The sequence below is a fragment of the Azospirillum mesophilum genome, assembly GCF_053470405.2.
On record NZ_JBPXMQ020000001.1, the window covers coordinates 1 to 54858 of the forward strand.

Annotated in this window: 55 protein-coding genes and 1 pseudogene (1 of these 56 only partly in view); 32 read left to right on the forward strand and 24 right to left on the reverse strand. The window is 68.9% G+C overall.

The window, feature by feature from the left end:
- Window positions 1–91 (forward strand): annotated as a pseudogene (locus tag ACSVC7_RS00005) (IS5/IS1182 family transposase); the annotation flags it as partial.
- 239 nt (window positions 92–330) lie between these two features.
- Here the strand turns inward: ACSVC7_RS00005 and ACSVC7_RS00010 are convergent.
- From ACSVC7_RS00010 to paaX, 3 genes are all read right to left on the reverse strand, one after another.
- Window positions 331–1395, reverse strand: coding sequence for a 2Fe-2S iron-sulfur cluster-binding protein (locus tag ACSVC7_RS00010; protein WP_448204342.1), 1065 nt, complete (start codon window positions 1393–1395; stop codon window positions 331–333).
- 113 nt (window positions 1396–1508) lie between these two features.
- Window positions 1509–2537, reverse strand: coding sequence for a hypothetical protein (locus ACSVC7_RS00015; protein WP_448204343.1), 1029 nt, complete (start codon window positions 2535–2537; stop codon window positions 1509–1511).
- Window positions 2538–2822: 285 nt separating this feature from the next.
- Window positions 2823–3803 (reverse strand): phenylacetic acid degradation operon negative regulatory protein PaaX, encoded by a 981-nt coding sequence (gene paaX, locus ACSVC7_RS00020; protein ID WP_448204344.1) that lies wholly within the window; start codon window positions 3801–3803, stop codon window positions 2823–2825.
- A 302-nt stretch (window positions 3804–4105) separates the two neighbouring features.
- Here paaX and ACSVC7_RS00025 point away from each other — a divergent pair, with 302 nt between their 5' ends.
- From ACSVC7_RS00025 to maiA, 9 genes are all read left to right on the forward strand, one after another.
- Window positions 4106–4924 carry a Phenylacetic acid catabolic protein gene (locus ACSVC7_RS00025; protein ID WP_448204345.1) on the forward strand — a complete coding sequence of 273 codons (819 nt, stop codon included), beginning with the start codon at window positions 4106–4108 and terminating at the stop codon, window positions 4922–4924.
- A gap of 55 nt (window positions 4925–4979) precedes the next feature.
- Window positions 4980–5396 carry a hypothetical protein gene (locus tag ACSVC7_RS00030; RefSeq protein ID WP_448204346.1) on the forward strand — a complete coding sequence of 139 codons (417 nt, stop codon included), beginning with the start codon at window positions 4980–4982 and terminating at the stop codon, window positions 5394–5396.
- A gap of 246 nt (window positions 5397–5642) precedes the next feature.
- The gene (locus tag ACSVC7_RS00035) at window positions 5643–6803 is read left to right on the forward strand and encodes an ABC transporter substrate-binding protein (protein ID WP_448204347.1); all 1161 of its coding nucleotides are present in this window, start codon (window positions 5643–5645) and stop codon (window positions 6801–6803) included.
- 161 nt (window positions 6804–6964) lie between these two features.
- On the forward strand, window positions 6965–7840 hold the full coding sequence (locus ACSVC7_RS00040) for a branched-chain amino acid ABC transporter permease (protein WP_448204348.1): 876 nt from the start codon (window positions 6965–6967) through the stop codon (window positions 7838–7840).
- A gap of 6 nt (window positions 7841–7846) precedes the next feature.
- Entirely contained in the window at window positions 7847–8824 is a 978-nt protein-coding gene (locus tag ACSVC7_RS00045) for a branched-chain amino acid ABC transporter permease (protein WP_448204349.1), read from the forward strand.
- Window positions 8821–9651, forward strand: coding sequence for an ABC transporter ATP-binding protein (locus ACSVC7_RS00050; protein ID WP_448204350.1), 831 nt, complete (start codon window positions 8821–8823; stop codon window positions 9649–9651). The genes ACSVC7_RS00045 and ACSVC7_RS00050 overlap by 4 nt, the downstream gene beginning before the upstream one ends.
- 13 nt (window positions 9652–9664) lie before the next feature.
- On the forward strand, window positions 9665–10366 hold the full coding sequence (locus ACSVC7_RS00055) for an ABC transporter ATP-binding protein (protein ID WP_448204351.1): 702 nt from the start codon (window positions 9665–9667) through the stop codon (window positions 10364–10366).
- 119 nt (window positions 10367–10485) lie between these two features.
- Window positions 10486–11436, forward strand: a complete 951-nt coding sequence (locus tag ACSVC7_RS00060; protein WP_448204352.1) for an MBL fold metallo-hydrolase — start codon at window positions 10486–10488, stop codon at window positions 11434–11436.
- A gap of 132 nt (window positions 11437–11568) precedes the next feature.
- Window positions 11569–12207 carry a maleylacetoacetate isomerase gene (gene maiA / locus ACSVC7_RS00065; protein WP_448204353.1) on the forward strand — a complete coding sequence of 213 codons (639 nt, stop codon included), beginning with the start codon at window positions 11569–11571 and terminating at the stop codon, window positions 12205–12207.
- 3 nt (window positions 12208–12210) lie between these two features.
- On the opposite strand, the gene ACSVC7_RS00070 is transcribed toward maiA, so the two are convergent.
- From ACSVC7_RS00070 to ACSVC7_RS00095, 6 genes are all read right to left on the reverse strand, one after another.
- On the reverse strand, window positions 12211–13101 hold the full coding sequence (locus ACSVC7_RS00070; protein ID WP_448204354.1) for an EamA family transporter: 891 nt from the start codon (window positions 13099–13101) through the stop codon (window positions 12211–12213).
- An 88-nt stretch (window positions 13102–13189) separates the two neighbouring features.
- A complete protein-coding gene (locus ACSVC7_RS00075; RefSeq protein ID WP_448204355.1) occupies window positions 13190–14575 on the reverse strand; it encodes a methyl-accepting chemotaxis protein in 1386 nt (461 codons plus the stop codon).
- Between the two features lie 814 nt (window positions 14576–15389).
- Window positions 15390–16106: a metallophosphoesterase family protein gene (locus ACSVC7_RS00080; RefSeq protein ID WP_448204356.1), complete on the reverse strand. Its 717-nt coding sequence runs from the start codon at window positions 16104–16106 to the stop codon at window positions 15390–15392.
- Window positions 16099–16881, reverse strand: coding sequence for a nucleotidyltransferase family protein (locus ACSVC7_RS00085; protein WP_448204357.1), 783 nt, complete (start codon window positions 16879–16881; stop codon window positions 16099–16101). The genes ACSVC7_RS00080 and ACSVC7_RS00085 overlap by 8 nt, the downstream gene beginning before the upstream one ends.
- 12 nt (window positions 16882–16893) lie before the next feature.
- Window positions 16894–17088 (reverse strand): YbdD/YjiX family protein, encoded by a 195-nt coding sequence (locus ACSVC7_RS00090; RefSeq protein WP_209876588.1) that lies wholly within the window; start codon window positions 17086–17088, stop codon window positions 16894–16896.
- Entirely contained in the window at window positions 17081–19162 is a 2082-nt protein-coding gene (locus ACSVC7_RS00095) for a carbon starvation CstA family protein (protein WP_448204358.1), read from the reverse strand. Before ACSVC7_RS00095 ends, ACSVC7_RS00090 begins: the two co-directional genes overlap by 8 nt.
- Window positions 19163–19357: 195 nt before the next feature.
- On the opposite strand from ACSVC7_RS00095, the gene ACSVC7_RS00100 reads away from it, so the two are divergent.
- From ACSVC7_RS00100 to ACSVC7_RS00110, 3 genes are all read left to right on the forward strand, one after another.
- Window positions 19358–19918, forward strand: a complete 561-nt coding sequence (locus ACSVC7_RS00100; RefSeq protein ID WP_448204359.1) for a hypothetical protein — start codon at window positions 19358–19360, stop codon at window positions 19916–19918.
- A 17-nt stretch (window positions 19919–19935) separates the two neighbouring features.
- Window positions 19936–20100 (forward strand): hypothetical protein, encoded by a 165-nt coding sequence (locus ACSVC7_RS00105; RefSeq protein WP_483507861.1) that lies wholly within the window; start codon window positions 19936–19938, stop codon window positions 20098–20100.
- A 143-nt stretch (window positions 20101–20243) separates the two neighbouring features.
- On the forward strand, window positions 20244–21032 hold the full coding sequence (locus ACSVC7_RS00110) for a cold-shock protein (protein WP_448204361.1): 789 nt from the start codon (window positions 20244–20246) through the stop codon (window positions 21030–21032).
- Between the two features lie 142 nt (window positions 21033–21174).
- Here the strand turns inward: ACSVC7_RS00110 and ACSVC7_RS00115 are convergent, their stop codons facing one another.
- From ACSVC7_RS00115 to ACSVC7_RS00130, 4 genes are all read right to left on the reverse strand, one after another.
- Window positions 21175–21501 (reverse strand): DUF2934 domain-containing protein, encoded by a 327-nt coding sequence (locus ACSVC7_RS00115; protein WP_448204362.1) that lies wholly within the window; start codon window positions 21499–21501, stop codon window positions 21175–21177.
- A 27-nt stretch (window positions 21502–21528) separates the two neighbouring features.
- Entirely contained in the window at window positions 21529–21963 is a 435-nt protein-coding gene (locus ACSVC7_RS00120; RefSeq protein WP_448204363.1) for a CBS domain-containing protein, read from the reverse strand.
- Window positions 21964–22066: 103 nt separating this feature from the next.
- A complete protein-coding gene (locus ACSVC7_RS00125) occupies window positions 22067–22732 on the reverse strand; it encodes an NnrU family protein (RefSeq protein ID WP_448204364.1) in 666 nt (221 codons plus the stop codon).
- Window positions 22733–22801: 69 nt separating this feature from the next.
- On the reverse strand, window positions 22802–23584 hold the full coding sequence (locus ACSVC7_RS00130; RefSeq protein WP_448204365.1) for a DUF1003 domain-containing protein: 783 nt from the start codon (window positions 23582–23584) through the stop codon (window positions 22802–22804).
- Window positions 23585–23858: 274 nt separating this feature from the next.
- Here ACSVC7_RS00130 and ACSVC7_RS00135 point away from each other — a divergent pair, with 274 nt between their 5' ends.
- From ACSVC7_RS00135 to ACSVC7_RS00150, 4 genes are all read left to right on the forward strand, one after another.
- On the forward strand, window positions 23859–24380 hold the full coding sequence (locus ACSVC7_RS00135) for a hypothetical protein (RefSeq protein WP_448204366.1): 522 nt from the start codon (window positions 23859–23861) through the stop codon (window positions 24378–24380).
- A gap of 135 nt (window positions 24381–24515) precedes the next feature.
- On the forward strand, window positions 24516–25136 hold the full coding sequence (locus ACSVC7_RS00140) for a DedA family protein (RefSeq protein WP_448204367.1): 621 nt from the start codon (window positions 24516–24518) through the stop codon (window positions 25134–25136).
- A gap of 80 nt (window positions 25137–25216) precedes the next feature.
- Window positions 25217–25708: a DUF4398 domain-containing protein gene (locus ACSVC7_RS00145; RefSeq protein ID WP_448204368.1), complete on the forward strand. Its 492-nt coding sequence runs from the start codon at window positions 25217–25219 to the stop codon at window positions 25706–25708.
- Window positions 25705–26478 (forward strand): OmpA family protein, encoded by a 774-nt coding sequence (locus ACSVC7_RS00150; RefSeq protein WP_448204369.1) that lies wholly within the window; start codon window positions 25705–25707, stop codon window positions 26476–26478. Before ACSVC7_RS00145 ends, ACSVC7_RS00150 begins: the two co-directional genes overlap by 4 nt.
- Window positions 26479–26694: 216 nt before the next feature.
- Here ACSVC7_RS00150 and ACSVC7_RS00155 read toward each other — a convergent pair whose 3' ends face one another.
- Complete coding sequence (locus tag ACSVC7_RS00155) at window positions 26695–28512, reverse strand: ABC transporter ATP-binding protein (RefSeq protein ID WP_448204370.1); 1818 nt, start codon at window positions 28510–28512, stop codon at window positions 26695–26697.
- 260 nt (window positions 28513–28772) lie between these two features.
- On the opposite strand from ACSVC7_RS00155, the gene ACSVC7_RS00160 reads away from it, so the two are divergent.
- A complete protein-coding gene (locus ACSVC7_RS00160; protein WP_448204371.1) occupies window positions 28773–30071 on the forward strand; it encodes a methyl-accepting chemotaxis protein in 1299 nt (432 codons plus the stop codon).
- A 37-nt stretch (window positions 30072–30108) separates the two neighbouring features.
- Here the strand turns inward: ACSVC7_RS00160 and ACSVC7_RS00165 are convergent, their stop codons facing one another.
- Window positions 30109–30954 carry a class I SAM-dependent methyltransferase gene (locus tag ACSVC7_RS00165; protein ID WP_448204372.1) on the reverse strand — a complete coding sequence of 282 codons (846 nt, stop codon included), beginning with the start codon at window positions 30952–30954 and terminating at the stop codon, window positions 30109–30111.
- Window positions 30955–31022: 68 nt separating this feature from the next.
- On the opposite strand from ACSVC7_RS00165, the gene tsaD reads away from it, so the two are divergent.
- Both tsaD and ACSVC7_RS00175 read left to right on the forward strand, forming a co-directional pair.
- Complete coding sequence (gene tsaD, locus ACSVC7_RS00170) at window positions 31023–32108, forward strand: tRNA (adenosine(37)-N6)-threonylcarbamoyltransferase complex transferase subunit TsaD (RefSeq protein ID WP_448204373.1); 1086 nt, start codon at window positions 31023–31025, stop codon at window positions 32106–32108.
- A 92-nt stretch (window positions 32109–32200) separates the two neighbouring features.
- The gene (locus tag ACSVC7_RS00175; protein WP_448204525.1) at window positions 32201–33208 is read left to right on the forward strand and encodes an NAD(P)H-dependent glycerol-3-phosphate dehydrogenase; all 1008 of its coding nucleotides are present in this window, start codon (window positions 32201–32203) and stop codon (window positions 33206–33208) included.
- Between the two features lie 269 nt (window positions 33209–33477).
- Here ACSVC7_RS00175 and ACSVC7_RS00180 read toward each other — a convergent pair whose 3' ends face one another.
- A complete protein-coding gene (locus ACSVC7_RS00180; protein ID WP_448204374.1) occupies window positions 33478–34449 on the reverse strand; it encodes a GlxA family transcriptional regulator in 972 nt (323 codons plus the stop codon).
- Between the two features lie 34 nt (window positions 34450–34483).
- Between ACSVC7_RS00180 and ACSVC7_RS00185 the strand changes: the two genes are divergently transcribed.
- The 3 genes from ACSVC7_RS00185 to ACSVC7_RS00195 all read left to right on the forward strand — a co-directional run bounded on the left by ACSVC7_RS00185 (window position 34484) and on the right by ACSVC7_RS00195 (window position 35858).
- Complete coding sequence (locus ACSVC7_RS00185) at window positions 34484–35044, forward strand: tautomerase family protein (RefSeq protein WP_448204375.1); 561 nt, start codon at window positions 34484–34486, stop codon at window positions 35042–35044.
- A gap of 98 nt (window positions 35045–35142) precedes the next feature.
- Window positions 35143–35427, forward strand: coding sequence for a YciI family protein (locus ACSVC7_RS00190; RefSeq protein WP_448204376.1), 285 nt, complete (start codon window positions 35143–35145; stop codon window positions 35425–35427).
- 17 nt (window positions 35428–35444) lie between these two features.
- The gene (locus tag ACSVC7_RS00195; RefSeq protein ID WP_448204377.1) at window positions 35445–35858 is read left to right on the forward strand and encodes an EVE domain-containing protein; all 414 of its coding nucleotides are present in this window, start codon (window positions 35445–35447) and stop codon (window positions 35856–35858) included.
- A gap of 12 nt (window positions 35859–35870) precedes the next feature.
- Here ACSVC7_RS00195 and ACSVC7_RS00200 read toward each other — a convergent pair whose 3' ends face one another.
- On the reverse strand, window positions 35871–36113 hold the full coding sequence (locus tag ACSVC7_RS00200) for a methyl-accepting chemotaxis protein (RefSeq protein WP_448204378.1): 243 nt from the start codon (window positions 36111–36113) through the stop codon (window positions 35871–35873).
- 366 nt (window positions 36114–36479) lie between these two features.
- Between ACSVC7_RS00200 and acs the strand changes: the two genes are divergently transcribed.
- The gene (gene acs, locus ACSVC7_RS00205; protein WP_448204379.1) at window positions 36480–38420 is read left to right on the forward strand and encodes an acetate--CoA ligase; all 1941 of its coding nucleotides are present in this window, start codon (window positions 36480–36482) and stop codon (window positions 38418–38420) included.
- Window positions 38421–38552: 132 nt separating this feature from the next.
- A complete protein-coding gene (locus ACSVC7_RS00210; RefSeq protein WP_448204380.1) occupies window positions 38553–39389 on the forward strand; it encodes an MBL fold metallo-hydrolase in 837 nt (278 codons plus the stop codon).
- Between the two features lie 9 nt (window positions 39390–39398).
- Here ACSVC7_RS00210 and ACSVC7_RS00215 read toward each other — a convergent pair whose 3' ends face one another.
- Together ACSVC7_RS00215 and ACSVC7_RS00220 are read right to left on the reverse strand one after the other, a co-directional pair.
- A complete protein-coding gene (locus ACSVC7_RS00215; RefSeq protein ID WP_448204381.1) occupies window positions 39399–39860 on the reverse strand; it encodes a thermonuclease family protein in 462 nt (153 codons plus the stop codon).
- A 192-nt stretch (window positions 39861–40052) separates the two neighbouring features.
- A complete protein-coding gene (locus tag ACSVC7_RS00220) occupies window positions 40053–40256 on the reverse strand; it encodes a DUF1674 domain-containing protein (protein ID WP_448204382.1) in 204 nt (67 codons plus the stop codon).
- A 153-nt stretch (window positions 40257–40409) separates the two neighbouring features.
- On the opposite strand from ACSVC7_RS00220, the gene htpX reads away from it, so the two are divergent.
- The 7 genes from htpX (at window position 40410) to purH (ending at window position 49518) form a co-directional block, all read left to right on the forward strand.
- Window positions 40410–41300 carry a zinc metalloprotease HtpX gene (gene htpX, locus ACSVC7_RS00225; protein WP_448204383.1) on the forward strand — a complete coding sequence of 297 codons (891 nt, stop codon included), beginning with the start codon at window positions 40410–40412 and terminating at the stop codon, window positions 41298–41300.
- 100 nt (window positions 41301–41400) lie between these two features.
- Window positions 41401–42333, forward strand: coding sequence for a DHH family phosphoesterase (locus ACSVC7_RS00230; RefSeq protein ID WP_448204384.1), 933 nt, complete (start codon window positions 41401–41403; stop codon window positions 42331–42333).
- 269 nt (window positions 42334–42602) lie between these two features.
- On the forward strand, window positions 42603–43469 hold the full coding sequence (locus ACSVC7_RS00235) for a hypothetical protein (protein WP_448204385.1): 867 nt from the start codon (window positions 42603–42605) through the stop codon (window positions 43467–43469).
- Window positions 43466–44194 carry a hypothetical protein gene (locus ACSVC7_RS00240; protein WP_448204386.1) on the forward strand — a complete coding sequence of 243 codons (729 nt, stop codon included), beginning with the start codon at window positions 43466–43468 and terminating at the stop codon, window positions 44192–44194. The genes ACSVC7_RS00235 and ACSVC7_RS00240 overlap by 4 nt, the downstream gene beginning before the upstream one ends.
- A 264-nt stretch (window positions 44195–44458) precedes the next feature.
- Window positions 44459–45757 carry a 16S rRNA (cytosine(967)-C(5))-methyltransferase RsmB gene (rsmB, locus tag ACSVC7_RS00245; RefSeq protein ID WP_448204387.1) on the forward strand — a complete coding sequence of 433 codons (1299 nt, stop codon included), beginning with the start codon at window positions 44459–44461 and terminating at the stop codon, window positions 45755–45757.
- Window positions 45758–45881: 124 nt separating this feature from the next.
- A complete protein-coding gene (locus ACSVC7_RS00250) occupies window positions 45882–47540 on the forward strand; it encodes a heparinase II/III family protein (protein ID WP_448204388.1) in 1659 nt (552 codons plus the stop codon).
- 373 nt (window positions 47541–47913) lie between these two features.
- Window positions 47914–49518: a bifunctional phosphoribosylaminoimidazolecarboxamide formyltransferase/IMP cyclohydrolase gene (purH, locus tag ACSVC7_RS00255; RefSeq protein WP_448204389.1), complete on the forward strand. Its 1605-nt coding sequence runs from the start codon at window positions 47914–47916 to the stop codon at window positions 49516–49518.
- 142 nt (window positions 49519–49660) lie between these two features.
- Here the strand turns inward: purH and ACSVC7_RS00260 are convergent, their stop codons facing one another.
- The 5 genes from ACSVC7_RS00260 to ACSVC7_RS00280 all read right to left on the reverse strand — a co-directional run.
- Window positions 49661–49909: a hypothetical protein gene (locus ACSVC7_RS00260; protein WP_448204390.1), complete on the reverse strand. Its 249-nt coding sequence runs from the start codon at window positions 49907–49909 to the stop codon at window positions 49661–49663.
- Between the two features lie 81 nt (window positions 49910–49990).
- Window positions 49991–51301, reverse strand: a complete 1311-nt coding sequence (locus ACSVC7_RS00265) for an MFS transporter (RefSeq protein ID WP_448204391.1) — start codon at window positions 51299–51301, stop codon at window positions 49991–49993.
- Between the two features lie 66 nt (window positions 51302–51367).
- The gene (locus ACSVC7_RS00270; RefSeq protein WP_448204392.1) at window positions 51368–52459 is read right to left on the reverse strand and encodes a hypothetical protein; all 1092 of its coding nucleotides are present in this window, start codon (window positions 52457–52459) and stop codon (window positions 51368–51370) included.
- A 153-nt stretch (window positions 52460–52612) separates the two neighbouring features.
- Window positions 52613–54247, reverse strand: a complete 1635-nt coding sequence (locus tag ACSVC7_RS00275) for a tetratricopeptide repeat protein (RefSeq protein ID WP_448204393.1) — start codon at window positions 54245–54247, stop codon at window positions 52613–52615.
- Window positions 54248–54328: 81 nt separating this feature from the next.
- Window positions 54329–54858: the 3' portion of a hypothetical protein gene (locus ACSVC7_RS00280; RefSeq protein WP_448204394.1), read on the reverse strand. 163 nt of this gene lie beyond the right edge of the window; the window shows 530 of its 693 coding nt (coding positions 164–693); its start codon lies beyond the right edge, outside the window — the gene reads right to left on this strand; its stop codon occupies window positions 54329–54331.

Genomic DNA, 54858 nt, shown 5'->3' on the forward strand with positions numbered 1-54858 from the left:
CTTCCGGGCCATTGCCACACGCTACGACAAGCTTGCCAGCACCTTTCTGGCCGCCGTTTACCTCGTCTCGGCTGTCATCTGGCTCAACTGACGACACGCTCTAACCCTCCCCCGCTCCGCGGGAGAGGGGATTGCGAGCGAAGCGGCGGCAGTTCCCTCCACCTCGAAGAGGGGGAGGGTTAGGGAGGGGGCAAAGGCAAAAAATACGCCCGAACCTTCCGGTCCGGGCGCAGTGGGGTCTATCGCGTCCTGATCCCCCTTTCAATCAACGCTGCGCGTTGATCTGACGGGGCGTGGCCGGCGAAGCCGGTCACGTGAGGGGACGCCCTCTCACCCGTTGGCCACCAGACGCTCGGCTGGCGGGGCCACCGGGATGGCTTGCGAGACGTAGCCTTCGCTGTGGATCAGCTCGTCCCGCGCGCCCAGCGCCTTGGCGGCGCGGACGCAGTCCTCGACAAAGGCGGGGCTGCCGGCGACGAACACGCTGTGCGCCGACAGGTCGTTGAACAGGGTGGGCAGGACCACCGGTATGCGCCCGCGCAATCCCTCTTTTTGGGGCCCATCCTGCTGCTCGCGGGTCAGGGTGGTCAGGAACTTGAAGTTCCGGTGCTTGGCCTGCCAATAGGCCATCAGGCCCCGGTCATAGACATCCTCGCCCTTGCAGGCGGAGAACAGCAGCGTCACCGGCTGGCGGTAGCCGCGCCGCAACGCCGCGTCGGCCAGCGCCAGGATCGGGGCGAGGCCGGAACCGGCCGCCATGCACAGCACCGGTGTCTCCACCGAAGGGTCGCCGATGAAGGTGCCGTAGGGGCCGGACAGCTTCACCATGTCCCCGACGGTCAGCGTGTCATGGATCCACACGCTGGTCGCCCCGCCCTCCGCACGGGTGATCTGAAGCGCGATCTCCCCGTCCGGGCGTGGCGCGTTGGCGATGGAATAGCAGCGCGGCGGGATGCCGTTGGCCTCGTCGCCCAGCATCACATACTGGCCCGGCCAGTAGCGCAGCGGCTGGCCCAGCGGGCGCAGCAGAAGCTCCACGATGCGCGGGGTGCGCTGGATGCGGTCGGTGACGATGAACAGCACGTTTTCGCGCGGGGGGAACAGCTTCGGCTGGGCGTCGGCGGTGCCGTATTCGATGACCAGCTCGTCGGAGATGGGCTTGGCCATGCACATCAGGCCGTAGCCGTCCTTCCGCTCGGCCTGGGACAGCGCCATGTCCAGCACCATGCCCTGGTCGAACTGGCCGCTCAGCACCTTGACCTTGCATTCCCCGCAGGCCCCGGCGCGGCAGTTGTTGGGCAGGGCGTAGCCGGCCTGCTCCAGCGCCGAAAGCACGGTCTCGCCCTCGCGGCATTCGACCTCGCGGCCGGAGGGATGGAGGCGGATGCGGCTCACGGGTCGAGTCCTCCCTAGACTCTGTGGCATCTTTTGCTTTGGAAAGTCCGGCCGGCGGGGGCGTGCCCCACCGGCCGTACGTCAGTTGCGTGCCTTGAGATCCGTAACAACGGTCAGAAGACGGGAATGATCTCGTCCATATCGACCTGACGGACCTCTTCGCCGGTGATGCCGACCTCCGGGATGGCCGGGAAGGGGATGTTGTAGCGGTCCAGCACACCCTTCAGGTTCAGCATGGCGTTGCGCCAGTTTTCCTTCTTCGCCTCGTAGGTCGGGATGTGGAAGCCGGCGGCGCGGGCGATCTCCTCCGCCTCGCGCTGGGTGGCGATGAAGTCGTCCGGCAGATCCCAGAACTGCGGCGGCGGTTCGAACAGCACGGCGGACAGGAACAGGTAGCCGGCGCGGATCTGCTTGGTGATGACGGAACGGTCCTCGACCTCCAGGTGCGGGTAGTCGCGCTCCATCACCGACATGCAGATGGCCATGTGGCGGCCTTCGTCGCGGCCGATGTTGCGGAAGGCTTCCTTGAAGACCGGCTCGCTGCACCCGGCAGCCATCTGGTGGAAGATGGTCGCCGCCGCGATCTCGCCCATCAGGAAGGAGCTGAACAGAACGGCCAGCGAATACTTCGGCACCGCCTTCTTGTAGCCGTCCCAGTAACGCCCGCCGTTGTAGTAGAGCCAGCGCGCGTTGCGTTGCAGCCGCTTGCCCAGCTCCGTCTTCGGAACGTAGGTCAGCGGGCTGCTGGCCTCCAGCAGCTTGGTGATGGTCAGGCCGCACATCTGCTCGTGGTTCTGCTCGTCACGGGTGACGGAGAAGAAGCAACGGCGGACGGGGTCTTCCTCGTGCACCTCGTAGGTCTTGATCAGCGCGTGGGCGAAGACCGGCGGGGCCGAGGCGTCGAAGACCGACAGGATCGTCCACCAGTAGGCGATCGCCTCGCGCTCTTCCCACGAGTACTTGGTCACGTCGAAGCTGTCCCACGGAAGCTTGGCCGGGTCCCAGACCTCGCGCTGCGCCGCGGTCCACACTTCTTCCAGCTTGCGGGTGTGGGACTCCCAGGACAGCGGATAGACGTTCGGCTGCGGCGTGTCCGGCGGGAACTCCATGGTGTTCGCAATGGGGGTGTAGTCCTTGGCCATCCGGCATTTCCTCCTGAGTTTCGCGGGCCGGGCTTTTCGTTGACTGCGCCCGGTTCGTGCGCGTGGGGCGCGGACAAGTCGACGCGCCGTACGGTCATTAACGTGACACAGTGAAATGCGTTCAGCAACAGATTTTTGTATCGCTTTTGGGGCGCGGTGCGGGGCGTGCTAAAGCCTTGTCAAAGCGTGTGTTTCAGGCGTGCGCAGCGGTGGCGTGGCGTTGCACGACGCGGAATTCATCCGGAATTGAAGCTTGGTGTATCGCTTTTTTGGAACTGTCTGCGCTTATCCCACGGCCCCGCGCTGGGGCATTTCGCGCACGTTGTCCGCCTCGCCGTCCACCAGACCGCCGAAGCGGGCGTAGAAGGACGGTTGCGCTTCCGGCAAAGGACCGTTGGCGGTGGTCAGGGCGGACATCAGGAAGTTTTCCGACGGCTGCCGGATCAGGCGGTAGATGTTGCGCGTCAGCATGCGCGACTCCTGCCCCGGCCAGTCGGGCGGCAGCAGGTCGGGCGGCAGCATCGGGTCGCGCAGCAGGATGCGGCGGAAGTCGTGGATCATCAGCGTGCGCAGCACGTAGCACAGGCGCGGGTCGGGCGACTCGGCGGTGTCCAGCGCCTGCCACACCGGGCGGAAGCGATCCAGAAAGCCGGCGTAGTCGCGCTCCAGCTGGTCCACGTCCCAGAAGCCGCGCACCAGCTCCCGCAAGGGGCTATAGCCGGCGGCGCGGTCGTGGGTGGCCTTCATGTGCACCACCTTGTCGGCCACGCCCAACTCGGCCAGCAGGCGGTGCATCGCCGCCTCGTCGCAATTGGGGTGCGCGAAGACGCCACCGCCCGCGGCGCCGAAGCCCTGCCACACCAGTTCCCGCCGCAGCTTCTCCCGCCCTTCGGCATCCAGCGCGCTGGGCGGCAGCATCAGCAGGTGCCAGCCGCGGTCCCACACCCGCATCAGCGGGGCGTAGATGCGCCGCTCCGCCGCCGCGAAGCGCTCGTGCCCGCTCTCCGTCACGCGGTAGAAGCTGCGGCGGCCGATCTGCGTGTTGGTCAGCCAGTCGTCCTTGCACAGCCGGAAGACGGAGGTGCGGACGATGCGCTCGCTCAGCCCGAAATGGCCCATCAGGTCGATCAGGCTGCCCAGCCAGGCGGAGCCGCCGTGCGGCAGCACCGCGTCGCCGTAGACCGTGATGATCAGCGACTTGGCGCGCGGCGCGATGGCCTCCAGGAGCGGGGCGACGAGGTCTTCGGGACGGCGGGGGCGGGGCATGCTGTGGGACTCTCCCGATCGGGCGGCGTCGGCGTGATACCAACTCTATAAAGGATATGCGTCCGGTTTGGCTAGACCGGCGGCAAAGGGATGAACCGCCGGGGGCTCCGGATAAACCGATGAACGCAAACAGAAATTTCCTGTCATTTCGCCCGTTTCCGACGTTCCTGGGCGCTGAATTTCCGTTTGACAAGCCTGAATATGATACACTACCGTCAAATCAATAACACAGATTGTGTCATAACGTCGACGCCCGCTGCGCCCAACCGGCGCCCGGGTGAACCGGCGAGGACGGAGGAAACATGCCCACTTCAAGGAAGACCTACGACAAGGGCGACCCGCTGCCGGACGATTACCGGAAGGCGCTGCTGCATCTGATGTCGTTCCAGGGGGATTCCGAATACGCCGGCGCCCAGCGCGTGGCGGAAAACATGCGCTTTGCCCCCCGGCCGGAGGAAGCCTACCGCCTTTCCAAGAAGGTGATGGAGGAGATGGGCCACGCCTACTACGTCTGGAACCTGATGCAGGATCTGGGCGTGGACGTGGACGCGCGGCTGCAGGAGCTGGTCGCCCATCCGGAAAACCCCAACCCCGCGAAGGTCAACGTCATCAACGGCTTCCGGCGCGAGAACTGGGAAACCTTCTTCGATGGCTGGACCGACGTGGCGCTGTTCTCCACCGTCGTCACGCCGGCGGCGGTCGCCTTCCTCGGCCAGTACCGCGACTGCTCCTACCTGCCGTGGGCGCGGGTCAACGCCCGCATCCACAAGGAGGAGTTCGGCCACCTCGCCTTCGGCGTCTGGGCGGCCAAGCGCGTGCTGGAGTTCGGCGGCGACGCCGCGCGGGAGGACATGGCCGCCCGCATCCCGAAATTCATGCGGATGGGCCTGGGATTCTTCGGCCGCCCGTCGCTGGGCGACACGCGCTCCGCCCATTTCGAGCTGTATTACGAATACGGCCTGAAGGTGAAGCGGCCGGAGGAATTGCAGGCCGAATACCTGCAATTGCTTGAGGAACGCCTTCGGGAAGTCGGGATTCCGATGCCCACCGGCGTCGAGCCGGACTATGATATGCGCGTCAGCTACGAGGCCGCCGAAGCCCCGGTCCAAGCCGTGGCCTAACGGTGCCCGCCCGGAAAATTCCGGGATTTTGTGTATCGGGTTTAGGGAGGAAACCATGGCCCATACGCACGCGACCCCCGACCGTCTGCTGTCCGCCGGACGGCGAGCGCTGGCCCGGTTCGGCTCCAGGGAACTGGACCATGTGCCGGCCGACGCCTTCATCGACTGGAACGCCCTGTGGGACGAACTGCGCGGCGACTTCGCCACACAGGCCCTGCCGCGGGTGCCGGAGTACGAGGCCCTCGACCCGGCGGTGCGGGAGGCGGCCCGGGTCTACATCCGCCAGCGCCTCGTCAGCGACGTGATGCTCGGGCGGTGCGAGGAACTGCATCGCGATCTCTTCGCGCACGGCATCTGCACCGACGCGGTGGAGGCCTACGCGGTCGCCCGCGACGCCTACGAGGACAGCGTGGAAGCCTTCGGCGCCGCTCGCGTCCGGCTGGCCGGGCTGCTGGCGCCCTCAACGCATTGAGGCCGTAGGTTGGGTTAAGGCGCAGCCGCAACCCAACACCCTTCCCATCGCGACCCCTGTTGGGTTGCGCTGGCGCTTAACCCAACCTACGCGGCGACGCTGGGGTCTATGACGGAAAGCACTCTGGCCAGATAGTTGCGTTTGAAACATTATAACGGAAAAAGGGGCGCGGAAGCCGCCCTCAGAACACCGCCGCGCAAACCTGAAAACCAAAAAGGGCCGGCGAACCAAACGGGAGAGAAACGCATGGGTAAGCGCTTGCTGCACAGGATTGCCACCGCCGCGGCGGTCACCTTTGGCTTGGCCGCCGGGGCCGGCGCGGCCACGGCCGCCGAGCCGATCAAGGTCGGTTCCATTGTCTCCGCGACCGGTCCGGCGTCCTTCCTGGGCGAGCCGGAAAAGCGCGTGCTGGAGCTGTACGTCGACCGCATCAACAAGGCGGGCGGCGTGGACGGGCGGCCGGTGCAGCTGTTCCTCTACGACGACGGCGGGGCGGCGGACAAGGCGGCCTCCTTCACCAAGCGCCTGATCGAAAGCGACAAGGTGGACGTGATTGTCGGCGGCACCACTACCGCCGCCACCATGGCTGCCGTGCCGCTGGTGGAACGCGCCGAGGTGCCCTTCATCTCGCTGGCCGGCGCCGTCGTGATCGTGGAGCCGGTGAAGAAGTGGGTGTTCAAGACCCCGCACACCGACCGCATGGCCGCCGAGAAGGTCATGGAGGACATGAAGAAGCGCAACCTGACCCGGCTGGCGCTGCTGTCGGAGGATTCCGGCTTCGGCAAGTCCGGCCGCGAGGAGACGCTGAAGGCCGCCAAGGAACGCGGGATCGAGATCGCCGCCGACGAGACCTACGGCGCCAAGGACACCGACGTCACCGCCCAGCTGACCAAGATCCGCAACAGCGCCAACGCCCAGGCGGTGCTGGTGTTCGGCCTGGGCCAGGGGCCGGCGGTGGTGACCAAGAACTACCGCCAGCTCGGCATCACCCTTCCGCTCTACCAGTCGCACGGGGTCGCCTCGAAGGAATACATCCGGCTTGCGGGCGGGGCGGCGGAGGGTGTGCGCCTGCCGGCGGCGGGCCTCGTGGTCGCCAACCAGCTTCCCGACAGCGACCCGCAGAAGAAGGTCGTGACCGAGTTCACCAAGGTCTACGAGGACAACCTCAAGTCGGAGGTCTCGACCTTTGCCGGCCACGCCTATGACGGGCTGATGATCGCGCTGGACGCCGTGAAGCGCGCGGGCGGCACCGACAAGGCCAAGCTGCGCGACGCCATCGAGCAGACCAAGGGCTACGTCGGCACCGGCGGCGTCGTGAACATGAGCCCGAAGGACCACATGGGCCTCGGCCTCGACGCCTTCCACATGGTGGAGATCAAGCAGGGCGACTGGTCCCTGGTGAAGTAAGCCCTCGCCGCACCTCCAACTCCCTCTCCCCTCTGGGGAGAGGGTCGGGGTGAGGGGGATGTCGGGGGACGAGAGAGTTCGGCAACGGCCGGACCCCCTCACCCTCCCCTCTCCCCAGAGGGGAGAGGGTTTCAGAAAATCCAGGTGGAGACGAACGGACGATGTTCGCCGAATTCCTGCAATATCTGCTGTCGGGGCTGACCATCGGGGCGATCTACGCGCTGGCGGGGCTTGGCTTTTCGATCATCTACAACGCCAGCCACGTCATCAACTTCGCCCAGGGTGAGTTCATCATGATCGGGGGCATGGCCGCCGCGACGCTGACGGCGTCGGGCGTGCCGCTGCCGCTGGCGATCCTGATCGGCTGCGGCGGGGCAATGATCATCGGCGTGCTGGTTGCCAAATTCACGGTGGAACGGGCGCGCAACGCCTCCGTCGTGACGCTGATCATCATCACCATCGGCGCTTCCATCTTTCTGCGCGGCGTGGCGGAGCTGGTCTGGGGCAAGGACTTCAAGCGGCTGGAGGCCTTCTCCGGCGAGACGCCGATCAATGTCCTGGGCGCCTCCATGCAGCCTCAGTCCCTGTGGGTGATCGGCTGCGCGGCTGTGATGATCGTCGCCATCGGCGTCTTCTTCAACAAGACGCTGACCGGCAAGGCGATGCTCGCCACCTCGCACAACCGGCTCGCCGCGCAGCTGGTCGGCATCAACGTGAAGCTGGTGGTGCTGGCCTCCTTCGCGCTGTCGGCGGCGCTGGGCGCCGTGGGCGGGGCGGTGGTGGCACCCATCACCTTCTCCTACACGGAGATGGGCATCATGCTGGGGCTGAAGGGCTTCACGGCGGCGGTGCTGGGCGGCCTCGGCAACGGGCCGGGCGCGGTGGCCGGCGGGCTGATCGTCGGCATCGCGGAGTCGCTGGGCGCCGGCTACATCTCCTCCGCCTACAAGGACGCCGTCGCCTTCGTCATCATCCTTCTGGTGCTGCTGTTCATGCCGAGCGGGCTGTTCGGCAAGCGCGGCACCGAGCGCGTGTGAGGCCCCATGGTCCAGATTTCCGTCCCGCGCACGGCCGCGTCCTCCGCGCTCAACCCGCGCCTGACCAGCCTTGCGGCGCTGGCCGTGGTCATCGCGGCGCTGCCGCTGGTGCTGACCAACAACTTCTACCTGGACATGGCGATTCTCGCCGGCTTCAACGCCGTGGTCTGCGTCGGGCTGAACCTGCTGGTCGGCTACGCCGGGCAGATCAGTCTGGGGCACGCCGGCTTCTTCGGCATCGGGGCCTACGCGTCCGGCATCCTGGTCACGACCTACAAATGGCCGCCCATCGCGGCGCTGCTGGCAGGGGCGCTGTTCGTCGGGCTGCTGGCCTTCCTGCTCGCCAAGCCGATCCTGCGGCTGAAGGGCCATTACCTGGCGATGGCGACGCTGGGCATCGGCATCATCGTGTCCATCGTGCTGCGCACGGAAACCGGCCTGACCGGCGGGCCGGACGGCATGATGGTGGACAGCTTCAAGATCTTCGGCTTCGAGCTGTACGGCGAGAAGAGCTGGTACTGGGTCGTCGGCGTGGTGCTGTTCGTCGCCGTGTGGCTGAGCCTGAACCTGATCGACAGCCCGGTCGGCCGCGCCCTGCGCGCCGTCCACGGGTCGGAGGTTGCGGCGGAGGTCGTGGGCGTGGACACCACCCGCTACAAGGTGATGGTCTTCGTCGTCTCCGCCGTCTTCGCCAGCGTGGCGGGCAGCCTGTTCGCCCACTACACGGGGCTGATCACGCCGGCCAAGGCCGACTTCTTCAAATCCATCGAGCTGGTCACCATGGTGGTGTTCGGCGGCATGGCCTCCACCTTCGGGGCGGTGGTGGGGGCGGTCGTGCTGACCGTGCTGCCGCAGGCGCTGACCGTGTTCCAGGACTACTCGCAGATCGTGCTGGGGGCGATCCTGATGTTCACAATGGTCTTCATGCCCAAGGGGCTGCTACCCACGCTGGAAGGCTTCATCAACCAGCGGAGGCGGGCATGACCATGCTCGCCAGCACTCCGCTGCCCGGCGAGGAGGAGCCCGTGCCGCCAGCCCTCAGCCCCGTCAACGCCCTGCTGCGCGTGGAGAGTCTGAGCCGGGAGTTCGGCGGCGTGCTCGCCATCGAGAACCTGAGCTTCGCGGTGGCAAAGGGCGACATCCACTCCATCATCGGGCCGAACGGGGCGGGCAAGACCACGCTGTTCAACCTGATCACCGGCGTCTACAAGCCGTCGGGCGGGCGAGTGCTGTTCGACGGCGCCACTGTGTCCGGCCTGCCGCCCTACCGGCTGGCGGCGCGCGGCATGTCGCGCACCTTCCAGAATTTGCAGATCTTCTTCAACATGACGGCGCTGGAGAATGTCATGGTGGGGCGGCACCTGCACCTGAACGGGCGGCTGCTGCCGGCGCTGTTCCGCGTCCCCTCGCTGGTCCGCAAGGACCGCGAGGCGAAGGAGCGGGCGGCGGAGCTGATGGCCTCGGTCGGGCTGGCGAAGTATGTGGACGCCCACGCCTCCTCCATGCCCTACGGGGCGCTGAAGCGGCTGGAGATCGCCCGCGCGCTGGCGGCGGAGCCGAAGCTGCTGCTGCTCGACGAACCCGCCGCCGGCCTGAACGCCACCGAAAGCCGCGAGATCGACGAGGTGATCAAGAAGGTCGCCGCCGGCGGCGTCACCGTCATCCTGGTCGAACACGACATGAAGATGGTCATGGGCATTTCCGACCGGATCACCGCGATCAATTACGGCCGCAAACTTGCCGAGGGCACGCCGGCGGAAGTCGCCGCGAACCCGGACGTGGTCGCCGCCTATCTCGGCACGATGGACTGAGGGAGGCCGCGCGATGCTTCTGGAGATCGAGGGCCTGAACAGCCACTACGGCCGCATCCACGCCCTGAAGTCCGCCAGCCTGACGGTGGGGGAGGGCGAGCTGGTGGCTCTGGTCGGCGCCAACGGGGCCGGCAAGACGACGCTGCTGCGCACGCTCTCCGGCGTGCACCCGGCGACCAGCGGCGCCATCCGGTTCGAGGGGCGCGACATCACCCGCACGCCTGCGCACAAACGCGTGGCGGACGGGCTGATCCAGGTGCCGGAGGGCCGGCAGCTCTTCGGCCCGCAGTCGGTGGAGGACAACCTGCGGCTCGGCGCCTACCGGCGCGGCGGCAGCCCGGAACGGGACCTGGAGGAACTCTACGAGATGTTCCCGGTCCTGAAGGTGAAGCGCGACCAGCCCGCCGGCACCCTGTCGGGCGGCCAGCAGCAGATGGTCGCCATTGGCCGCGCCCTGATGGCGAAGCCGCGCGTGCTGCTGCTGGACGAGCCCAGCATGGGCCTTGCCCCGCTGCTGGTCGGCGAGATCTTCAACGCCGTGCAGCGCCTGAAGGAGCAAGGGACGACGATCCTGCTGGTGGAGCAGAACGCCTACGCGGCGCTGGCCATCGCGGATCGCGGCTACGTCATCGAAACCGGCGAGATCACGCTGAGCGACAGCGGCGAGGCGCTGTTGTCCAACGAACGCGTCAAGCAGGCCTATCTGGGCCTGTAAGGCGATTGTTGGGTTTCGCTGCGCTCAACCCAACCTACGGGCGAATTCGTAGGTTGGGTTGAGGCGAAACCGAAACCCAACAGCCAACGCAAGAGAATACCGAGGAGAGGAATCGTCTCATGTCCAAAGCCTTCGCGTCCACCGGCGACCTGGAGCAGAAGAAGGTCACCTTTGCCGAACTGGCGCCCGGCGCCTACGCCTACACCGCCGAGGGCGACCCCAACACCGGCGTCATCGTCGGCGACGACGGCGTGATGGTGATCGACGCCCAGGCCACCCCGCGCATGGCCGAGGACGTTATCGCCAAGATCCGCACCGTCACCGACAAGCCCATCAAGTATGTCCTGCTGACCCACTACCACGCCGTGCGCGTGCTGGGTGCCTCTGGCTACAAGGCGGAGCAGATCATCGCCAGCCGCGACACCCACGACCTGATCGTCGAGCGCGGGCAGCAGGACTACGAATCCGAACTCGGCCGCTTTCCCCGCCTGTTCCAGGGGGCGGAGAGCATTCCCGGACTGACCTGGCCGACCATCGTGTTCGAGAACAAGCTGACCGTCTTCATGGGCAAGAAGCGCGTGGAGATTCTGCAACTCGGCCGTGGCCACACCAAGGGCGACACGGTGGCCTGGCTGCCGGAGGACCGCGTGCTCTTCTCCGGCGACCTCGTGGAGTATGGGGCCACCCCCTACACCGGCGACGCCTATCTGGAGGACTGGCCGCAGACGCTCTACCGGCTGGCGGCGCTGAACCCGGCGCGGCTGGTGCCGGGACGGGGCGACGCGCTGATGACGCCGGAGCTGTGCGGCAAGGCCATTGCCGAGACGCGCGCCTTCGTCACGCAGATGTACCAGACCGTGAAGCAGGCGCGGAACAAGGGCGCCAGCCTGCGCGACGCCTTCGCGGAAACGCGCCAGGCGCTTCAGCCGCAGTTCGGCGGCTGGGTGATCTTCGAGCACTGCCTGCCCTTCGACGTCTCCCGCGCCTATGACGAGGCCGGGGGCCTGCGCGATCCGCAGATCTGGACGGCGGAGCGGGATCGCGAGATGTGGGCGGCGTTGCAGGGGTAGGCGTTCGCCACCTCCCTAACCCTCCCCCTCTTCGAGGGAGAGGGGACTGCCGCCGCTTCGCGCAAGCCCCCTCCACCGCGAGAGCGGGGGAGGGTTGGGGAGGGGGCAAAGTTTCCCAAGAACGAGCCTTCGATGAAACTCCACACCTACTTCCGCTCCTCCGCTGCCTTCCGGGTGCGCATCGCGCTCAACCTGAAGGGCATTGCGGTCGACCAGAGCCCCGTTCACCTGCGCCGGGGGGAGCAGCTGGCCGCCCCCTTCGCGGACCTGAACCCGCACCACCTCGTCCCGGCGCTGGAGGTGGACGGGCGGGTGCTCACCCAGTCGCTCGCCATCATCGAGTATCTGGACGAGACGCACCCCAACCCACCGCTGCTGCCCGCCGACCCGCTGGACCGGGCGCGGGTGCGGGCGCTGGCGCTGGCGGTGGCCTGCGACATCCATCCGCTGAACAACCTGCGGGTCCTCAACCACCTGAAGACGGCCATGGGCCACGCGCAGGAGGAGGTGGACGGCTGGTACCGGCACTGGATCGCCGTCGGGCTGGACGGACTGGAGGCGCAGCTGGCGCGGGAGCCGCAGACCGGGCGCTTCTGCCACGGCGACGCGGTCACGCTGGCCGACGTCTGCCTCGTGCCGCAGATGGCGAACGCGCGGCGCTTCAACGGCGACGTGAGCGGTTATCCCACCCTGCGGCGGATCGAGGAGGCCTGCCTCGCCCTGCCGGCCTTCGCCGACGCTTTGCCGGAACGCCAGCCGGACGCCGAATAATCTTTACCGGTTTACGATCAGGGCGACGCCCAGCACCGCGACGGCGGCGCCGGCCCAGGCGCCGGGGCCGGGGATCTGGCGGGTCAGCGCCCACAGCATGGGCAGGATCAGCACCGGGCTGGTCGCCGACAGGGTGGCGACCACGCCCGCGTTGCCGTGCGCCAGCCCGATCAGCAGCAGCGTCATCCCCAGCCCCAGCCCGATGGCGCCGTTCATTGCCACCTGCGCCGCGACGCGTGGTGTCAGGCCCGGCCCGAAACGGAGGCTCTGGCCGGGCAGCAGCGCGCCGCCGAAGAGCAGCAGGCCGGAGGTCCCGACGCGCACCGCCGCGGCGGCGATGGGGTCGGCCCCGGCCGCCATGACCGGCCGCGCGATGACCGAGCCCGCCGCCTGGCAGCAGGCCGCCAGAAGGCAGACGGTCACGCCCACCAGCAGATGGCCGCGCACGGTTTCCCAGTCGTGCGTCTGCGCGCCGGAGCGGAAGAAGACGGCCAGCATGACGCCGATGGTCACCAGCCCGATGCCCAGCGCCGTCCACGGCCCCAGCGCCTCGTCCAGCACCAGCCAGCCGAGCAGAGCGGTCAGCGGCGCGTTGGTGGCGTAGACGACGACGTTCCGGCGCGGCCCCAGCCGGCCCAGCGCCCAGAAGAGGGCGGTGTCGCCCATGACGATGCCGACCGCCCCGGACAGCGCCAGTATGGCGGCGGCGCGCAGGTCCAGCGTGCCCCAGGTGCCGAGGAGGGTGGAGGCGGCGGCCAGCCCGGTGAAGACGATGGCCATGCGCAGCCGGTTGAAGGCGACGGGGCCGATGGCGCGGACGGGGCCGATGGCGATCAGCCCGCCGGCCGCCCAGCAGAGCGCGGCACCCAGCGCGGCGAGGTTGGCGATCAGCATGGGGAACAGGCGGGGAGGGTGGGGAGCGGCATGATGGGCCACACCCTACGATGGAGTGCCGCGCGGGCGCCAGCGATGGTTGCGGATATCAGCCGGCGCGGATGCGGCGCAGGAAGGATTCCACCCCATCGTTCAGCGCGTCGGCCTGCCGGTGCAGCGTGTTGGCGGCGTGCAGCACCTCGTCGGCGAGGCTGCCGGTTTCGCTGGAGGCGTTGGTGACCTCGTTGATGGTCCGGGTGACGCTCTGCGTGCCGGTGGACGCCTCGGCGACGTTGCGGGCGATCTCCTGGGTGGCGGCGGCCTGCTCCTCCACCGCCGCAGCGACGGTGGTGACGATCTCGTCGATCTGGATGATCGTGTTGCCTATGCCCCGGATGGCGTCGGCCGAGCCGCGCGCGGCGGCCTGCATCTCGGTGATCTGGACGGCGATGTCCTCGGTGGCCTTCGCCGTCTGGTTGGCGAGGTTCTTGACCTCGCTCGCCACGACGGCGAAGCCCTTGCCGGCCTCGCCCGCGCGCGCCGCCTCAATCGTCGCGTTCAGCGCCAGCAGGTTGGTCTGGCTGGCGATGTCGGTGATGAGCTCCACCACCTCCCCGATGCGCTGGGCGGCGTCGACCAGCCCGCTGACGGTGGCGTTGGTCTTCTGCGCCTCCTCCACCGCGGCGCCGGCGATGTGAGAGGAGGTGCCGACGTGCCGGCTGATCTCCGCGATGGAGCTGGTCAGCTCTTCGGCGGCGGAGGCCACGGTCTGGACGTTCATCGATGCCTGCGTGGCGGCGGACGCAACCTCCAGCGACTGGCGGTTGGTCAGGGTGGCGATCTGCGACATGCGCTCCGCACTGCCCTGCATCTGGGTGGACGCGTCGACCGTGTTGGCGACGATGCCCTTCACGCTGCTCTCGAAGCTGGCGGCCAGTTGTTCCATGGCCTTCTGCTTGCTCTCGCGCTCGGCGGCCGCGTAGGTCTCCAGCAGCAGTTCCAGGTCCATCCAGGCGACCTTGCTCAGCGTGGCGCGGATGGCGGCCTTGCGCTCCCGCTCCTTACGACCGAACAAGGCGCGGCCGAACAGGCCGGAGCCGCCGTCCTCGTCGAGCTTCAGCTCCTCGATGATGCCGTTCATGACGGTGGAGTGGCAGATGGCGACGGCGTAGCCCGGCACGTTGTGCTCATAGAAGGCCGAGGCGAGCCGCCGGGCCGATTCCACGAAGCCCTCCTCCAGCCGGCCGGAGGCGACGCGCACCCAATGCTCGACCCGCGCCTTGTGGACGGCGGGCAGCATCAGCGTGGAATGGATCTCCGGCCATGCGGCGAAGCGGCTGTGCCACTGTTCGAGAAGCCGGGGCAGAGACTGCTCAGCGAATGCCGCGTTCCGTTTCAGGCACTCCAGATCGGCGCTGCCGATCTTGAAGGTGGACATCCGGCGGCGATGGGCGTCGGCATCGGATTGGGTGGCCGTGAACGCGGCTTGGGTCATGTGCGTCTCTCAAAGTGGGCGCGGGCGCGTTCCGCCGACGAAGATCCGCAAAGAGCGGTCTTCCAGCGTCGAAATGCAGCCATGACGGGAGTTTTTAAAAGTCAGCCTTTTGTTTTCCAGCGGGCTGGTCGCGTGATCACGCCAATAGGGTTACGCACATTTTGCGGAATCTTCAAGCAGAAAAATGCCCGAATTGATTTGGGTCAATGACATGTGTGTCACGGTTTTTGCCGACAATCTTTGGGTGCCGACTGAAGAGGAGAAAAACTATATCTCGGATCATTTGTTTCAAGTGGGGCGGTGAAATATTACAGGTGCTGTTTGCGCGTCCGGCATGGGCTCTGCGGTCGTGCGTACCGCGAATAGGGCACCGTTGTGCAGGTTGAGCGGCGCCGCCATCGTGCACAACGGCCGAAAACGGGAGTTTTTCGTGGGGTGCCAATGCCTTGGCGTTGTTCGTCGGTGTACGTTCGTTGTGCACCCGATGCACAACGATGTGTGTGCGTATTGATGGCCGGCCGGTCGGGGTGACTCCGGGCATGGCTTGGGCTTTGATGCGAGAACCTTACTGGGTTTTGAAGAACCAAGCAAGAACGGGGCGTTGCCATAAATCCCCTCTACCATCCCCGATGGGAGAGGGAGGGACCCGCCGCGCAGCGGTGGGAGGGTGAGGGCAAGGTTTCGCCGAGAATCCTGCGTTTGCTTTGACTGGATTCTCGCTGAAACCTTGCCCTCACCCTCCCATGCTGCGCATGGGCCCCTCCCTCTCCCGCCGGGGGCGGGCGAGGGGCGTTGTGGCGCTGCCCCTCGCGCGTCACACCTCGATCAGCGCGTAGGGTCGGCCGGTGTCTTTCTCGATGGTCTGGGCGACGTTGTAGACGGGCGTGCCGCGCATGGTCTTGCCGGAGAAATGCCCGTGGTGGGCGTGGCCGTGCACGACGGCGCGGACGTGGAAGCGGTCGATGGTCTCGGCCAGGCGGGAGGAGCCCAGGAAGGGGAAGATCTCCGGCGGTTCGCCCTGCACCGTGTCGGCGATGGGGGCGTAGTGCAGGACGACCATGGTCCGTTCCGTCTCCAGCTGGCGCAGCGCGCTTTCCAGCCGCATGGCCTCGTTCACCGCCTCGTGCACGAACTGCTTGATGGCGGGCTCGCCGAAGGCGTCCAGCATGCGGTTCTCGAAGCCGCCGGCGAAGCCCTTCACGCCGGCGAAGCCGACGCCCCGGATCTCCTGCGGGTTGCCGTCGAGGAAGCGGACGCCGGCCTGCTCCAGGATGTGCTGAAGCTCCTCCACATGGCCGCATTCGAAGTCGTGGTTGCCCAGCACGGCGAGGACGGGCATGCCGATGCCGCGCAGGTCCTCGGCCAGCACCTCCGCCTCGCGCGGCTTGCCGTGGTTGGTCAGGTCGCCGGCCAGGACCAGCACGTCGGCGCGGTCGGCGATCTCGCGGAACAGCTCCCGGTAGGGGTGGACGGAGGTCTCGCCCACATGGATGTCGCCGATGGCGGCGACCTTCAGCGTGCCTTCAGCCATGCTTCGTCTCCTCCCCCACCACGTCGGCGAAGCCACAGTCCGTCACGTCGATCAGGTAATCCTCGCGCGAGAACAGCCGGCCCCGGCAGATGCGGGTCTGCGGTATGGGCAGCTTGGCGCGCTCGTGCAGGCGGTCCAACAACTCTTGGATCAGCCAGTCGGGGATGTGGTCGCGCTCCGTCGGGTAGATGAAGCGGAAGTTCAGGGCGTGCATCAGCAGCACCTCCCAATACTGCTCCATGTGGCCCAGCAGGCGCTTCCAGTCGATGTGCTGGTGCTGCTTCAGGATCATGTGGGCGACGTCGGGGCCGTCGTACTTGTGCCGCATCTGCACGAAGGATTTGGAGAAGACCATCTCCGTCGGCGGGATCAGCTGCACGTCGGCACCGCAGATGATGGCGCGGTGGTCCTCCTCGAACCAGCGGTCGTTGACCGGGTTGATGGCGGCGGCGGAGTTGAAGATCACGTCGAAGAACAGCTTGCCGTGCTTGACCTTGCCGATCCAGCGCTCGTCCTCGATCTCCGTCGCGAAGCCGCGGTCCTGGAAATAGGCCAGAATGCGCGGGAAGTCGCCGCCCCGGCAGAAGACGTCGATGTCCTTGGTCGGCCGGGTGATGCCGGTGTAGGCGCTGACCGCGTAGGTGCCCCCCAGCAGGAAGGGGATGCGCGACTCCTTCAGCAGTTTCAGGCTTTCCGTGTAGAAAGATTCGGCTTCGGGGGAAACGTCGGCGTTTCCCTCGCGGGGGGCGCTTCCCTCGCGGGTGTCGTCCGTCAAAGTCCGGTCTCCTCAGCAGCAGCCGCGCGCGTTCTTGGGGTCGTAGCGGCGATCCTGGCAGTAGCGGAAGAACTCCTCATAGGTCATGACGGGTTCGTCGGGGTGCGTCTCCCGCCGGTGCGCGACGTAGGTGTCGTAGTCGGGGATGCCGACCATCAGCCGCGCCGTCCGCCGCATCGCGAGGTAGAGATCCATCGCTTCACGCATGGCGCATCCCTCCGGATCGGGCCGTCGTGGCCGCGGGGCCGGTGACCTCCTGCGCGGTGGCGCGCGGCTCGGCCATGGCGCGGCGGATCCAGATGATGCCGAAGATCACCATGGCGACGACCACCGCGATGAACAGGCCGGTCAGCGTGGCGTCCACATAGTCGTTGACGATGACGCGGCTCATCTCCTCCGCCGTCTTGGCGGGGGCCAGGATCTTGCCCTCCGCGGCGGCGGCGGAGAAGCGGTCGGCGTGGGCCAGGAAACCGATCTTCGGGTCGGGGTGGAACAGCTTCTGCCAGCCGGCGGTCAGCGTGCAGATCAGCAGCCACAGCGTCGGCAGGATGGTCACCCAGGCGCCGGCCTGCCGCTTCATCTTGAACAGCACCACCGTGACGACGATCAGCGCGATGGCCGCCAGCATCTGGTTGGCGATGCCGAACAGCGGCCACAGCGTGTTGATGCCGCCCAGCGGATCGACCACGCCCTGGTAGAGGAAATACCCCCAGGAGGCGACCGCCAGCGAGGTTGCGACGAGGTTGGCGCCCCAGCTCTGGGTGTGGCGCATCGCCGGGATCGCGGTGCCCAGCAGGTCCTGGATCATGAAGCGCAGCACGCGGGTGCCGGCGTCCACGGTGGTCAGGATGAACAGCGCCTCGAACAGGATGGCGAAATGGTACCAGAAGGCCATCAGCGCCTGCCCACCCACCGCCGCCGACAGGATGTGCGCCATGCCCACGGCCAGCGTCGGGGCGCCGCCCGCGCGCGACAGGATGGTCGTCTCCCCCACGTCGTGGGCGATCTGGGTCAGCGTGTCGGGCGTGACGGTGAAGCCCCAGCCGCTGATGACCTGGGCGGCGTTGGCCGCGTCGGTGCCGATCAGGGCCGGCGGGCTGTTCATGGCGAAATAGACGCCCGGCTCCAGGATGCAGGCGGCGATCAGCGCCATGATGGCGACGAAGGACTCCGTCAGCATGCCGCCGTAGCCGATGAAGCGCGCCTGCGTCTCGTCCTCCAGCATCTTCGGCGTCGTGCCGGACGAGATCAGCGCGTGGAAGCCCGACACCGACCCGCAGGCGATGGTGATGAACAGGAACGGGAACAGCGCGCCGGAGAAGACCGGGCCGGTGCCGTCGATGTACTGCGTGACGGACGGCATCTTCAGCTCCGGCCAGACGAACAGGATGCCGACGGCCAGACCGACGATGGCCCCGATCTTCAGGAAGGTGGACAGATAGTCGCGCGGGGCCAGCAGGAACCACACCGGCAGGACTGAGGCGAAGAAGCCGTAGCCGATGATCATCAGCGCCAGCGCCGTGCCGGAATAGGTGAACAGCGGGGCCAGGGTCGGGCTCTCGCTCACCGTCTGGCCGAAGACGATGGCGCCCATCAGCAAAACGAAGCCGATGGCCGACATCTCCCCGATGCGGCCCGGCCGGATGAAGCGGCTGTAGACGCCCATGAACATGGCGATGGGCAGCGTCGCGAAGACGGTGAAGGTCCCCCACGGGCTGCCGACCAGCGCCTTGACCACCACCAGAGCCAGCACCGCGACCAGGATGACCATGATCAGCAGCACGCCGATCATGGAGATCACGCCGGCGACCGGCCCCATCTCCATCCGCGCGATGTCGCCCAGCGACCGGCCGTCGCGGCGGGTGGAGGCGAACAGCACCACGAAGTCCTGCACGGCCCCCGCCAGCACCACGCCGACCAGGATCCACAGCGTGCCCGGCAGCCAGCCCATCTGCGCCGCCAGCACCGGCCCGACCAGCGGCCCGGCCCCGGCGATGGCCGCGAAATGGTGGCCGAACAGCACGTATTTGTCGGTGGGCACGTAGTCGAGCCCGTCGTTGTAGCGCACCGCCGGGGTCACCCGGCCCGCGTCCAGCTGCAGGACGGCGCGCGCGATGTACAGGCTGTAGAAGCGGTAGGCGATCAGGAAGACGCAGACCGCCGCGACCACCAGCCAGACGGCGTTGATCGTCTCCCCCCGGTTCAGAGCCACGAAGCCGGTGGTCCCCGCCAGCGCCAGGGTCACCAGCACCCATTTCAATCCCGACCACGCTTTGCTCATGGCGGCGTTCCTTCCCTCCGCAGCCCCTCGGCCATTTTGCCCTTCAACAGCGCGAATGGCGGAAATGACACGGGATCGGCGTGCGAAAGCCGGAAAAATGCCGGCCGAATGCCGCTGGGGAACCGGCGATGCCCCTGTCGGTTGTTTTGGATGGGTTGCTTTAGGCGAACCGTCGAAGGGGAGGGAGATCGCGTGATGGCTGGAAAGGGATTCCTGATGGGGGCGCTGCTGGCGGCCGGCCTGACCGCCGGGGGCGCCGGTTCCGCCCTGGCGCAGTCCTGCGCCGATCTGGTGGAGCGCTTTGCCGCCGACCACAGCCTGTCCACCACTCCGCCGCCCACCGCGGCCCCCTCGGGTACGGCCGGCTCCACCGCGCAGAACGGAGCCGCGACCGGTTCGGGCTCCGGCGCGGCGAGTTCGGAGCGGCTGGCCCAGTCGGGCGGCGTGGTGGCGCCGCCGGCCGTCGGCGACACGGCGGTGATCGAGCCGCCGCGCGCCGGCTCCAGCAACATGCCGACCGCACCGGCGGTGCGCCCCGACTCCGGGCCGGGCTCCGGCTCGACGACCGGCGGCACCACTGGGGGCTCCCCTGGGGACACGATGGGGCAGGCGGCGCAGAACGCGCAGCTCGAATCGCTGGTGACCGCCGCGCGCTCCGCCGCCAAGCGCGGCGACGAGGCGCAATGCATGGAAAGCCTGTCGCAGGCGCGCCGGCTCGGGCAGGCGGCGCCGGGCGGCACTGGCGGGGGCGGCTGATCATGCGGCCGATGTCCATGACAGCCCTCCGCCTCGGCCCCTATCCGCCGACCCCGCCCGCGCCGGATCCGCGCCGGCCCGACGTTCCGGATGAGGACCGTCCGCCCATCCAGGAGCCGCCGGACGCCATTCCCCTGCCGCCGGAGGAGCCACCACCGGTGCCGGATCGGCTCGCGGCGTGAGGCAAAAAGGGAACACGGACTGCGGGCGGCGATTCCGGTCGCCTGCGGTCTTGTGATTCCCGGCGGGAAAAGCGATGTCTTTCTGCGGAGCACTGGCACGCGCGCCGGGGCTCTTTGGTCGTTATTGGAGTTCAGTGGGTCCCATGCACCGTCAACCGCCGCGCCAGCACGTCTACCGCCAACCCGTCGTCCTCGGCACCCAGGTCCAGGCCACCGTGAAATGGTACGATCCGAACCGCGGGTTCGGCTTCGTGAAGTTCGAGGATGGCTCGCCCGACGCCCTCATCCCCGCCGCCATCGTCGGCACCGCCGGCCATGAGTCGCTGCCCGACGGCGCCACCGTCGTGGTGGACGTGGTGGAAGGCCGCAAGGGCAATCAGGTCAGCACCCTGCATTCGGTGGACATCTCCACCGCCGCCCCCGCCCGCCCGGCCCGTCCGCAGGGGGATCGCCCGCAAGGCCCGCGCCCGTCCTACGGTGACCGCGAGCGCGGCTATGGGGATCGCGGGGGTGACCGGGGCTTTGGCGATCGGGGCTTTGTTGATCGCGGGGGCGACCGCGGCGGCTATGGCGACCGGGGCGGCAACCGGAACTTCGGGGATCGCGGCGACCGGGGCTATGGTGATCGCGGCGATCGTGGTTTCGGCGACCGGGGTGGTGATCGCGGCGGCGACCGCGGCTTTGGGGGCGGCGGTCCGCGCCGGGCTCCGGCCGGCGGCCCGACCTCGCAGGTCGAGGGCACCGTGAAGTGGTTCAACGCCACCAAGGGCTTCGGCTTCGTCGCGCCGGACAGCGGCGGCCAGGACGTGTTCGTGCACATCCGCGCGGTCGAGCGGTCGGGCTTGCAGGGCTTGAACGAAGGCCAGCGCGTGCGCCTCACCGTCCGCCAGGGCCAGAAGGGTCCGGAGGCGGAGTCGGTCGGCGAGGCGTGAGGTAGGCGGCGGCGTATTGCCCCCTCCCTCCCACTTCGTGGGTCCCTCCCTCCCCCGCTTCGCGGGAGAGGGTGGATTTGCGATGCGGCGGAGTTCCCTCTCCCGCAGAGCGGGAGAGGGTTAGGGAGGGGGCAAAGCGCCCCTACCGCCTCGTCCCCGCCCAGCTCGTTTCCGTCAGCTCCGCCGGGTTGGTCGCGGAGGGGCGGCGGTGCATGTCCTGCTCATGCTCCACGCTGCGGGCGTTCACGCCGCGCAGGTGCTCGGCGGCTTCGCGCAGGGCGCGTTCGCTGGCGTTGTCGGGCACCTGGATGCCGTCGTAGGGACCCAGCGCGGTGTCCTCCTCGGCGATCTCGCGGGTGGCGCGCAGCCAGTGCTCGATGTGGCGCCCCTCGGGGCGGCCCTCCTGCTCCCAGAGGGCGTAGGCCCGCTCGCGGACGCGCGGGTCGTCGGGGCCCAGGATGTGTTCCATGGTCATCTCCGCTCAGGTCGTCTCCGCTCAGTGCCGGTCCGGCTCGGACGGGGAGGAAATCTGCTCCAGCGCCGTGCTGGCCGTGCGTTCGTCCTTGGCGTCGGTGGCGAGGTCGCCCAGCGAGACGATGCCGACCAGCCGCTCGTCGCGGTCCACCACGGGGACGCGGCGGATCTGCTGGCCGCCCATCAGGCGGGACACCTCGTTGACGGGGTCGTCCTCGTAACAGAAGCGCGGCTCGGTGGTCATCACCTCCGAGACCTTGCACTGGTCGGGCGCCATGCCGGCGGAGGTGGCGCGCACGGTGATGTCGCGGTCGGTGATCATGCCCACCAGCTTCTCGCCCTCGCACACCGGCAACACGCCGACGTTCAGCTGGTCCATGAGCTGGGCCGCCTTGCGGATGGTCTCGTTCGGCCCGACGACCTGGACGTCGCGGGTCATGATGTCACGAATGGTCATTGGGTTGGGCCTTCCGTCTCCGTTGCCGCTTTCGTCAACAGGCGGCTTGGCGCGGAGTGCCGGACCCCAGCGGAGGTAGTCTTGCCGACCGGTCGGAGGCGGCCTACAGCCAGTAGAGGGGGCTGACCCCGAAGATCCAGGGGTGGATCACGATCATCGCCGCGTAGGCGGCCAGCGCGCCCAGCAGCCTCGTCCAGCCGATCTCGCCCGCGGCGAGGCGCTGGCGGCCTTGCAGGATGGCGGCGAAGGGCAGGGCCGAGGTCTGCGCGCGGAAGGCGCGCCCGGCGTCCGTGCGGCGCAGCAGCCAGTCGTTCTTGGCCATGGCGAACAGGGCGATGGCCGCCATGGTGGCGAACAGCACCACGCGCCGGCCATCGCCGGTGGCCTGCAAATGCAGCAGCGCCCACAGCAGAAGCCCCATGCTGCCCGGAAAGCGCGTGACGCGGTAGATGCCGGCGGGCGGGTTGGGGGCGTCCGGCTCCCCGAACTTGGTGGTGATGCGGGCGACGATCAGCAGGAAGGCCACGGGCATCAGCGCCACGACCAGCGGCGCCGCCCAGCGCGCGGGCTCGAACAGCAGCGCGCCGCCCCCGGCCTCACGGTAGGCCCAGACGAACAGGCCGAGCGCCAGCAGCGAGCCCAGCGAATGCAGGGCGACGAAGCCGCCGCGCCCCAGCCGCGCGATCAGCGCCGGCCGCACCCCCGGCCAGGAGGGCACGGCGTGGCTGACGAACAGGAACAGGGCGGCGAGGGAGAGGTCTGCGGTCATGGCGTCAGGAAACACCGGATCAGGGCCGAAGGTCTTGACCCCCATCAATCAAAATCACATCCGGCCCAATCACTTCCGCAGCCGCTTTTCCTGCATGATTTCGAGCTGGAGCTGCTGGATCTCGGTCAGGCGCTGCCACTGGCGCTGGATTAGATAATCCATCTTCTCGTGCAGGTGCCGGATTTCCAGCTCCGCCTTCAGGTTGACGCGGTAGTCGTTCTCCGACCGCAGGCGGTCCTTCGCCTCCTGCCGCTTCTGGCTCATCATGATGATGGGGGCCTGGATCGCGGCGAGGCAGGACAGAACGAGGTTCAGCAGGATGAAGGGGTAGGGGTCGAAGGCGTCCGCCTCGCCCCGGATCAGGTTGACCACCATCCAGAGCCCCAGGAACACCCCGAAGGAGGTCAGGAAGGCCCAGCTTCCGCCGAAGCTCGCCAGATGGTCGGACAGGCGCTCGCCCAGCGTTCGGTGGTCCTCGTACTCCTCGTCGACGTTCTCGGCCAGCGTCTCGTGCGTCTCCATGCTCTCCGCGACGCGGCGGTCGAGTTCGGTCAGCTCGCCATGCTCGGCCTGGAGCAGTTCCGCCACGTAGATGGAACGGTAACGCGCCACCTCCGCCCGGCTGATCAGGGCGTCCGGCGGCATGTCGGGATGGTCCTGCCGGATGCGTTCGGCCAGCGCCGGGCGCAGCGTGTCCAGGTTGACGAGGTCGCGCTTGGGCCGCCGCTTGCCGCTGACCGCGCAGAGCGCGCGCTTGGAGGCCGCCGCCGACAGTTCCGTGTCGGGGGCGGATTCGGGAAGCCCGACGTCGAGATACTCCTCGTCGCCGATCCGATCGTCCGTGCCGTTCATGGCGCCCTCCTGCCTGTCCACGCCAAGGGGAGATACGCACCGGCCCGGCGCTTGTAAAATGACATGTTTTTAATAGCGCTTTTGCGTGTGCGGGCATTGCCGCGACCGGGCATCAGCCGCGTCCAAAAGCCGCGTCCAAAAGCTGCGTCCAACTGTGGCCCAGGCCACAGCGGCGGGGGCGGCACCCGCGTACCTTCCATCCATCGACGACGCCGGGGCCACAGCGAAGACCACCCGGCAGCCACGCAAACCGAAACCGGAAGGATACCAGACCATGCGCCGCACCGCTCTCTTCGCCGCCGCTGCCGCCGTCCTGTTCACCGCCCCGGCCTTCGCCGGTGAGCTGCTGACCGGCGGCATCCCGCTGGGCAACAACTCCAACCTCGGCGTCATCTCCAACACCGCCGCCGGCATCCAGAACAAGGCCCAGCAGCAGGTGATGGGCGTGCAGGCGGGCGGCGGGCTGGCCGGTCCCTTCGGCACCGCCTCCAACCTGGGCACCGTGTCGAACCTGGCGGCCGGCGTCGGCAACAAGGCCAAGCAGCAGGTCTTCGGCATGCAGTCCGGCGGCGCGCCGATGCCCGGCTACGGTTTCGGGTTCGGCGGCGTCAACTCCAACCTCGGCTCCGCGACCAACACCGCCGCGGGCATCGGCAACACCGCACAACAGCAGGTCAAGGCGATGCAGTTCGGCGGGCCGTCGTCCCTGTTCAACTCCAACATCGGCACGGTCAGCAACCTCGCCGCCGGCATCGGCAACAAGGCGCAGCAGCAGGTGATCGGCATCCAGAAATAGCCCTCTCCCCGTTCCTCCCTCCGCCCTCGCAACTTCCGGCCGGCAGGACACTGCCGGCCGGCTTTTCTTTTGGCGTGCTTTTCTTTCGGTGTGATTGGGGAACGAAAGGTTAGGGGGCGCGGTTCTGGCAATGCCATGACCGAATGGATCACCGAGACCGTGCACCAGCTGGGCTATGTCGGCATCTTCCTGATGCTGATCCTGGCCCGCGTGCTGCCGCCCGTTCCGGCGGAGACGGTCATTCCGCTGGCCGGCATGGGCGTGGCCGACGGCAACTTCAACCTGCTGCTGGTGGCGCTGGCCGGCGGGCTGGGCTCGGCCGCGGGGGAGCTGGTCTGGTACCTGCCCGCCCACCTGATGGGCCGCGAGCGGTTCGAGGCCTTCCTGCGCAAGTACGGCCACTGGCTGACCGTCCGGCCGGAGCAGGTCCATCAGGCGACGGAGTGGTTCGCCCGGCGCGGCGGCATCGCCGTGATGCTGTGCCAGCCGCTGCCCGGCCTGCGCACGCTGATCTCCATCCCCGCCGGGGCCTGCGGGCTGCCGCTGCCGGCTTTCCTGGCCTATGGGGCCACGGGGTCCACGCTGTGGGTGCTGGTGCTGGCGACCACCGGCTATCTGGTGCGCTCCGGCTTTCCGTGGCTGGCGAACTACATGGTGCCGGGGGCGCTGCTGCTGTTCGTGACCCTGCTGCTGCTCTACGTCGTGCGGCTGGTGCGGCATCGGCGCAGCACCCGGCTGTCGCGCTCCGGGGGGTAAGGAACTTTCGCTTCGCGGGGGACGTTGCTGCGGCGGATACCCGAAAGGCGGTGTCCATGGGTCAGACAGGAAGCCGCACAATGACTCCCAACTCCATGACGACCTTGGGCTGGCGCATGGCCGCCGCCCTGGCGATGTCGCTTGGCCTCGCCGCCTGCGCCGGCGACACCCCGCCGCCCACCGCGCAGCTCGGCGCCTCCGCGCAGGCCGTCCAGAACGCGGAGCGGGCCGGCGCGCTCCAGTACGCCCCGGCCGAGTTCCAGTCCGCCCGCGAGAAGCTGGGCGCCGCCGACGCCGCCATGCGCGCCGACGAGCGCACCCGCGCCCGCCGCCTCGCCGAGGAGGCGCAGGTCGAAGCCGACCTCGCCGCCGTGCGTTCCCAGCGCGCGACCGCCCAGCAGGCGGCCGGCGCCGTGCGCAGCCTCGCCGCACCGACTTCGGCCTCGACTCCGTCGGTGCCGGCCCCGGCCGCGCGGACGGCGGTGCCCTCGGCCGCAGCGCCGATCGCGCCGCCGGTCAGCAGCGGATCGTCGGAATGGAACCGCCCGCGCACGATGGAGGGCCAGCCATGAGGAAAACCCACGCCGTGACGGCGCTTGCGGTGCTGCCGCTGGGGGCGGTGCTGTCGCTGGCCGCCTGCGCCACCCCGGACGCCAGCCCCGCCCTGGTTCAGGCGCGCCAGACCTACGAGACCGCCGCCGCCAACCCGCAGGTCGCCGGCAACGCGACGCTGGAACTGCGCCGCGCCGAGGAATCGCTGCGCCGTGGCGAGGCCGCGCGCACCGACGGCGACCGGGCGGAGATGGACCATCAGGCCTACCTCGCCACCCGCCAGATCCAGATCGCCCAGGACGTCGCGGCGATGAAGGGCGCGCAGTCGGTCGTCGCCAACGCCGAGACCTACCGCCTGCAAAACCGCAACGCCCTGCTGGAGCAGCAAATCCGCGACTTGCAGGCGGAACGCACTGAGCGCGGCATCGTCATGTCGCTGGGCGACGTGCTGTTCGCCACCGGCAGCGCCCGCCTGACCGCCGGCGCTCAGTCCCGCCTGGACCGTCTGGCCCAGTTCCTTCAGCAGTATCCCGACCGCACCCTGCGGATCGAGGGCTACACGGACGCCACCGGCTCCTCCGCGACGAACCTCCGCCTGTCGGAGGAGCGCGCGATGGCCGTGCGCGACGCGCTGGCCGCGCGCGGCGTGAACCCCGGCCGTATCGTCGCCCAGGGCATGGGCGAGGCGCAGCCCGTGGCCTCCAACGCCAGCGAGTCCGGCCGCCAGCAGAACCGCCGCGTGGAGGTGATTATCTCCGACCCCGGCTCCGTCGCGCAGACGCGTCCGTGAACGGATAAAGCCCTTCTCCCCTTGGGGGAGAAGGGTTGGGATGAGGGGTCGTTACCGCTCGAAGAGCGGGAAAAGACCGGCCAGCCTTCGGCCGGCGCCACCCTCTCCCCAACCCCTCTCCCCTCAAGGGAGAGGGGCTTTTGATTTTAGATCAGCCACTTACCGCACGCGAGACCCGTACATGCTGTAGCCCACCGAGGGGAGCGGGGCCACTCATCACGCCGCGCTTGCCGTGGCGCCGTGCGTGGCGCCGTGGTAGTTGCGCCACATCGCCTGGAACAGCGGCTGGCGCGCCAGAAGCTCGTCCATGGTGCCGCTGTCCACCACCCGGCCGGCGTCCATCAGCACCACCGTGTCGAAACGCGGCAGCAGGTGCAGGCGGTGGATGGCGGAGACCAGGCAGGCGTCGCCGAATTCGGCCAGAAGGGCGTCGTAGACGCGCAGCTCGGTGGCCGGGTCGACGCTGCTGGTCGGCTCGTCCAGCATGACGAGGCTGGAGCCGTGTGCCGCCAGGATGCCGCGGGCGAGCGCCAGACGCTGGCGCTGGCCGCCGGACAGGTTCACGCCGCCCTCGTTGATCGCGGTGTCGAGCCCGGCGGGCAGCGTCTCCAGCACGGGGCCGAGCTGGGCGAGGCGGCAGGCCCGCACCACCTCGCCCGCCGGGTAGCCGATGCCCATGGTGATGTTTTGGCGGATGCTGCTGTCGAAGATCTGCGGCTCCTGCGGGATCAGGGTGGTGATCGACGACAGGTCGCGCAGGTCCGGCCGCGTGGTGCCGTCCACCGCCAGGGACACCGCGTCGGCGGTGTAGAGCCCGGCCAGCACGCGCAGCAGGGTGCTCTTGCCCGACCCGCTCTCCCCGATCACCGCGATGCGCCGGCCACGCGTCAGGTCCAGCGACACGCCGTCCAGCGCCGGGCGGGGGCGCCGTTCGCCGGGGCGCTCGGCATGGCGGAAGCTTAGGCCCTCCACGCGGATGCTTTGCCAACCGTCCGGCACGGTCGCGGCGGCCCCGGCGCGCGGCTCGGCGGTCAGGATCGCCTCGGCCCCGGCCACGTCGGCCTGATGGCGGACGAGATCCTGCCAGTGCGTCGCCATGGAGCCGACCACGGTGCCGATCTGCTGCGCGTACTGGTGCACCATCACAGCCGTGCCCAGCGGCACGACCCCGCCCTGCCGCCACGCCAGCCACGCGTAGAGCACGACCAGCCCACAGCGCAGCGCGTTGTTCAGCAGGTCCACCGCGCACCATTTGGCCTCGTTCACCACGATGTGGTGGCGGATCGGCTCGAACAGGCTGTCCAGCCGCTCGCCAAGCAGGCGGCGGGTCGCGGCCTGGAGGCGCAGCGTCAGCACGGTGGAGATGTTGCCGACGAAATCCGACAGGCCGGCGGCGTGGTGACGCTCGCGCCGGTTCTCCTCGCCCAGCAGGCGGACCATGGCGGCGTCGAAGCGGACCAGCAGCAGCGCCAGGACCCCGTAGCCCAGCAGCGCCGCCGCCCCGGTCATGGCGGACACGACGAACAGCGCGGCGATGGGGCCGATCAGGCTGACGAGGTTCTGGAGGTAGATGAACTGGTGTTGCGAGAAGCCGAACAGCGCCGCCGTGGCCTTAGTCATGCGCTGGATCGTCTCGCCGGAATGGTTGCGGTCGTGCCAGACCAGCGGCAGCGCGACGAGCTTCGCGTAGAGCGCGTCGGAAAAGCGTCCGCGCACATGCAGCGCCACGAAACGCTCGATCACCCGGCCGGGGCCATGCATCGCCCAGGCCAGCACGGCGGCCCCCATCATCACCGCCATGTACCAGCCGGCCGTTTCCAGATCCTGCGTACCTGTAGCCTGCAAGGCGTTCACCGCCTCCCCGAACAGGTAGGGGATGGCGAGGCGCACGATCTGCGCCAGCAGCAACAGGGTCAGGAAGGTGGCCAGAAGGCCGCGTGATCCGGCGGTGTGGCGCCAGAAGGTGCCGTAAAGACCCTTGAGCCCGGCGGCGAGGCCCCGGCCGGCCGCCGATTTCCTTGTCGCGGATTCCATGGGATGCCCTTTTGCCCGAGTGAAGGAGTGCGTGATTGGGCGGGCGACGGTAGGGGCGCGATGGTTAATTGAAATTTACCTCGATTCAGGAACATCTGTGTCATTTCCCGGAACCGACGCGAACACTAATACAAAAGTTGCACGCTTTTGTACGCGGGCCGGGCTGAGCGCAATGATCTCTTTACCTTTTCCTGATTGGGGTTTTACAGTGCGCGAACGTGGTGGGCGGATGCGTCCTCGGGATTGCGCAGGGATTCGACATGACCACTGAACAGGGCGGTGACGGCGCGATGCTCAGCAAAGGATTCTTGAAGGCGCAGGCGTTGCTGCTGCTGGTCATCGGCCTGCCGGTGTTCATCGTGGTGGTGACGCTGAACCCGCTCTGGAACGCGACGCTCCACCGCTTCGGCGTGCCGGAGGGGCCGGCGGCGGCGCTGGGCATGATCGTCACGATCATGGCGGTGATGGTCGTCCAGTACTGGGTGCTGGAGACGCGGCGGACCATGGTGTCCAGCCTGTTCAACTTCATCCCGCACGAGCACCTGACCTTCGACGGGGAGACCCTGACGACCGAGGAGGCCAACCGCCTCTTCGCCACCCTGCACCGGGATTCCGAGAGCTGGCGCCGCCTGCTGCGCGAGAACGGGGTGGCCGGGCCGCTCGACGATTTCGGCGCCCTGTGCACGGCGCGGCTGTCCTTCGCCCAGCGGCCCCAGGGCCTGCCGGCCGAGGCGGAGCGCGCCATCGCCGAGGTGCCGGCGGCGGTGGAGCAGGCCAACGCCCGCCTGCGCGCCGCGCTGGAGCAGGCGGAGCGGGAAACCGCCGCCCTGCGCGACCGGCTTGCCGGTGTCGAAGCCAGCGTGGCGGAGGTGGTGGGCTTCATCCGCGACAGCGGGCAGGAGGTCGCCGGCCGCCACGACAACGCGCACCATCGCCTGTCGGACAATCAGGCGCTGCTGGCGAACCTTCAGGAGCATCTGGACCGCCGCCGCGCCGAGGCTGGTTCCGACCTGACCCGGTTCGAGCAGATCGTCGCCGAGTCCCGCGCGCTGGAGGAGTCGGTCAGCGCCATCACGCGCATCATGTCCGCCACCAACATGCTGGCGCTGAACGCCGCCATCGAGGCGACGCGCGCCGGGGAGTACGGCCACGGTTTCCGCGTGGTGGCGAACGAGGTGCGCGATCTGGCCCGCCAGTCCAACGAGGCGATCCAGGTCATCCAGAAGGGCATCGACCGCATGCAGCAGGCCATCGCCCAGCAGCTCGCCGGGCAGGACGCGCAGCAGAAGGTGGAGGCGGAACACCAGCTCCTCACCGCCCTGGCCGACCGTCTCCAGGACCTCAGCGCCGGCCAGCAGGACCTTGCCGGCCATGAGCGGCGCCTGCTGGGTGAGCTTGACCGGCTGGGCGGCTCGCTCGCCGGGACGGTGTCGGGCGTGGCCCGCGACCTGCGCCTGACCGACACGCTGCGCCGCGACCTGGACGAGGTCAGCCGCGGGCTGGCGCGCCTGACGGGGCTGGAGAAGGACCTGCGCGCCGCCGTCCGCCGGGTGGGCTGACCCGCCCCGGCGCCAGGCGCGCGTCACAGTCCGCGCGTCATGCGCCCGGAGGCGTCCGCTGTGCCGACACCACCATGCGGCGGCTGTCCACGGTCCAGGGGGCGCCTTCGAAATCGCCCGACAGGCTGTCGATGGCGAAGCCGGCGCCTTCCAGCATAAGTTCCAGTTCGAAGCGGAAGATCATGCGCCAGATGAAGGAAAACTCGCTGACCGCGATCTTTCCGTCGGGCAGAAGCTCGTCGTACCAGCCGTGCAGGCGCTGGCGCTGGTGGTCGTCCAGCCGGTCGGCGAGCGCGTTCTTGATGTAGCGGTTGCCCGTGCGCGGGTTGCGCCGGGGCATGGAGGGGGACGGTTTCGTCTCGGCCTCCAGCGACAGGGTCAGCGGGTTCATGATGTCCAGCGCCAGCCGTCCCCCCGGCGCCAGATGCGCCGCCGCGCGGGCCAGCGCCTGCCGCTCCGCCGCCAGATCGGGGATCAGCATCAGCATGTTGAAGGGGATCGCCACGAGGGCAAAGCCGCGCTCCGGCAGGTCGAGCGCCGTGGCGTCCTGCTGAACGATGTGGACGCGGGTCTGCACCTCCGGCGGTTCGGCCGCCAGCTTGGCGCGCAGCTGGTCCAGCATGGCGGCGGAGACGTCCACCGCCCACACCTCATGCCCGGCGCGGGCCAGCGGGATGGTCAGCCGGCCAGTACCGCAGCCGATCTCCAGCACCGGGCCGCCCGCCTGTTCCGCCTGTTCCCGGTAAAAGGCCACGTCGCCCAGCATGCCGATGCGGGCCAGCGTCGCGGCGTCCTCGGCGCGCGCCTCCCCGATCTCCAGCGAGGGGTAGTCGCCGTCGTAATAGTGGATGCTGGCGTCGGTGTCGGGGACGTCCCTGTTCATGTGCCAAGGCCTTTCATGGTCCAAAACCCTATACCGGAGCGCCGGAGACGGCTAGTTTGGCGGCCATCATGATCGTTCTTGGAATCGAAACGAGCTGCGACGAGACGGCGGCGGCCATCGTCACCGACGCGCGGGAGATCCGCGCCGACGTGGTGCTCTCGCAGCTGGACGACCACACGCCCTATGGTGGCGTTGTGCCGGAAATCGCCGCGCGCGCCCATCTGGAACATTTGGATGGGCTGATTCGCCGCGCTCTGGACGAGGCCGGGCTGGGCCTGGGCGACATCGACGCGGTGGCGGCGACCGGCGGACCGGGGCTGATCGGCGGGGTGATCGTCGGCGTGATGACCGCCAAGGCCATCGCCGCCGCGCGCAAGCTGCCCTTCGTCGCGGTGAACCATCTGGAAGGCCACGCCCTGACCGCGCGGCTGACCGACGACGTGCCTTTTCCCTACCTGCTGCTGCTGGTGTCCGGCGGGCATTGCCAGCTTCTGGTGGTGGAGGGGGTGGGCAAGTTCCGGCGCCTGGGCACCACCATCGACGACGCGGTGGGGGAGGCCTTCGACAAGACGGCCAAGCTGCTGGGCCTCGGCTACCCCGGCGGGCCGCTGGTGGAGAAGGCGGCGGCGCAAGCCACCAACCCCGGCCGCTTCGACCTGCCGCGCCCGATGGTCGGGCGTCCCGGCTGCGACTTCTCCTTCTCCGGCCTGAAGACCGCCGTGCGGCGGCATGTGGAGGAACAGCTAAAGGAATTGGGCAAGCCGCTCTCCGCCGCCGATCAGGCCGATCTCGCCGCCGCCTTCCAGGCCACGGTGGCGGAGGTGATGGCCGACCGCTGCGCCCGCGCCATCCGCCTGTTCAAGGAGGCGCACCCGCAGGGCGGCGCCCTGGTGGTGGCCGGCGGCGTGGCCGCCAACAAGACGTTGCGCGCCCGCCTGCAGACGCTGGCCGACAAGGAGCGCATGCCCTTCGTGGCGCCGCCGCTGCGGCTGTGCACCGACAACGCCGCGATGATCGCCTGGGCGGGAATCGAGCGGCTGCGCCTTGGCCAGACCGACCCGCTGAACTTCGCCCCGCGCCCGCGCTGGCCGCTCGACCCCACCGCCAAGCCGGCGATCGGCAAGGCGGGCGTGGGGTCGGGCGTGAAGGCGTAACGCGGCGGTTGCGACGCTCCCGCGTGCCGTCCTAAACAGGCGCACGAACATTCGGGCAAGGCGAGGGTGGCACCATGGCGGCAGCGGCGAACATCCAGCGCATCGGCCAGCGCATCGGCGTGATCGGCGGCGGGGCCTGGGGCACGGCGCTGGCGCTGGCGGCCCTGCGCGCGGGGCGCGAGGCGCTGCTGTGGGCGCGGGAGCCGTCGGTGGTCCAGTCCATCAACGGCGCGCACGAGAACCGCGACTTCCTGCCCGGCGTGCCCCTGCCGCCGGATCTGCGGGCGACCGGCGATCTGGCGGAGGCGGCGGCCTGCGACGCCGTGCTGCTGGTCACCCCGGCGCAGCATCTGCGGACCGCCTGCGGTTCGTTGGCATCCCATCTGCGCCCCGGCGTGCCAGTGGTCATCTGCGCCAAGGGAATCGAACTGGACAGCTTCGCCCTGATGAGCGAGGCGGCGGGTTCCGCCCTGCCGCCGGGCACGCCGCTCGCCATCCTGTCCGGCCCGACCTTTGCGGCGGAGGTGGCGCGCGGGCTGCCGACGGCGGTGACGCTGGCCTGCGCCGACGCAGTCATCGGCGCGGGGCTGGTAGAGGCGCTGGGCAGCCGCACCTTCCGCCCCTACCTGTCGGACGATGTGGTCGGGTCCCAGATCGGCGGGGCGGTGAAGAACGTGCTGGCCATCGCCTGCGGCGTGGTGGAGGGGCGCAAGCTGGGCGACAACGCGCGGGCGGCGCTGATCACGCGCGGGCTGGCGGAGATGACCCGCCTTGCCCTGGCGCTCGGCGGCCGGGCGGAGACGCTGATGGGCCTGTCGGGGCTGGGCGACCTGACGCTGACCTGCTCCAGCCTGCAATCGCGCAACATGTCGCTGGGCGCCGCGCTGGGCCAGGGGCGCACCCTCCAGGAGGTGCTGGGGGAGCGCCGCTCCGTCGCGGAGGGCGTCTACACCGCCGCCGCGGTGGTCGGGCTGGCCCGCCGGAAGGGCGTGGACATGCCGATCTGCACGGCGGTGGACGCCATCCTCAACCGGGGCGCCGGACTGGACGACACCATCGCCGGCCTGCTGGCCCGTCCCTTCCGGGGCGAGGGCGACTGAACGCCGCAGGGCGGAACAGTTGCAGATGCGGATGGGTTGTGCAACGCTTCGCGCGTTCCCCGACCGGAGGCCGTGCCATGTTCCCCCCGCCGCATCCCCTCGCCCTGCTGGCACTCCGCGCCGCCGCCCTGCTGGACGCGCGGAGCCTGGGCGGCACGGTTCGGGGAGGGGAGTCCGTTAAACGACCGGGCGCCTGAGCGCGAGCCTTCCTCCGGAACCCGGCCGCCACCGGCGCGGCTGCCCTTCTGGTGGCTGTACCGGTGAGGTCGTCACGACTCTGTCTTCGCCGCGGTGGCGCGCAGGCGGCGCGGGTTTTCGCCTCCGTCGCGGCGCAGCAGCCGCCGAAGGGTTGAGGGCTCGGCGTAGCCAACGCGGAGGGCGATTTCCTCCACCGGCAGCTTCGTCGTTTCGATCAGTTCGACCGCGCGTTCGACGCGCAGCCTTTGCAGGAAGCGCACCGGCGACAGGCCGGTGGCGCGCTCGACCCGGCGCGCGAAGGTGCGCGGGGACAGCCCGGCGGCGGCGGCGAGATCCTCGACGGAGAAACCCTCCTCCAGCCGGTCGCGCGCCCAGCGTTCGGCTTTGGCGACCTGCGGATCCGACGCCGACAGGAAGCCCAGGGCCATGTAGCGCGTCTGGCTGCGGCGCTGGTCGAGCAGCAGGTAGCGCGCGCAGGCGTCGGCCAGGGCAGCGTCGGCGAAACGCGACACGAGGGCCAGCATCAGGTCCATCTGCGCCATGGCCGCCCCGGCCGTCATCACCGGGCCGTCCGTCACGACGAGCGCGTCGGTGTCGAGCTGAACGGCCGGATACCGACGCCGGAACAGCGGCGCCAGCCACCAGGATGTGGTCGCGCGTCGGTTCGCGAGCAGCCCGGCCTCGGCAAACAGGAATCCGCCCGAACAGGAGGTCGCGACGAGCGCGCCGCGCTCCAGCGCTTGGAGCAACGCCCGCTGCGCTTCCACGGCGTCGGGACGGGGAAGACGGTCCGCGCATTCGGCTTCGGTCGCCAATCCCAACGCGGGCATGACGACCACGTCCGCCTTGGCGATTTCCGCCGCCAAAACCCCGCCCCACCAGTCCCGCGCCATGGCTGCGCCGGAACCGGAGACGCCGATCGTGAAGGCGGGCTTTCGTCCGGCCGCCGCGCGCAGCCGGTTGGCCGTCGCCAGCACGTCGACGGTGATGGCGACGCTCGACGGCATGGCGCCCGACAGCACCAGAAGCTCCACCGTAATCATAGGGGGACGATCATTGGCGAAAAATCCCTGAAGAATGTCGAATACGACACTGGCGGCGATGATGGCCCTGCCGGACAATCCGCGCAACAGCAACCACCGCAACATCGACCGCAGAGGAGTGACGCGCATGCCGAACATCATCGTGAAGGTGCCGGAAGGCGTGTTCGACGCGGAGCACCGCGCCGCCCTGGCCCGGGGCATCACCGCCGCGGCGAAGGCGGCGGAGCGCATCGGCGACGACCCGCGCCAGGAATTCCTGGCCTGGGTGGTGGTCGAGGAGGTGAAGGCCGGATGCTTCTTCGCGGGCGGCCATGATCCGCTGGGCCGCGTCATCCCGGTGATGGTCGTCTTCAACAGCCCGGCGGGCGTCCTGGACGATGCGGCGCGCGCCGTCGCGGTCCGGATGGTGCACGAGGCGGTGTGCGCCGCCAAGCCGGAGGCCGACCCGCGTCCGGTGATGACCTCGGTCGTCATGGCCGAGGTGGCGGACGGGCATTGGGGCGCGAACGGAAACGTCTGGCGTCTGGCCGACTGCGCGCGGGCGGCGGGCTACGCGCACCTCCGGCACCTCGCGCAGCCCGCCGCGGCCGTGTGAGGGAGGGCGGCGCGTCGCTTCCCCGAACATCGCTGCGGCTTTCCTGCGGCGCGCCGCTGCGCTAGGCTCCGACCCCGCGAAACGGGAGGATCCCCAACATGCTCTACATGTTCCATTGCACCGACAAGGCCGGCGCCGCCCAGGTCCGCGCGGACAACCGCGCCGCCCATCTGGCCTATCTGGAATCGAACGCCGACCGCATCTTCGTGGCCGGCCCTCTGCTGTCCGACGACGGACAGGGCATGGTCGGCAGCCTGCTGATCGTGGAGTGCGCCGACGAGGCCGCCGCGAAGGAGTTCGCCGCCAACGACCCCTACGCCAAGGCCGGCCTGTTCCAGAACGTCGAGATCCGGGCCTGGCGCCGGGTCTACCCGAAGGCCTGAGCGGGGAGCGGACGGCGATGGCCCGCTGGCTTCTGAAGTCGGAGCCCTTCAAGTACTCGTGGGACCGCATGGTCGCCGACGGCACCACCCACTGGGACGGCGTGCGCAACCATCAGGCCTCGAACAACCTGAAGGCCATGAAGATCGGCGACCGCGCCTTCTTCTACCATTCCAACGAAGGACTGGAGGTGGTCGGCGTGGTCGAGATCGTGCGGGAATACTACCCGGACCCGAGCGATCCGGCGGGCCGCTTCGGCATGGTGGACGTGCGGGCGCTGATGCCCGTAAAGACGCCCGTCACGTTGAAGACGATGAAGACCGACCCGCTGCTCCAGGGCATGGCGCTGGTGCGCCAGTCGCGCCTGTCGGTCTGCCCGGTGACCGACGAGGAATGGGCGCACGTCTGCGCCCTGGCGGGCATCGAGGCTTAAAAACGCGGGCGCTTATTCCGCCGCTTCGCAGATGGTCGCCTGGAAGTCCTGGGTGGTCTGAAGCATGCGGCGGGCCAGCGCCCGCACCTCCGCCGCCGCGTCGGCGAAGCCGCCGGGCTGGAGGGCGCCGTCCTTCGGAAGCGCGTTCAGCGTGGCGTCGAGCACCATCAGGTTGGTGCGGTCGCAGATCCGGGTCAGATGGCCGGCGAGATCAGTGCCGCCGGACGTGCCGTCCGCGTTGGTGGTGCTGGCCATGTCGCTCGCCCCATTGTGTCCCGCCGCTGTTCGTCCGGCGGATGGCCGGTACCCTAGAATGTTCTGGTTAAGGCGCGGTTAAGCGCCCGTGGGCGTGCCCCTTTGCATCCGTGCCATGCGCCCAGCATGTGCGACAAATAGTCGCTGGTAGGCGTACGTCCCTCCATTCCCCCAGTTAAAGAACCGGTCGCTGCATCGCACCAAAGTAGGGTGCGCAAAGCCCTTCGGATGGGTGCACAAACGGCCGTTCTGCTTGTGGAGACGGGGACTTGTGTGGATAATGCCCCTCAACACGGGGTGGCCTGAAGCCAACCTCAAAGCCCTTACAGGGCGCAACCAGAAGCACTACGGGGGAATCGCGAGCCAATGTCCGACAATTCATTTTTTCCTGTTAAGCCGGAAATCGCCAAGACCGCCCATGTCGACGAGGCGGCCTACGCCCGCATGTACGAGCAGTCGATCAAGGATCCGGAGGCTTTCTGGGGCGAGCACGGCAAGCGCGTCGACTGGATCAAGCCCTACAGCAAGGTGAAGGACGTCAGCTACACCGGCGACGTGCACATCCGCTGGTTCTATGACGGCACGCTGAACGTTTCGGCCAACTGCGTCGACCGCCATCTGGCCACGCGCGGCGACCAGACCGCCATCATCTTCGAGGGCGACGACCCGTCGGTTTCCAAGAACATCACCTACAAGGAACTGCACGAGAAGGTCTGCCGCCTCGCCAACGTTCTGAAGAAGAACGGCGTCAAGAAGGGCGACCGCGTCACCATCTACCTGCCGATGATCCCCGAGGCCGCCTACGCGATGCTGGCCTGCGCGCGCGTCGGTGCGATCCATTCCATCGTGTTCGGCGGCTTCTCGCCGGACAGCCTGAAGGACCGCATCGTCGACTGCGACAGCCACTTCATCATCACCTCGGACGAGGGTCTGCGCGGCGGCCGCAAGGTTCCGCTGAAGGCCAACTGCGACAAGGCCGTGTCCGGCGCGCCGAGCGTCAAGAACGTGCTGGTCGTCAAGCACACCGGCGGCGACGTCGCCTGGACCGAGGGCCGCGACCTCTGGTACCACGAGGAGATGGAGACGGTTTCCGCCGACTGCCCGCCGGAGGAGATGAGCGCGGAAGACCCGCTGTTCATCCTCTACACCTCGGGCTCGACCGGCAAGCCGAAGGGCGTGCTGCACACCACCGGCGGCTATCTGGTCTACGCGTCGATGACGCACCAGTACGTCTTCGACTACAAGGACGGCGACGTCTACTGGTGCACGGCCGACGTGGGCTGGGTCACCGGCCACAGCTACATCGTCTACGGCCCGCTCGCCAACGGCGCCACCACGCTGATGTTCGAAGGCGTCCCGACCTATCCGGACGTCTCCCGCTTCTGGCAGGTGGTCGACAAGCACAAGGTCAACATCTTCTACACCGCCCCGACCGCCATCCGCTCGCTGATGCGCGAGGGTGAGGGTCCGGTGAAGAAGACCTCCCGCGCGTCCTTGCGCATCCTCGGTTCGGTGGGCGAGCCCATCAACCCCGAGGCGTGGCTCTGGTACTACAACGTGGTGGGCGACGGCCGCTGCCCGATCGTCGACACCTGGTGGCAGACCGAGACCGGCGGCATCCTGATCACCCCGCTGCCGGGCGCCATCGGCCAGAAGCCGGGTTCGGCGACCAAGCCCTTCTTCGGCGTGAAGCCGGTCGTCGTGGACAACGACGGCAAGGAGCTGGAAGGCGAGACCGAAGGCAACCTGTGCATCGCCGACAGCTGGCCGGGCCAGATGCGCACGGTGTTCGGCGACCACGAGCGCTTCGTCCAGACCTACTTCTCGACCTTCACCGGCTACTACTTCACCGGTGACGGCTGCCGCCGCGACGCCGACGGCTACTACTGGATCACCGGCCGCGTGGACGACGTGATCAACGTGTCCGGCCACCGCATGGGCACGGCCGAGGTCGAAAGCGCGCTGGTCGCCCACCCGAAGGTGGCCGAGGCCGCCGTCGTGGGCTATCCGCACGACCTGAAGGGCCAGGGCATCTACGCCTACGTCACGCTCAACGCCGGCGAAGTGCCGTCGGAAGAGCTGCGCAAGGAGCTGGTGAACTGGGTCCGCAAGGAAATCGGCCCGATCGCCTCGCCCGACCTGATCCAGTGGGCTCCGGGCCTGCCGAAGACCCGTTCGGGCAAGATCATGCGCCGCATCCTGCGCAAGATCGCCGCGAACGAGCACGACGCCCTGGGCGACACCTCGACGCTCGCGGATCCGACGGTCGTCACCGACCTGATCGAGAACCGCATGAACAACGCCTGATCGGCGGCGTTCATCGCTTGTGTTGCGGACCGGGGGCCTTCACGGCCCCCGGTTTCGTTTTGGCCCCGATGTTGTGTTGGAACGGCCGTGTTGCGGTCCTGTTGTGTCGCCGACCCCCCGGGAGCGGCGGCGATGCGGATCCATCACCTGAATTGCGGCACCATGTGCCCGGTCGGCGGGCGCCTGTTCGACGGGTACAGCGCCGGTTTGACCGCGCATCTTGTCTGCCATTGCCTGCTGGTCGAGACCGAGCAGGGGCTCGTGCTGGTGGACACGGGCTTCGGGTTGCGCGACGTGCGCCAGCCGCGACCGCGGCTCAGCCCCATCTTCCTCCGCCTGAACCGCATCCAGCTGCGCGAGGAGGACACGGCCCTGCGGGCGGTGGAGCGGCTGGGCTTCCAGGCCTCCGATGTGCGACACATCGTTGTGACACACCTCGACTTCGACCACGCCGGCGGGATCGAGGATTTCCCCAACGCCACGGTGCATGTCTATGGCCGCGAGCTGGAGGCGGCGCGGGCGCAGCGGGAAGGTTTCATCGCCTCGCAGCGCTACCGCCCGGCCCAGTGGGACGAGGCGGTGAACTGGCAGGCCTACGAACCGGGCGGCGAGCCCTGGTACGGCTTCGAGGCGGTGCGCGACCTGAAGGGCATGCCGCCGGAAATCCTGATGGTGCCGCTGATCGGCCACACCTGGGGCCATTGCGGGGTGGCGGTGCAGGGGAACGGACGGCGGGGGGAGGGCGGCTGGTTTCTGCTGGCCGGCGACGCCTATTTCCACCACGGCGAGATGGACGTGAACCACCCCCACTGCCCGCCGGGCATGAGCGCCTATCAGCGCATGATGCAGGTCGACCGCGTCGCCCGCCTGTCCAATCAGGACCGCCTGCGCGGGCTGGTGCGCGTGCATGGCGGGGAAGTGCGGGTCGTCTGCTCCCACGACAAGGTGGAACTGGACCGCTGCCGGTGACGGCGGGTGTTACCCCACCCCCGCCCCGTCGCACCAGGGCTGGCGGTGTTCGCCGTGGTAGGGGCGGGCGAGGCCGGCCTTGATCATGGAGTCCGACAGGTCGGCGCCGCCCGCGGTCAGGACGCGGGCGCGCACGCGGCCGCCGTACTTGTCCGGCTGGACGTCCATCAGGCTGATCAGGCTGGGACCGATCAGCTTGCGCGCCATGTCGCGGGCGGCCTCCGCCAGTTCCTTTTCGCGGGGGCAGCGGGCGCGCATCTCCGGCGCGTCGATCCCGTCCACCCGCACGTTGGTCTCCACCACCTGACCCAGCCAGATGGTGGCGCGCACGGTGAGGGTGTCGCCGTCCACCACCTCCAGCACCTCCGCCGGGATCGGGCCGGGAAGCAGGGGCGGCGCGGCGGCGGACGGTTCCGCGAGTCCGGCCAAGGCGGCACCGAACAGAAGGCCCACCACAGGGAAGCGGGCCAAAGGGATGCGGGTCCCTCGTGGATCGGCGTGCATGCGCGGTCCCTCTCGCGGTGGGCCTGTGGCCCGGTGACACCGCGAGATTACCGCGCGAATAGGAACATATCAAGCACGACTTAGGGATTGTATCCTGCATCCATATGTATTCATGCCATAAATCATGAGATGCAGGGAATACATCCTATTGTGTGCTGATTAGAAGTCGGAGCAACGGCCCTTGAACTCCCAATCGCCATAGCGGGTCGGCTCAGGCCCTTTGGGGCCGCCGATCTCGCCGGGCTTCTGCTCGGGTCCTTTGATGGTCGCTTCGCCGTCCTCCTGCGCCGGGTCGGCGGCGGGGGAAAGGGGCTCGGCGGATTTCACGTCGTCTTCGTCCGGGGGGAGGGTCTTGTCGGTCATGGCCGTCATATGGGGTGGGTGCGGTGGGAAACCATCTTGAACGGAGCCTTCCCACAAGCCCATATCACCCCCGATGCGTCGCGGGAAGTCCCGCCGGCGTACCCCGAAGGTGCGTATCCACTCCCAGGCCCAGACGACCGGATCAGCCCGACCATGACCAGCTATGTGAAGACCACCGTCCTTCTTGCCGGCCTGACGGCCCTGTTCATGGGTATCGGCTATCTGCTCGGCGGCAAGGGCGGCATGATGATCGCCTTCCTGATGGCGCTCGGCATGAACCTGTTCAGCTACTGGAACTCCGGTGACATGGTGCTGTCCATGTACGGCGCGCGGGAGGTGGACGGCTACACCGCGCCCGAGTTCCACGGCATCGTCCAGCGCCTGTCAGAGCGGGCCGGCCTGCCCATGCCGCGCGTCTTCATCATCGAAAGCGAGCAGCCCAACGCCTTCGCCACCGGCCGCGACCCGGAGCACGCGGCGGTCGCCGCCACCACCGGCCTGCTGCGCATGCTGTCCCCGGAGGAGATCGCCGGCGTGATGGCGCACGAACTGGCCCATGTGAAGAACCGCGACACGCTGATCATGACGATCACCGCGACCATCGCCGGCGCCATCTCCATGATCGCCAACTTCGGCATGTTCTTCGGCGGGTCGTCTTCCAGCGAGGAGGAGGGGCAGGGCGGCAGCCCGCTGGGCATGATCGGCGGCATCCTCATCGCCATCCTCGCGCCCGTCGCCGCCATGGTCGTGCAGATGGCCATCAGCCGCACCCGCGAGTACGAGGCCGACCGCATCGGCGCGGAGATCTGCGGCCGTCCGCTATGGCTGGCCGACGCGCTGACCAACATCCACAATTACGCCCACCAGATCCCCAACATGCAGGCGGAGGCCAACCCGGCGACGGCCCACCTGTTCATCGCCAACCCGCTGCACGGGCGCGGCGTCGACAGCCTGTTCTCCACCCACCCGGACATGGCGGAGCGGGTTCGCCGGCTGCGCGAGATGGCTGGCGCTTCGGTCGCCTCGCGCGGGCCATGGGGCTGAGCGAAGCCCGATAAGGATTGCGATTCGCAGGGTGTCGGACTACCTTCCCGCTGCCCAAATTCGAGGGCCAGTCAGTTCGCGCGGCAGTCAGGGGGATAGCATGTCCGAGGTCACGAAGTACCGTCTCGTCACCCGGTCCGATTTCGACGGGCTGGTCTGCGCCGTGCTCCTGAAGGAGCTGGGCATCCTGGACGAGATCAAGTTCGTGCATCCGAAGGACATGCAGGACGGCAAGGTGGAGATCTCCAGCCGCGACATCACCACCAACCTGCCCTACGTCCCCGGCGTCCATCTGGCCTTCGACCACCACCTGTCGGAGACGATCCGCGTCGGCAAGCAGGACAACCACATCATCGAGGCCGACGCCCCCTCGGCCGCGCGCGTCGTCTACAACTACTACGGCGGGAAGGAGCGCTTCCCCGGCATCTCCGAGGAGATGATGGAGGCCGTCGATCAGGCCGACTCCGCCCAGTACACCATCAAGGACATCCTGAAGCCGCAGGGCTGGACCCTGCTGAACTTCATCATGGACGCCCGTACGGGGCTCGGCCGCTTCCGCGACTTCCGGATTTCCAACTATCAGCTGATGATGGAGCTGATCGACTATTGCCGGAACCACAGCATCGCCGAGATCCTCGAACTCCCCGACGTGAAGGAGCGCGTGGATCTGTATTTCGAGCATGAGCCGAAATTCTCCGACCAGCTCGCCCGGTGCAGCACCATCCGCGGCAACGTGGTGGTGATCGACCTGCGCAAGGAGGAGATCATCTACGCCGGCAACCGCTTCATGATCTACGCCATGTATCCGGAGGCCAACGTGTCGATCCACGTCCTCTGGGGCCTGAAGCAGCAGAACACCGTGCTGGCCTGCGGCAAGTCGATCATCAACCGCAGCTCCAAGACCGACATCGGCCCGCTGATGCTCCAGTACGGCGGCGGCGGGCATCAGGCCGCCGGCACCTGCCAGGTGGACAACGACAAGGCCGATCAGGTGTTGGAGGAGATCGTCGCCCGCATGCGCGCGGACGGCTGAACCGGCCCCGCAGCCCAGGACAATCGCATTTGGCGCGTTCAGCCCTCTCCCCTCTGCTCACGCGCAAACGAAGTTTGCGCTGACGCGACAGGCGGACCTTTGGTCCGCCGAAAGCGGGGAGAGGGTGGCCCGGAGGGCCGGTGAGGGGGTTGCGCGTGGCGCAGCGTTCGGCAAAAGCGCAACCCCCTCACCCTAACCCTCTCCCCGGAGGGGAGAGGGAATTCCCCGGCGCCGGGGTGTGTTTCATGCGACGGGGGGGAGGGACGCCCGTGCACATCAACCTGTCGCTGGTCGGCCAGCAGTTCAACATGTACGCCAACACCATCGCGCTGTTCCACCACGCGCTGGTGGACCTGGGCCATACGGTGCAGGTGTCGGCCAACGGCGTGGAGCCGGCGGCGCTGAACCTGTTCCTGCCGCCGATGGCCTTCCGCTCCCGCGAGTTGCTGGCGTTCATCGCCGAGCGGCGCGTTCCCTACGGCTTCATCGGCATCGAGACGTTCGAGGGCTACGCCCACCACCGCCAGGACGAGCCGGCGGGGGACAGCGCGGACTTCCTGCGCTTCGTGCGCGAGGCCCGCTGCATCCTCTGCCTGTTCCACCAGGATGTGGAGCCCTACCGGGCGCTCGGCGGGCGGGCGGTCTACACGAAATACGGCTTCCACGAAAAGGCGGAGGATGTGCGGCTCTGCGCGGAGCGGCCCATCGACCTGTTCTTCTTCGGCGACGTGCAGGGGCGGCCCCGGCGCGAACGGCTGCTCCAGGGGCTCGCCGCGCGCGGGCTGGCGGTTCGGGCGCTGACGGGCGCTCAGGAATCGCCGGCCAGCCTCGTGCGCAACTCGCTCATCGGCATGGCGAAGGCCAACCTGAACATCAACCACTCCACGCACGTCAGCCCGCAGCGCGTCGTCTACCTGTCGAACAACCGCCTGCGCTGCCTGTCCGACGCGGCGGAGGATCCCGACGGCTACCTGGAATCCGCGCTCGTCTTCGACCGCGACGCGGACTTCCTGGACGGCTGCGAGGACTACGTCCGCAGCGACCGCTGGCGCACGGACGGGGAGGCGGCGTATGAGATGGTCCGCCGGCAACCGATGAGCCGGACGCTTCAGGCCGCCTTCGACGAGACGCTGTGACCCCGCCCCAGCCCATTTCCCTGTTCAGCCCGGCTTGGCTGGCCCTGCCGCCCGCCGCCGACCGTGCGGATGTGCTCCGCTGCATCGAGGAGGCGGAACGGCGCGCCGAGGCGGCGCTGGTCCAGTTGCGCGCGGAGGCCGGGCAGCCGGTGGAGGCCGCGGCCCACGACCGGCGCATCGAGTCGCTGCTGGCCTGGGAAAGCCGGACCATCCCGGCCGGCGCCGCCGAGGCGGACAAGGCCATCGAGCGTTTCATGATGGAGGTCGCCTTCCGCAAGCGCGACCTGATGCCCCGATTCCACGCGCTGGGGGAGCACGCGCGCGTGGTGCACCGGCACGCACTCGCCGCCTGCCGCGACGCGCGCTGGGCGCTGATGGCCCTGCGCGCGCTGGCCGACCCCGGCGTGCCGTCCAGCCCGATCCACGGCAGCGTCACGCGCTATGTGAAGAGCGACCGCTACGACGCCCGGGCCGCGCGCAACCTGCCGGTGGAGGACCGCGTGCGGGCCGACCGCCGCCTGAAGCGGCTGGGCGACGAGGACCCGACGCCCGCGGAACTCGCCCTGCACCCGATGGAGGGGCACGGCGGCGTCCTCTGGGCCATGAGCGCCGGCAACGCGAACCGCTTCATCCTGCGGCGCGGCGAGGCAAAAGGGGCGCCCTGCCTGTTCGTCGAGGACGTCGGCCCGCATCCCACCTACGACGCATGGGTGGCGAGGCGCTGACCTACCCTCCCTCGCCCAGCCCCGCTGGGAGAGGGAAGGGGCCCATGGCGCAGCCATGGGAAGGGTGAGGGCAAGGTTTCATCGAGAATCCTGCGCTTGCCTAGTCTGGATTTTCGGGAAAACCTTGCCCTCACCCTCCCGCACCTTCGGCGCGGGCCCCTCCCTCTCCCGCCGGAGGCGGGCGAGGGGCTTATGTCGGCGCCCTGAACAGCCTGTCGCCCGTATCACTCGACACCCGCCGTCCGGCGCGCTAAATCCAGCGGTATGTCCGACGCTACTCTCGCCGCGCGCTCCGCCGCGCTCGACCTTCTGCGCGATGTCCTGCGCAAGTCCATCCCCTTCGACGACGCGTTCGACGCGCACCCGGACCTGCGGGGCCTCGAACCGCGCGACCGTGGCTTCGTCCGCATGCTGGTCGCTACGGTGCTGCGCCGCCTGGGCCAGATCGACGAGCTGATCCAGGGCAGCCTCGCCAAGCCGGGCCTGCCCAAGGCCGCCGTGCACGACATCCTGCGGCTGGGGGCGGCGCAGCTCGTCTTCCTCGGCACGCCGGCGCACGCCGCCGTGGACACGGCGGTGGCGCTGGCCGCCGCGCGCGGGGCGGAGCCCTACAAGGGCCTGATCAACGCCGTGCTGCGCCGCATCGGGCGCGAAGGCGCGGAGCTGGTCGCCAAGCAGGACGCCGGGCGCCTGAACACGCCGGACTGGCTGTGGCTGTCGTGGCGGCACGCCTACGGCATCGCCCGCACCCGCGGCATCGTGGAGGCCCACCTGCACGAGGCCCCGCTGGACCTCACCGTCAAGCAGGACCCGGCCGCCTGGGCGGAGCGGCTGGAGGCCACGCCGCTGCCCACCGGCACGCTGCGCCGCGCCACCGCCGGCGCCATCACCGACCTGCCGGGCTTCGCCGAGGGCGCGTGGTGGGTGCAGGATCTTGCCGCCTCGCTGCCAGCCAAGCTGTTCGGCGATCTGGCGGGCAAGCGCGTCTATGACCTGTGCGCCGCCCCCGGCGGCAAAACAGCGCAGCTTCTCGCCCAAGGGGCCGAGGTGGTCGCGGTGGACCGCTCCGCCAAGCGGCTGGAGCGGGTGCGGGAGAACCTTGCGCGCCTGAACCTTTCCGCCGCCGAGATCCTGGCCGCCGACGTGGCGACGTGGCAGCCGGACCAGCCTGCCGACGCCGTGCTGCTGGACGCGCCCTGCTCCGCCACCGGGGCGATCCGCCGGCACCCGGACATCCTGCGCGTCAAGACGCCGGAGGACATCGCCAAGCTGGCCAAGGCGCAGAACCGCCTGCTGGCCCACGCCGTCGATCTGGTGAAGCCCGGCGGGACGCTGATCTACTGCACCTGCTCCATCCAGCCGGAGGAGGGCGAGGCGCAGATCGACCGCATCCTGACCCGCGACCCCCGCGTGGAGCGGCTGCCCATCGAGCCGGGCGAGCTTGGCGGAATGGCCGAATTGATCAACGAGCGCGGTGAGGTACGGTCCCTGCCCGGCATGCTCGGGGAGCTCGGCGGCATCGACGGGTTCTTTGTGGCAAGGCTGAGACGGTTGCCCGAATAGATTACCACCGGCTTGCGGCGGTCGAGGCGAATTTGATACCACACAAGGATGCACCTCCCCGATCGCCCGACCCCCCGAACCGTCGTGTCGCTCGGCTTTCCCCAACGCAAGGCGGGGTGAGCCGATGAGCGGCAGCGCGCGCGGAAAAATGGGCCGGCTGCGGGAGGGCGTTGCCCAGATCGCCTTCGGCAACCCGATCTACAAGCTGACGCTCGGCGGCCGGTCGCCGACCGCGCTCGCCATCGTGCCGCCGGACCCCTGGCCGGGCGACGCCACCGAAGGCTCCGCCCTGCTGGCCGGCATGGTCCGGCTGGCCGGGCAGGCGGTCGCCATCGACCCGCAGGGCGTGCCGAGCTGGCGGGCCGGCAACCCCGCCTGGCTGGACGCGCTGCACGGGTTCGAGTGGATGCGCGACCTGCGCGCGGTCGGCGGCGACGCGGCCCGTCGGCGCGCCCGCGCGCTGGTGCTGTCCTGGCTGGACCATAACGGCAAGTGGAACGCGCAGACCTGGGCGCCGGAGGTGCTGGGCGCGCGCATCGCCACCTGGATCGGCCTGCACGATTTCTATTGCGCGTCGGCCGACGACGAGTTCCGCGCCCGCATCTTCGACAGCCTCGCCCGGCAGGTCCGCCACCTGACCCGCGTCGTGCCCGGCGCGCTGGACGGCAAGGCGCTGGTCACCGCCGTGAAGGGCCTCGTCTACGGCGGCTTCTGCCTGCCGGAGAACGAACGCACGGGCATCGACGCCCTGCGCCTGCTGGAGCGGGAGCTGCCGCGCCAGATCCTGCCCGACGGCGGCCATGTGGAGCGCTGCCCGTCCGTGCAGCTGCGCGTGCTGCGCGACCTGATCGACGTGCGTGCCGTGCTGCGCGCCGCCCGCGTGGACATTCCGGAGGCGTTGCAGCACGCCATCGACCGCATGACGCCGGCCCTGCGCTTCTTCCGGCACGGCGACGGCGGCCTCGCCCTGTTCAACGGCGGGCGGGAGGAGGACACGGCGCTGGTCGACACGGTGCTGGCCCAGGCCGACGCCCGCGGCCGCCCGCTGAAGAGCGCGCCGCACACCGGGTTCGAACGGCTGATCGCCGGCCGCACCATGGTCCTGCTGGACAGCGGCGTGCCGCCGGTCAGCGGCCTGGACGCCACCGCCCACGCCGGCACCCTGTCGATGGAGGTCTCCGTCGGGAAGGAGCGGCTGATCGTCAACTGCGGCGCCCACCCGGTGAAGACCGGCCCCTGGCGCGCGGCGCTGGCCGGCACGGCCGCCCATTCCACCGTGGTGATGGCCGAAACCAACTCCTCGGAAGTGCTGGACGGGGGCGGGCTCGGCCGCCGGCCCTCGCACGTCGGGTGCGAGCGGCAGGAATCGGACGGCGCCGTTCTGGTCGTCGCCACGCACAACGGCTACAGCCGCAACTTCGGCTTCCTGCACCGCCGGCGCGTCTATCTGGCCGAGAACGGCGAGGATCTGCGCGGCGAGGACACGCTGGAGCCGGTCATCGGCTCCACGCCGGACGGGCAGCCCTTCACCATCCGCTTCCACCTGCACCCGTCGGTGCAGGCGTCGCTGATCCAGGGCGGCAGCCAGGTGCTGCTGCGCCTGCACAGTGGGGCCGGCTGGCGCCTGCGCGCCACGGGCGGCCATGTGGAGCTGGAGGAAAGCATCTATCTGGGCAACGGCGACGAGCCGCGCCGCACGACCCAGATCGCCATCTCCGGGCATAGCGGTCCTGAGGGCATCACCGTGAAATGGGCCTTGCGCCGCGAGCGCAAGGGGGCGTAAATCGCGCGCATCCGCGGCGACCGGGCCATAGGGAAAGTCTTTGAACGTTTTCCCCCGCTTCGTCATCCCGCGAAGGCGCATGGGCGCTGACTTTTGGAGTTGAACGGCTAACCGAGGCACCGACCTCCTTTCATCGTCATTCCCGCGAAGGCGGGAATCCAGGCCGTCGCAGCACCGATGCGCGGAGTTTTCTGGATCCCCGCCTTCGCGGGGATGACGTCGGGAAAAGGTGGTTTTCGGTCGTGAACGGGGCCGCCGACGGAAGTCAGCGCCGATGCGCCTTCGCAGGGACGGCGAAGCGGAGGCGTTTTGGCTTATCCTCCGTCTTTCGCCGTTCGCCGCGAACGGTTCAATGTCAGACCAGGATGCCCCGATGAGCCCGCCGAAGACCGCCCATTCGCCCGCCCCCGATCTCGTCCGCATCACGCGCGCGCTGATCTCCGTGTCCGACAAGACGGGCCTCGTCGCGCTGGGTCAGGCGCTGGCGGCCAAGGGTGTGGAGATCCTGTCCACCGGCGGTTCGGCGCAGCGTCTGGCCGAGGCCGGCGTGCCCGTCAAGGAGGTCTCCGATCACACCGGCTTCCCGGAGATCATGGACGGCCGCGTGAAGACGCTGCACCCGCGCGTGCACGGCGGCATCCTGGCCCGCCGCGACATCCACGCGGACGCCATGAAGACCCACGACATCCCGCCGATCGATCTGGTGGTCGTGAACCTGTACCCGTTCGAGGCGACGGTCGCGAAGGGTGCGAACTACGACGACTGCGTGGAGAACATCGACATCGGCGGGCCGGCGATGATCCGCGCCGCCGCCAAGAACCACGACTTCGTCACCGTGGTCACCGACCCGGAAGACTATGAGGCGGTCCTGGACGAGCTGGCGACCCACGACGGCGCCGTCACGCTGAAGCTGCGCCGTACGCTTGCCCAGCGCGCGTACGCGCGTACGGCCGCGTACGACGCTGCCATCTCCACCTGGCTGGCCGGCCAGCTGGGCGAGACCTTCCCGCCGCGCACCACGCTGTCGGGCAAGCTCAGCCAGACGCTCCGCTACGGCGAGAACCCGCACCAGCAGGCGGCCTTCTACGTGACGGGCGAGCAGCGTCCGGGCGTGGCGACGGCCATCCAGCTTCAGGGCAAGGAGCTGTCCTACAACAACCTGAACGACACCGACGCCGCCTTCGAGCTGGTCGCCGAGTTCGAGCAGCCGGCCGTCGCCATCATCAAGCACGCCAACCCCTGCGGCGTGGCCCAGGGCGCCAATCTGCTGGACGCGTACAAGGCCGCACTGCTGTGCGACCCGGTCAGCGCCTTCGGCGGCATCATCGCCGTCAACCGCTCGCTGGACGCCGCCACGGCGGAGGAGATCTCCAAGCTGTTCGCCGAGGTGGTGATCGCTCCGGACGCCGACGACGCGGCCCGCGCGCTGCTCGCCACCAAGAAGAACCTGCGCGTCCTGCTGACCAAGGACGTGCCGAACCCGGCCGAGCCGGGCATGATGATCAAGCATCTGGCGGGCGGCTTCCTCCTCCAGAACCGCGACAACGGCCGCGTGAATCCGGCGGAGCTGAAGGTCGTCACCAAGCGCGCCCCGACGGAGCAGGAACTGGCCGATCTGCTGTTCGCCTTCCGCGTCGCCAAGCATGTGAAGTCGAACGCCATCGTCTACGCCAAGAATGGTGCTACGGTCGGCGTGGGCGCCGGTCAGATGAGCCGCGTGGACAGCGCGCGCATCGCCGCCATCAAGTCGGGCGAGGCCGCCAAGGCCGCCGGCCTGTCTGAGCCGCTGACCAAGGGCTCGGTCGTCGCGTCGGACGCCTTCTTCCCCTTCGCGGACGGTCTTCTGGCCGCTGCCGAGGCGGGGGTGACCGCCGTGATCCAGCCCGGCGGCTCGATCCGCGACAACGAGGTCATCGCCGCTGCGGATGAGAAGGGGCTGGCGATGGTCCTCACCGGGATGCGGCACTTCCGGCACTGAGCGCGAAGGGGAGGGGGAGCGCATTGCCCCCTCCCTAACCCTCCCCCGCTTCGCAGGGGAGGGGACTGCCGCCGCTTTCCCCTAAACTCCCTCTCCCGCGAAGCGGGGGAGGGTCGGGGAGGGGGCAACGCGCCTCTGCCCTCTACCGCCGCCCCATGAACATCCGCGCCATCATGCCGGCAAGGCTCGCCGGGTGGTGGCGCTCCCCGGGCTCCCCATTGCCGTCCTCGCCGGGTTTCAGGCGGCCGGTCGCGGCCATGGCCACCAGCAGCGCCGGATGCACCGCCGGATGATGGCGGGAGCCGTCGGACTCCTCGCGGGTCTTGACGGGGTCGCGGGCCAGCGCCTCGTTGATGTGCGCGAAGGCCTCGATGTCCTTGATGTGCAGCATGTCCGTTCCACCCTCCGCGCCGACATTATTGTGCAGCGCAGCAAAAGGGAAGGTCGCAGGTTCGGCCTCTTGAATTTGTGATCAGGCTGCGGCGGACTGCCGAAGCCCGGACGGTGACGGTTGGGCCGGTTCCCTCACCGTCAGCATAAGCCCAAATCCGATCACGAAGAAAGCCACAACGCTCGCCATGCCGGCGCGCTGGCTGGCGAAGGCGGAGGTTGCCAGTCCGAAGGCCAGCGGGCCGATGAAGCCGACCATGCGGCCGGTCAGGCTGTAGAGCCCGAACATCTCCCCCGCCATGCCCGGCGGCGCCAGCCGGGCCATCAGCGACCGCCCCGCCGCCTGCGCCGGCCCGAAGAAGGTGCCGAGCCCCAGCGCCAGCACCCAGAACCACAGCTTCTCCGTCGCCATCAGCAGCGGCACGCCGAAGGCGATCAGGCCCACCAGACTGATGAGGATGGTCGGCTTGGCGCCGGCGCGGTCGTCCACCCAGGCGAAGCCGATGGCCCCGATGCCGGCCACGACGTTCAGCGCGATGGCGAAGGTGACGATCTCCTCGAAGGTCATGCCGAAGGCGTTGGCCGCGAAGATGCCGCCGAAGGCGGTGATGGTGTTGATGGCGTCGCGGTAGAAGGCACTGGCGACCAGGAAGCGGACGAGGTTGCGGTGCCGGCGCGCCTCCGCCAGGGTCCGGCGCAGCGTGGCGACGCCCTCGCGCGCGGCCTGCCCGATGCCGAGGCCGGTCGGCGGCTCGTCCGGTACCCACAGGAAGAAGGGCAGGGCGAACAGCGCGTACCAGACGGCGGCCAGCAGCGCCGTGGCGCGCACCGGCGCCTGCTCCGCCGTGCCGAGCAGCCCGAACAGCGGGGCCGGCGATTTCACGAAGACGAACAGGGCCACGACGAGGCAGACCAGCCCGCCGAAATAGCCGATGCCCCAGCCCCAGCCCGACAGGCGCCCGATCATCGCCGGTGGGGCCAGCGCGGTCAGGCTGGCGTTGTAGAAGACGTTCGCCAGTTCGAAGGCGACGGTCCCGATCACCACGCAGACCAGCGCGAATAGGGCGTAGGACGGGTCCGGCTTCACCCACCACAGCGCGGCGCAGAACAGCACCGTCAGGGCGGTGAACAGCGCCATCCAGGGCTTGCGCCGGCCCGTGCGGTCGGCGACCGCGCCCAGCACCGGGCTGAACAGCGCGATCAGCAACCCGGCGACGGTCAGCGCCGCACTCCAGCGCGAGGCCCCGGCCACCTCGTCCCCGACCACGCCGCGCGCGAAGTAGACGGAGAACACGAAGGTCGTGATGATGGTGTTGTAGGACGAGTTCGCCCAGTCGTAGAGGCACCAGGACACCATGGCGCGGCGGCTCGGCGCGTTGACCGTGTGGGGCATGCTGGGCTCAAGACCTTTCCGGACCGGGGTGCGTCACTCTATCCACCCCGGCGGATGGGGACAAGCTCACGCCTTTTCGGCGGTCTTGTCCTTTTGATACAGGTCCTTGGCCTGCTGGATGGCCGTGTCGAGCTGCGATTCGAAGCCCTTGAACCAGGGCTGGTCCTTCAGGTCCTCCGCCGTGCGGAGCAGGCCGTGCGACATGCCGCGGGCCGGGTTGCCCTCCATGCTGTCCATGGCGGACTTGATGACCCGGACCATCGGGTTGTCGCTGTCCAGGTTCTCCGAATCCTCCGCCGTCCCGCCCGCCGATTTCTTCTTCATGGCGTCGGCGGCGGCCTTCAGGAGCCTTTGCAGCGGGGTCTGGCTGTCGAGCTTCTTCAGCTCCTCCAGCTCGTCGCGGGTGTTGCGCTTGGACGCCTCATAGCCGCGCTGCGCCCCGGCCCGGTCCATCGCCCAGGTGACGGAGGTCTTTTCCTCGTCGCTGACCTGATCCAGGAACTTGACGCCCGCCTTCATCTGGGCGGTGCGGTCGCCGCCGAAGGGATCGGAGAAGCTGCCCTCCAGCCGGGTCGGCCCGGAGTAGAGGCCCATCGCCAAGCCCTGCTGCTGCACCATCATGGAGCGGGCCGTGTCCTGCTCCTCCTCCGAGAACAGGCCGCCGGTGTTGCTGCTGATCGCATAAAGGGAGCGGCGGTCGAGGTCGCCCATGACCGTGTTCCAGTCCCGCCCCTCCCAGGCGTTGAAGTCGAAGGGCTTGCCGCTGTCCTTCATGGCCTTGTACTGCGCGTCCATGCGGGCGCGGGCGTCCTTCGCGGCCTCCGGCAGGGTCAGGCCGGCGGAGCTGGACAGAGCGCCCGGATTCTCGACAGCCGAGGCCAGCGCCGTCACCGGCTTGCCGTCGCGCGTCGGGAAATAGGCGGCGAAGCGGGACACGGGGGCGGGGGCCTTTTCCGACGCCACGGAGCCGGTCGCCATCATGGTCTGCGCCTCGACGGACAGGCTGACCACCACGCCCGAACCGCCGGAACCCGACGCTGGTGCGCCCTTCGCCTCTTTCGCCGAAGCGTTCTTGTCCGCGACGGCGCCGGCCGTGGAGGCCGTCATCGTGAGGCTGAGGCTGGTGCTGCTGTATGTGGCCGCCGCCGAAATGGACATGAGGCGGTCTCCCCGTCGTCAAAGGCCGGCTTCTTCGTGAAGCCGCAGTTGTTCACGACAGGGTAGGACGGGTGGTTGATCCTGTCAAAATTCCGGTCAATTTTTCCGGGTGGGCGGAAGGTCGCAGCCCCGCAAAGCGCGAGTCGCGCCCGATCAACCGCCGATACCGAAGGAAATCTGGTTGTTGTCGTAGCGGGCGACCACGGTCAGCCGGTCGCCGGGGCGGACGCGGATCGGGCTTTCCAGGTAGGTCATGGCCTGCTTCCAGTGGTTGGTCCTGGCGCGGCTTTCGGAGCGGTAGACGACCTCCTCGTCCATGAACAGGTCGAACCAGAAGGCGACGCCGTGGCAGGTGCCCTCCCGCGTGATCTCCACGGTGATCTCGCGCTGGCCGTCCTCCGGCATGTTGCGGGTGAAGTCGAAGTCCAGCGCCGTGAAGCTGTCCGTCAGCGGCGTGTGGGCGTCGGAGGCGAGGTCGATCTGCTGGTAGCCGGGGGAGCGGAAGACGTCGAAGGTCGACATGTCGAAGCCGTCGATGGTCCTCACGGGGTTGATGCGCGCCAGCTCCGGCGTTTCCACCAGCATGGCGTAGACGGTGGAGGCGCGCGGGATGATCGCGCCGCCGGGCTTCACCAGATGGGTGCGGGCGTGCTGGAGCACCGACAGCATGCGCGGGGCCAGCATGCCGATGTTGATCAGCTCCGACACGAAGACGTCGGCCTTCTCCGGCAGGTCGCCGCCCTCGCCGACGGACAGCTGGGTGGACAGCTTCGGCACGACGCTGACGCGGTCGGCGTAGCCGTTGTTGGCGACCGTCTCCTTGGCGACGCGGGCGAGGATGGGGTTGACCTCGCAGGTCACGACCCGCTTCGCACCGGCGCGGGCGGCCATCATGGCGACGATGCCCGACCCGGTGCCGATCTCCAGCACCAGCGAGTCCGGCGTGACCGCGCGCTTCAGCGCCGCGTCGTAGGCCTCGTTGCGCTCGAAGTCGTTGATCATCGGCAGGTGCCAGCCGGGCACCGCGTTGGAATAGATCAGCCGGCGCGTGAACTGCACCAGCGGGTGGTCGGGCGCGAACGCGCGGGCGGCCTCGATCGCCTCCACCGCCTCGTTGGCGCGGTCGAGGCTTTGCAGCGTGTGGGCCAGCCCGACATGGGCGGGAATGAAGCGGGGGGCGGCCTCGATCACCTTGCGGAAGCAGGTGGCGGCCTCCTCCAGCTCGCCGCGCGTGCTCAGCGCCTCGGCGAGGTTGTAGCGGGCGTCGAGATAGTCCGGGGCGAGGTCCAGCGCGCAGCGGAAGTGGGTCTGCGCCTCCTCCAGCCGGCCGAGTTCGCGCAGCGTGGTGCCGAGGAAGTTGTGCATCTCCGGCGCGTTGGAGCGGAGCGCCAACGCCGAGCGGAAGGCGCTTTCCGCCTCCTCCAGCCGGCCCAGCGCCTTCAGCGCGTTGCCCAGGTTGCCGTGCAGCTCCGGCAGGCGGTCGTTGATGGCGACGCCGGCGCGGAAGGCTGCCTCCGCCTCCTCCGCGCGGCCGAGCTGGAAGAGCAGGCTGCCCCGGCTGTTGTGGAAGGACGGGTCGGTGCCCAGCTCCGCGATGGCCTGGGCGAGGATGTCCAGCGCCGCCTCCGGATGCCCGGTGTGGGCGGCGACGAGGCCCAGCAGGTGCAGCGCCTGCGCGTTGTGCGGGTCGATCGCCAGCAGCGCGCGGCAGGCCGCCTCCGCCCCGCTGAGGTCGCCCGACCGGAACAGGCGGATGGCATCGTTCAGGGTCGGCTGGGCGTCGGTCATCGCGGCGGCTCCGGATCGGCGGGTAGGTGCTGGGTCGCGGGACACCATAGCGGGAAAGCGGGGAGGGCTACAGTTCTACGTTCATGCGCCGCGACGAAGGGCGGGTGCGGGATGACTGTCCCAGACCTCCAGGAAGCGGCTGTGCTGCTCCACATACCAGCGGGTTTCCGGACAGGTCCATCCCAGCACGTCGAGGATTTCCCGGTACTTGATCGTCAGCCGCAGCCCCAGGAGCGGTTCGTGATGAGAAATGCGGTTGCGCAAGGCGCGCGCGTCGTCCAAGGGCCTTGATACGGTCTGGCGTGTGGCCCCAAACGGAATGAATGGAAACGCGATGCACAGACGGGAGGTCCATCCAAAGGGAACCTCATAGGACCGCGTCATCAGGGACGTCCAGAAACCGAAGCTGAGATCGGCGATGACGTGGTCGGCGACAACGCGTCCTGCCCCGCGCTTTCTCTCCTGCCTGTTCAAGGCTTCCTTGAGTTTGCCGAAGGCTTGGTCATCCAGCGTCCGGTGGAATTTGCCGTCCATGTGCCATGCGGCGCCATATTTGTCCTCCAACACGCGGGCAATGGCGTTTCGGCAGGTGATCTCCAAGGTTTGCAAGG

Bases quoted from the DNA above. Each gene is read 5' to 3' on its own strand.
- ACSVC7_RS00045 (WP_448204349.1), top strand. From the start codon at position 7,847: ATGGTCCAGATTTCCGTCCCGCGCACGGCCGCGTCCTCCGCGCTCAAC.
- ACSVC7_RS00190 (WP_448204376.1), top strand. From the start codon at position 35,143: ATGCTCTACATGTTCCATTGCACCGACAAGGCCGGCGCCGCCCAGGTC.
- ACSVC7_RS00265 (WP_448204391.1), bottom strand. From the start codon at position 51,301: ATGCCCCACACGGTCAACGCGCCGAGCCGCCGCGCCATGGTGTCCTGG.
- acs (WP_448204379.1), top strand. From the start codon at position 36,480: ATGTCCGACAATTCATTTTTTCCTGTTAAGCCGGAAATCGCCAAGACC.
- ACSVC7_RS00015 (WP_448204343.1), bottom strand. From the start codon at position 2,537: ATGGCCAAGGACTACACCCCCATTGCGAACACCATGGAGTTCCCGCCG.
- purH (WP_448204389.1), top strand. From the start codon at position 47,914: ATGAGCCCGCCGAAGACCGCCCATTCGCCCGCCCCCGATCTCGTCCGC.
- paaX (WP_448204344.1), bottom strand. From the start codon at position 3,803: ATGCCCCGCCCCCGCCGTCCCGAAGACCTCGTCGCCCCGCTCCTGGAG.
- ACSVC7_RS00185 (WP_448204375.1), top strand. From the start codon at position 34,484: ATGTCGAATACGACACTGGCGGCGATGATGGCCCTGCCGGACAATCCG.
- maiA (WP_448204353.1), top strand. From the start codon at position 11,569: ATGAAACTCCACACCTACTTCCGCTCCTCCGCTGCCTTCCGGGTGCGC.
- ACSVC7_RS00100 (WP_448204359.1), top strand. From the start codon at position 19,358: ATGGCTGGAAAGGGATTCCTGATGGGGGCGCTGCTGGCGGCCGGCCTG.
- ACSVC7_RS00210 (WP_448204380.1), top strand. From the start codon at position 38,553: ATGCGGATCCATCACCTGAATTGCGGCACCATGTGCCCGGTCGGCGGG.
- ACSVC7_RS00195 (WP_448204377.1), top strand. From the start codon at position 35,445: ATGGCCCGCTGGCTTCTGAAGTCGGAGCCCTTCAAGTACTCGTGGGAC.
- ACSVC7_RS00220 (WP_448204382.1), bottom strand. From the start codon at position 40,256: ATGACCGACAAGACCCTCCCCCCGGACGAAGACGACGTGAAATCCGCC.
- tsaD (WP_448204373.1), top strand. From the start codon at position 31,023: ATGATCGTTCTTGGAATCGAAACGAGCTGCGACGAGACGGCGGCGGCC.
- ACSVC7_RS00110 (WP_448204361.1), top strand. From the start codon at position 20,244: ATGCACCGTCAACCGCCGCGCCAGCACGTCTACCGCCAACCCGTCGTC.
- ACSVC7_RS00060 (WP_448204352.1), top strand. From the start codon at position 10,486: ATGTCCAAAGCCTTCGCGTCCACCGGCGACCTGGAGCAGAAGAAGGTC.
- htpX (WP_448204383.1), top strand. From the start codon at position 40,410: ATGACCAGCTATGTGAAGACCACCGTCCTTCTTGCCGGCCTGACGGCC.
- rsmB (WP_448204387.1), top strand. From the start codon at position 44,459: ATGTCCGACGCTACTCTCGCCGCGCGCTCCGCCGCGCTCGACCTTCTG.
- ACSVC7_RS00145 (WP_448204368.1), top strand. From the start codon at position 25,217: ATGACTCCCAACTCCATGACGACCTTGGGCTGGCGCATGGCCGCCGCC.
- ACSVC7_RS00075 (WP_448204355.1), bottom strand. From the start codon at position 14,575: ATGACCCAAGCCGCGTTCACGGCCACCCAATCCGATGCCGACGCCCAT.
- ACSVC7_RS00095 (WP_448204358.1), bottom strand. From the start codon at position 19,162: ATGAGCAAAGCGTGGTCGGGATTGAAATGGGTGCTGGTGACCCTGGCG.
- ACSVC7_RS00070 (WP_448204354.1), bottom strand. From the start codon at position 13,101: ATGCTGATCGCCAACCTCGCCGCGCTGGGTGCCGCGCTCTGCTGGGCG.
- ACSVC7_RS00035 (WP_448204347.1), top strand. From the start codon at position 5,643: ATGGGTAAGCGCTTGCTGCACAGGATTGCCACCGCCGCGGCGGTCACC.
- ACSVC7_RS00165 (WP_448204372.1), bottom strand. From the start codon at position 30,954: ATGAACAGGGACGTCCCCGACACCGACGCCAGCATCCACTATTACGAC.
- ACSVC7_RS00055 (WP_448204351.1), top strand. From the start codon at position 9,665: ATGCTTCTGGAGATCGAGGGCCTGAACAGCCACTACGGCCGCATCCAC.
- ACSVC7_RS00200 (WP_448204378.1), bottom strand. From the start codon at position 36,113: ATGGCCAGCACCACCAACGCGGACGGCACGTCCGGCGGCACTGATCTC.
- ACSVC7_RS00160 (WP_448204371.1), top strand. From the start codon at position 28,773: ATGACCACTGAACAGGGCGGTGACGGCGCGATGCTCAGCAAAGGATTC.
- ACSVC7_RS00155 (WP_448204370.1), bottom strand. From the start codon at position 28,512: ATGGAATCCGCGACAAGGAAATCGGCGGCCGGCCGGGGCCTCGCCGCC.
- ACSVC7_RS00115 (WP_448204362.1), bottom strand. From the start codon at position 21,501: ATGGAACACATCCTGGGCCCCGACGACCCGCGCGTCCGCGAGCGGGCC.
- ACSVC7_RS00275 (WP_448204393.1), bottom strand. From the start codon at position 54,247: ATGACCGACGCCCAGCCGACCCTGAACGATGCCATCCGCCTGTTCCGG.
- ACSVC7_RS00135 (WP_448204366.1), top strand. From the start codon at position 23,859: ATGCGCCGCACCGCTCTCTTCGCCGCCGCTGCCGCCGTCCTGTTCACC.
- ACSVC7_RS00025 (WP_448204345.1), top strand. From the start codon at position 4,106: ATGCCCACTTCAAGGAAGACCTACGACAAGGGCGACCCGCTGCCGGAC.
- ACSVC7_RS00250 (WP_448204388.1), top strand. From the start codon at position 45,882: ATGAGCGGCAGCGCGCGCGGAAAAATGGGCCGGCTGCGGGAGGGCGTT.
- ACSVC7_RS00260 (WP_448204390.1), bottom strand. From the start codon at position 49,909: ATGCTGCACATCAAGGACATCGAGGCCTTCGCGCACATCAACGAGGCG.
- ACSVC7_RS00150 (WP_448204369.1), top strand. From the start codon at position 25,705: ATGAGGAAAACCCACGCCGTGACGGCGCTTGCGGTGCTGCCGCTGGGG.
- ACSVC7_RS00270 (WP_448204392.1), bottom strand. From the start codon at position 52,459: ATGTCCATTTCGGCGGCGGCCACATACAGCAGCACCAGCCTCAGCCTC.
- ACSVC7_RS00230 (WP_448204384.1), top strand. From the start codon at position 41,401: ATGTCCGAGGTCACGAAGTACCGTCTCGTCACCCGGTCCGATTTCGAC.
- ACSVC7_RS00140 (WP_448204367.1), top strand. From the start codon at position 24,516: ATGACCGAATGGATCACCGAGACCGTGCACCAGCTGGGCTATGTCGGC.
- ACSVC7_RS00090 (WP_209876588.1), bottom strand. From the start codon at position 17,088: ATGCGTGAAGCGATGGATCTCTACCTCGCGATGCGGCGGACGGCGCGG.
- ACSVC7_RS00180 (WP_448204374.1), bottom strand. From the start codon at position 34,449: ATGATTACGGTGGAGCTTCTGGTGCTGTCGGGCGCCATGCCGTCGAGC.
- ACSVC7_RS00125 (WP_448204364.1), bottom strand. From the start codon at position 22,732: ATGACCGCAGACCTCTCCCTCGCCGCCCTGTTCCTGTTCGTCAGCCAC.
- ACSVC7_RS00030 (WP_448204346.1), top strand. From the start codon at position 4,980: ATGGCCCATACGCACGCGACCCCCGACCGTCTGCTGTCCGCCGGACGG.
- ACSVC7_RS00050 (WP_448204350.1), top strand. From the start codon at position 8,821: ATGACCATGCTCGCCAGCACTCCGCTGCCCGGCGAGGAGGAGCCCGTG.
- ACSVC7_RS00040 (WP_448204348.1), top strand. From the start codon at position 6,965: ATGTTCGCCGAATTCCTGCAATATCTGCTGTCGGGGCTGACCATCGGG.
- ACSVC7_RS00105 (WP_483507861.1), top strand. From the start codon at position 19,936: ATGACAGCCCTCCGCCTCGGCCCCTATCCGCCGACCCCGCCCGCGCCG.
- ACSVC7_RS00080 (WP_448204356.1), bottom strand. From the start codon at position 16,106: ATGGCTGAAGGCACGCTGAAGGTCGCCGCCATCGGCGACATCCATGTG.
- ACSVC7_RS00130 (WP_448204365.1), bottom strand. From the start codon at position 23,584: ATGAACGGCACGGACGATCGGATCGGCGACGAGGAGTATCTCGACGTC.
- ACSVC7_RS00120 (WP_448204363.1), bottom strand. From the start codon at position 21,963: ATGACCATTCGTGACATCATGACCCGCGACGTCCAGGTCGTCGGGCCG.